Raw genomic sequence first — 57,671 nt, 5'->3', positions numbered from 1 at the left:
GCGTTCATTAGCCCACTTGACGGTTGCGACGATGATGGAAAAACATGATTTTGGCGTTAACCATGATTTTCAACTTGTGGATGCCGAACCTGATAAACCAAGTAAGCTCCTAACCTTATAGGAATGGAATCACTAAATAGCAAATAAAACTTCAAGAAAACTTCAAAGATTAGCGATATATTTAAAGTGATGATTAAAAGATTGGAGGAGTTACCAAATGAGTGAACGAAACCAAAACCCACGAAATGTAAAGAATAAGTTTTGGTTGAAAGTTGCCGGAGTTGGACTTCTAGCTGGCTTAGTCGGTGGAGGTCTGTCCCTTGGGATCGGCAACGCAATTGAAAACCATGTTCAAACTACAAGTACTAATGTTCCAGCAGGATCCAATAAGTCTGGTGGAACTCAAGTAAATAAGAATAAGGCTAATTTAAATAATCAAGCCACAAAGGCCTATAATTCGACAAAAGATGCTGTTGTTAGTGTTATTAACAAGCAGGAAGTTCAATCGTCTGATCAAGGAATCATGGGCTTATTCGGTGGTCAGATTAGTGGCGACTCTTCCAATTCCGATAGTTCACAGAATTCTGGAAAACTGCAGACAGCTAGTGAAGGGTCTGGAGTAATCTACAAGAAGAGTGGTAATTCTGCATATATTGTTACTAATAACCACGTTGTTAAGGGTTCAAATGCCCTCCAGGTAATATTGAGTAATGGCCGAAAGGTGAATGCCAGTCTTGTTGGTTCTGATGCTGCTACCGACTTAGCAGTATTAAAGATTAATTCGGCAAATGTTAAAACTGTTGCTGAATTTGGTAATTCAAACTCAATTGCAGCTGGTCAAGATGTTTTGGCAATCGGTTCACCAATGGGGAGCGAATATGCCAACACGGTTACAAAGGGGATTATTTCTGCAAAGAGTCGGACGTTGAAGAGCGGAACGGACGGAACATTAACTTCCGTAATTCAGACTGACGCCGCAATTAACTCAGGTAACTCTGGTGGTCCATTAATTAATATGGCTGGACAAGTAATTGGGATTAACTCAATGAAGCTAGCAGGTGGTAATGATGGTTCCTCTGTTGAGGGGATGGGCTTTGCAATTCCAAGTAACGAAGTGGTTAAGATCATTAACCAATTGATCAAGAATGGTAAAATTTCGCGGCCATCACTTGGAATTAGCATGATTGATTTAAGTCGAGTAACAACTGACCAACAAAAGTCAGTTTTGAAGCTCCCTTCAAGCGTCACTAAGGGTGTTGTGATTATGGATGTTCAGAGCGGTTCAACAGCACAAACAGCAGGTCTTGAACAGTATGACGTTATTACTAAGTTTGGTAATACTAAGATAACTAATACCGGCTCATTGAAGTCAGCACTATACAAATACAAAGTTGGTGATACGGCTAAAGTAACCTACTATCGTGATGGACAACCCCATACCGCAACACTGAAGTTATCAAAATAAAAAATAAGATATAGAGAGTAAATTGCATTACTGTATTCATTTAGGATAAGGTAATGCAATTTTTGCTTTATAATGAAAATACTACCAAGAATGAGGAGAACTTAATTATGAATAATCCTAAGTTTAAATACCCAGACACGAAGGCCTATAATTTTGTAGTAGATCGGCTCAAAAAACGTGGAGTGACGCAGAAAGATTTAGCACAAATTGCTTATAAAACACAGCACCAATACGAACCCCAAGTCACGTTAAAGGAGTGCGAAGAGGCTGTTGTTGACGTTATGCATAAGCGCGAATTAATGAATAATGCAATGGTAATGCTAGAACTTGATCGGCTGACAGAAGAAGGACAAGTAGATGAACCGTTAGCCTCAATTATCAAAAATGATGCTGGGGTATTTGGTGTTGATGAGACAATTGCTCTTCAGATTGCGACAATTTACGGAACGATCGGGACAACTAATTTCGGTTATTTTGACCGGGTAAAGTCAGGAATTATGAAAAAGTTTGATACGTCTGACCTCCATGTTAATACCTTTATAGATGATCTCCTTTCAGCGATTGTGGCCGCAGTTTGTGGAAAGATTGCTCATAAGTATGCCTGATTTATAGAAAAAACGAATGATTAAACGTTTAGGTTATTTAATTATTCAGCTAACCACGGATTGTGATTAAGGAACCACGATCCGTGTCATTTTTAGCTATAAATTGCCTGTTAATTTGCCTGTGGAAAAGTCAGTGGAAAAAAGAGTTAAAATATTTTACTATTGTAGATATGCCGTAATAACAGTAATCCAAGGTGTGTAAAACTTATCCACAGGTTAATGTTTGATGTGTGGATAAGTGGAAATGATAAATCGTTAGTGGCTATAATCGTTGATATATCAATGATTAAAGAGCCGATTGGCGAACGGTTGTTTTTGTTGATAACTGTGGATAAGTAAAAGTTAAGAAAACGATTTCATAAAGAATTTACTGCCGAACATTCGGAATATAATGAAAATATATTGATGTCTTGTGGATAACTCTGTGGATAAGATGTTGAAAGTGGTGGATAAATTGAATATTAAAATTATTGGTGTTGGAAAGTTAAAAGAAAAGTATTTTAAAGCAGGAATTGCTGAATACTCAAAACGGCTTGGTCGGTTTTGTAAGTTTCAAATTGTAGAAGTACCGGACGAAAAAGCACCGGAATCACTAAGTCAGGCTGAGATGGACGAAGTAATGGCAAAAGAGGGACAGCGGATCCTTGAAAAGATTAAGGAGAAAGAATATGTTTATGCCCTTGCGATCAAAGGAAAGGAACGGACCTCTGAAGAGTTTGCAAAGGAAATTAACCAATTAACAACGTATGGTCATAGTGATATTACCTTTGTAATCGGTGGTTCACTCGGTCTTAGTCCAGAAGTCTTAAAAAGAGCAAATACTCAAATTTCATTTGGCCGCTTTACTTTGCCTCACCAATTGATGCGGCTAGTATTAACGGAGCAAGTTTACCGGGCATTCACGATTATTAACGGCCTGCCATATCATAAGTAATAGAGAAGTTCACAAATGATTCGACTTTCGTTTGTGAACTTTTTTTGTTTAAACACTTAAAAAAATATGATTAACCTTAATAATATTTTCCTTCTGATCGAGATATAGTATGATTATGTTACAGAAATGTTACAGGCTTATAGGAGAATAATATATGTTGTCAGATGAAGAAAATCAGGCAGTAAGTAATAAGGATAATCAACAATTAGCTCTACGAAAAATAATTACGTTATTAGGTACGATAGTTATTGGATTAATTTTTATCGGAACAAGTAATGGTCTAGCTAGTACTCTGTCTAACAATAAAATGAACGGGGGTAAAATTGAATTAGCTGTTCCAAAGTTGGTTAATACCAGCGAAGAAAAAGTTGCAAGACAACCTAATCAAGACAATCTAATAATGAAAGAGTCAGTAGTAGCTCAGTCTGAACGTTATCAATTTCGTGCAAAACTTCTTCGTAATTGGTGGAGTACTCGTCATTTGCATAATAATTTTGGAAACAATGCTTGTTTTGGCAACGCTCCTTCTCCAATTACTAACATTTGGTTTAGTAAAAAAGAAAGGGAAAAACTGAATAGTTAATGAAAGCAACTCTAGTGAGACAACTTCACTGGAGCTGCTTTCTTTGTTTTTAGTGCAAAATCTGGTTATGATTAATTTGAAGTAATTTAAACTGGGAGTGATATTAATGAAAAAAGTCGGAATAGTTATTGGAAGTACCCGTCCAGGTCGTCGGAGTAAGCAAGTAGCCGATTGGTTGCAAAAACAGTTGTCAGAAAGTACCAAGATTGAATTTAACGAAATCGACTTAAAGGCCCTTGACTTACCATTTCTTGATGAGAGTAAGATCTCAGCACTTGGTCAATATGATCATAGCTATACCCGTGAATGGAGTAAGCTAATTTCAAGTTACGATGGACTAATCTTCGTCTTCCCACAATATAATTGGGGTTATCCTGCAGTTCTTAAGAACGCTTTGGATTACCTGGCAAACGAGTGGAAGGATAAACTAGTAAGCTTAGTAACGTTCGGTGCTCATGGCGGAGCACAGGCACAGATTGCGATGCGTTTAGTAATTACCGGGTTTCACATGAAACAAATGGCAATCAATCCTCAATTAAAGATTAGCCCAACCGATTCAGTGGCTGAGGTTGACCGGATTCTCCATACCTATGATCCGATTGCGCAACTTTTACGGGCTGAATTTGAAAAAGACTTAACAAAGAAGAGCTAAGCAATTAACTTAAAAATCTTATAATGAAACAAATGAGTAAATATGTCTATATTCTAACTATTGTTAGTCAATTTTAATTTGCAATGGTCTTCACAATGCTTCATAATGAAACCGTATTCAATTGATCTGAGGAGGTTATTGCAATGAATAGACAATTTGACTTTCTGATGCCTAGTGTAAACTTCTTTGGCCCAGGAGTAATTGAAAAGATTGGGGACCGTGCTAAGATGCTTGGAATGCATAAGGCATTGGTTGTTACCCAAGATAACTTGGCTGCCATTGATAACGGTCCAGTTAAGCAAACTCTTGCATCACTGGAAAAGGCTGGTGTTGACTACGCTGTCTTCACTGGTGTAGAACCTAACCCAAAGATTCGGAACATCAAGGCTGGTAAGAAGATGTACGAAGACGAAGGCTGTGATTCAATCATCACTGTTGGTGGTGGATCAGCTCATGACTGTGGTAAGGGAATCGGAATTATTTTGACTAACGGTGATGATATTACCAAGTTAGCCGGAATAGAAACTTTGAAGAATCCACTACCACCACTAATGGCTGTAAACACCACTGCTGGTACTGGTTCAGAATTAACTCGTCACGCTGTTATTACTAACGAAAAGGATCACCTGAAGTTCGTTGTTGTTTCATGGCGTAATATTCCATTGGTATCATTCAATGACCCAATGTTAATGTTGGATGTTCCTCAGTCAGTTACTGCTGCTACTGGTTGTGATGCTTTTGTTCAAGCAATTGAACCATACGTTTCAGTTGATCACAACCCAATCACTGATAGTCAATGCAAGGAAGCTATTCAATTAATCCAAACTGCATTGCCTGAAGCTGTTGCTAATGGTCATAATATTGAAGCACGGACAAAGATGGTTGAAGCAGAAATGCTTGCCGGAATGGCCTTCAATAACGCTAACTTAGGTTATGTTCACGCAATGGCTCACCAACTTGGTGGTCAATATGATGCTCCACACGGTGTATGTTGTGCCTTATTGCTTACTACCGTTGAAGAGTACAACATCATTGCTTGTCCAGAACGGTTTGCAGAATTAGCTGAAATCATGGGCTATGACACTACTGGTTTAACTACTATGCAAGCTGCACAAAAGTCAATTGATGGAATGAGAGAAATGTGCAAGGCTGTTGGTATCCCATCATCAATCAAGAAAATTGGTGCAAAGCCAGAAGACTTCCCATTGATGGCTGAAAATGCTTTGAAGGATGGTAATGCATTCTCCAACCCACGGAAGGGTACTAAGCAAGAAATCATTGACCTCTATCAAAAGGCTTACGACGGTATCTACTAATAAGTTTGAATAAGATCAATCTAAAAACTTAAACAACTCCTAATGAAAAGGACCAGTGAAAAACTTTTTCACTGGTCCTTTTCGAATTTAAGTAGCCTGGTTATTTAATCGTATTATCTCCACTAACACTTCTTAGAAAAACAATATTTGGTGAATCAAGTTTTTGTTCAAGGGACCCACCATCACTAACTCGCCGTTTTAGTTTGTTAGTACCGCTCGTGGTTGTGAGTTTGGCGCCATCAATTTTTGATTTAATAATTGTATTATCACCACTTTGATTAGTAACGGTGTAATGACCGGTAATTGTTAACCGGTGACCGCTAAAATCACCAGAAGAAAGGGTGGCATTTCCCTTGGTAAGGGATGTTTGAGTTAAATCAATATCACCACTCTGTGCCATCAATTTAGTATTGAGAAGTGAGGAACGCCGAATAGAAATGTCACCACTAGCTGTTGCGATTTTTCCACTGTCAAATTCACTATTAAGGACACTAATATCACCGATATTACTATCAAGGGTGACCTTTTTTATTGGAACACGGTTAATGACTAGATCATTATTAACGTGTCCCTTAATCTTAGAAATCGTGCTCCCTTTAGGAACAGTAATTATAAATCGCTCATCATCAGAGTTATTCCCAATATGAAAATTACTAAACTTTGAATGTGTAACGGATGTTTGAGTAACTTTGAGAACCCCGTTCTTAACCCGAGCACGAACAGCATGGGTCTTTTTACCGTAATAGGAAACGGTATAGTATTGTCCTTGCTTAATTACTACATCAGCTGAACTAGCAGTAACATCGAGCTTTGAGAATTGTTTGCGGGTAATAACATCTTTATTGGCTTGGGATTCTTCAATTGGCGTCATTGGATCAAATGGTTGCTTATGCCCTAGGTAAGCAATTCCAGAAATAATTAATCCACAAACGAAAATGATGCTTCCCCATTTAATTGCTCGTTTCATTATTGCTTACCTCCCAAGCGTTGCTTAATCACGCTAATTACCCACGTTACTGCTTTAATTAGCCATTTAACAGCCCAAATAATAAGAGGGATGATGATGATTAAAAGACCAATTTCAGCGATTAGTAATCCAAGGTAAAAGAAACTTGTCCAGATGTTAACTGACCAGTATTTCATCATTTCAACGATTGCAATATAAGCAAATGAAAAGCCAGTAATAAGTCCAGAAAAGACCGTCATAATTAGGGTGAGGAGTGCTGGAAGGACAGCGAGAACTCCGATAATAACAAGAATTCCAATTAAAACATCTTTAATTCGTTTAGCATTTTCTCCAGTCATTTTTCTTCCTCCCGTAATTTAGAAGATCGGTGCTAAGAGGTGGGAGAATTGTTGCTTGAACTTTAGCCACCGTGATTGCTTGGCAAAGTATTCCTCTGTCATTGGGGTACAGTTTATTAGATCGTCTTCAAAGATCTTCTTGAGCTTACTTGAAAGTTCGGAACTATAGGTAAAGGCGTTGACTTCAAAGTTAAGTTTGTAGCTTCGGTAGTCTTGATTAGCTGAACCAACAGACGCGATATTTGAGCCACTAACCATTGTTTTAGCATGGATAAAGCCATTATCGTAGCGGTAAACCTTAACCCCATTTTGGACGAGGTATTTAGCGTAATATTCGGTCATCCGGTAAACAAAGGGGTGATCAGGCATGCAAGGAACCATGATTCGGACATCCACCCCACTCTTTGCTGCGATAATCAGTGCTTCAAGGATTGAATCTTCGGGGATGAGGTAAGGGGATTGAATATAAACGTATTTTCTTGCAGTTGCAATAATTCCTTCGTAACCCCGACGAATTGCAAAGTCTTGGTTATCAGGGCCTGAAGAAACGATTTGCATTGGCACTTCTTCAGGATCATCTAACTTAGGGTACTGAATAGTGAAGTTTTTCAGTTCATTCTCGATTGAGATTTGAGGTTGGTGAGTCTTTCGGCAAGTAGTGTTCCAATCCATTGCAAAACGAACTTCCATCATTACTGAAGCCTGACCAACAACTCGTAAGTGAGTATCTCGCCAGTAACCAAACTTGGGACTATCCCCAAGATATTGATCTCCGATGTTAAAACCACCAATGTAACCAATATTATGATCGATAATTACTAACTTTCGGTGAAGGTGGTAGTTTAACCGTGGTGAGGTATACCATTTATCTGAACTAGAGATGAATACCTGGGCTTCTCCCCCTAATTTTTCTAATGGTTCAAAAAAGGACGGTTTTGTTCCATGAGAGCCACTTGCATCATACAGCACGCGAACCTTAACCCCGCGTTTTGCCGCACGGACTAGTGCATCGAGGATTCGGTTTCCAAGGTGATCAGCATAAAAAGTATAGTATTCAACATCGATTATTTTTTGAGCATGATCAATGTCGTCAACCAGTTGTTCAAACTTAGCGTGCCCATCGGTAAAGACCTCAACGTGATTATTAAAGGTTAAGGGAGCGTCGTCATTGTTAAGATTCAAGTTAGCGAGCATTCGTGCCCGGGGCTTTTGGTTGCTCTTGGGAAGCAGTTCATGCTTTTCTAGCAATTCATGTTGCTTTTTCATGAAGGTATCGCGATACTTTGCTTGTTCTTCTTGGATAGTGAAGATATCATCTTGTGATAATTGCCGCCCAACAAACATGTAAAGGATAAAACCAAGAACCGGAAATACTGAAAGAACGAGTAACCAAGCCCAGGTTGCTGCAATATCCCGTCTGCTCCTAAAAACTGTCCAAATAGCGAAACCAATATTAATTAGCCAAAGTACCTCGATGATGCGCCGAATGACATCCCATGTCCAAATCATATTCTCTCTCCTTGTCACGACTAGTAATATATCAATTCTAGCATAGTTGTAGTTTGGTGAGAGGATGATTCGTGGGGGGATATAACTAAAAAAATCGCCTTGACGAAATATCAAGACGATTTTTTTTACTTAATATACGCTTTAATTAGTTGCCACATTTCTGCATGTTGCTCATTAAAGAACTTTGGCGGTTCCTGATTGAGATCAAAGTACTGGACCTTAACTGTTTCGTCAGGTTTAGTAGCAAAGTGTTCCTGGTTGGCTAATTTAACGAGGTAGAAGGCATTGACTGGCTGAACCTTATCTCCATTTGGATAGGTATAGAAATTCTGATCTTGAATTTTAAGTAACTTAACTGGAGTAATCTCAAAACCAGCATCTTCCTTAAATTCTCGCTTTATAGTATCAGCAAAAGATTCGCCATATTCCATGTAACCACCAGGAAATCCCCAGTCACCAGTGTCGGCCCGTGCTTGCAGAAGTACCTGCTGATTAGAGTTTAATAGTGCTCCTGAGGCACTGGTCATGATTAGCGACTCATGGCCAACCTTATCACGAACTCTTTTAATGTAAGACATTTATCTTCTCCTAGTCTTCCACAACAAAGCCATCCTCAACAAACTTTGTCCCGTAAGCCAAGGTATTTTCTACCGGGCACTTGCGAGCAACATCAGCAAGGAACTTTTTAATATCTTCTTCAGATTCATCGCTGCGCAAATGTGGTGTGTAACGAATTTCAGTAAACTTATACCGTTTGTCATCGTTACCCACGTTTTCCCGACCAAGATCACCAGAAATGTTAACCCAGAAAGCTTGGAGATCGAAATTCCGCTTCCGGGCTAATTCGGTAGCAGTAATTGCTTGGCAGGCGCCAAATGATGTTAAGAGGATTTCAACAGGATTCATCCCTGTATTAGTGCTTCCGGGCTCGTCAAAGGTAATTTCAAATCCTCGTGTCCCTGCAGAAACCTGCATTCCAGTAGTAGTCTTCGTGGCCTTTACTTTGTATGTACTCATAATTGCTTCTCCTCCTTATAAATACATAAATATGACTTTTCATTCAACTACCCTAAGTATGCCCGAAGAGATAAAGGGACGCAATAAAAATGCCTAGAGATTTCTTATTAAATTTTCATAAAAATAAAAGGACAGTGACAAAAGTTGTCAGTGTCCTTTTACTGAATTGGAATGAGTAAAGTAGTAATTCCCAGATACTTGGGGGATATCCGGGAATGGAATGTTAGCACACAAAAGAAAAGGGATTACAAGGATACTAAATTATTCATTCCTCAATTGATTAAGAGATTACTAATATTCTAATTCATTTTTAATTAAAGTCAATAAGCATTTAAAATTTTTTTGAATTTTTTGATACTTCACACTTGTGTTATACCACAGATGTGATATAATTATTAGTGTAAAGGAAGTGAAGAATATGCGGATTGATATTAAGCGATACCTGGAAGTCCATAATTTAACGATTTATCAAGTATCCAAGCGTTCCGGATACGGTTACACCACTTTACACAAATCCTTTAATAAACCACAGTCGAGTGCAACTCCGCTGAATTTAAGGGATTTAGATGCTTTAGCTCAGGCACAGCATAAACGTATGTGGGAGGTCCTGAAAGAATTAGAAGAACATTATTTAAACTAAAGCATGATGCGTTATATTAGCTTCAAGCTAGTAAAGCACCTATAATAAACATAACAATAAATTTTTTATTAATTTGATTGAAGAAAATTAAGGGAGGAATGTACTTATGGCACAAAATCCAATGAACCCATTTGACGGAGACATGAACGACATTTTTAATCAATTGATGGGTGGAATGAATGGTTTCAATTCTGACAACCGCCGCTACCTCATCAATGGTAGAGAAGTCACTCCTGAAGAATTTGCTCAATATCGGCAAACAGGTAAGTTACCAGGTGGCGCTGCTCCACAACAACCAGGTCCACAACCTAACGAAGGTAAGCAAAGTATCTTATACAAGTTAGGACGGAACTTGACTGAAGAAGCTCGTCGTCACGAACTTGATCCAGTTATTGGCCGGAATAAGGAAATCCAAGAAACCGCTGAAATTTTGAGTCGGCGGACAAAGAACAACCCAGTACTAGTTGGTGATGCTGGTGTTGGTAAGACTGCTGTTGTTGAAGGCCTTGCACAAGCAATTGTTTCTGGCGATGTTCCAGCAGCAATCAAGGATAAGGAAATTATTAGTATTGATGTTTCTAGCCTTGAAGCTGGTACTCAATACCGTGGTAGTTTCGAAGAAAACATGCAAAAGTTAATTGATGAAGTTAAGAAGGCTGGAAACATTATCCTCTTCTTCGATGAAATTCATCAAATTATTGGTGCTGGTTCTGCTGGTGATGCAGATGGTTCTAAGGGAATGTCCGATATCATGAAGCCAGCATTGTCACGGGGAGAAATTACCGTTATCGGTGCTACTACCCAAGACGAATACCGGAATACTATTATGAAGGATGCTGCTTTGGCACGGCGGTTCAACCCAGTAACAGTTAACGCTCCAAGCAAGGCCGATACTGTTGCAATTCTTAAGGGTATCCGTGACTTGTACGAACGTCATCACAACGTTAAGTTACCAGATGATGTTCTCCAAGCCGCAGTTGACTACTCAGTTCAATACATGCCACAACGGGCATTGCCTGATAAGGCTATTGACTTGGTAGATATGACCGCTGCTCACTTGGCAGCTAAGCACCCAGCACACGATGCAAAGCAAATCGAAAAGGACATCGAAGACGAAAAGAAGAAGCAAAAGGAAGCAGCTAAGAAGGAAGACTACAAGGCTGCTCAAGCCGCTAAGGAAAAGATTGCTGATCTTGAAAAGCAATTGAAGGAAGGCTCCGAAAGCGACAAGGTCACTGCAACTCCAGAAGATGTTGCTAATGCCGTAGAACAAATGACTGGTATTCCAGTTTCTAAGATTGGTGCTAGTGATGTTGAGCGGTTGAAGGATATGGACAAGCGTCTTGAAGGCAAGGTTATTGGCCAAGACAAGGCTGTTGAAGCCGTTGCTCGTGCTATTCGTCGTAACCGTGCTGGATTCGATGAAGGGGACTCACCAATTGGCAGCTTCCTTTTCGTCGGCCCTACTGGTGTTGGTAAGACTGAACTTGCAAAGCAATTAGCCCTTGATATGTTTGGTAGCAAGAATGACATTATTCGTTTGGATATGTCAGAATACTCAGACCGGACAGCTGTTTCTAAGCTAATCGGTGCTACTGCAGGATATGTTGGCTACAATGATAACGGTAATACCTTGACAGAAAAGGTTCGTCGTCACCCATACTCCATTATCTTGCTTGATGAAATTGAAAAGGCTAACCCACAAGTTATTACCCTCTTGCTCCAGGTTCTTGATGATGGTCGCTTAACTGATGGTCAAGGTAACACTATTGACTTCAAGAACACAATCATTATTGCTACATCTAACGCTGGTTACTCTAACGATGCTCCAGTTAAGTTAGGTAATGACAATGATGAAGAAGACTTGATCAAGAAGTTAACTAATTACTTCCGTCCAGAATTCTTGAACCGGTTCAACGCCATTGTTGAATTCCACAGTTTGAGTAAGGAAGATTTGAAGAAGATCGTTGACTTAATGTTAGCTGAAGTTAATAAGACATTAGCTAAGAAGGGCATGGATGTTAAGGTTACCCCAACTGCAAAGCAATACCTGATTGATGAAGGTTACGATGAAGCAATGGGCGCTCGTCCACTTCGTCGGGTAATTGAACGTGAAATTCGTGACAAGGTTACTGACTACTACCTTGACCACCTTGATGCAAAGCACTTAGTTGCTGAAATGAAGGATGGTAAGTTGGTAATTGTCGACGCTAAGGACGCTGCTAAAGATGACAGCGACCAATACAAGTCAGCCGATGAAAAGAAGGAAGAAAAGGCTGACGACGACAAGAAGGAAACTGATGACAAAAAAGAAGATAAGTAATCAGTAGACTCTAAGGAGGATGGAAACTTGTTTTCCATCCTCCTTTTTTCTATATTAACTATAATGATGTACCATTTGATCTGAAGGGATACAAGCGAATGAAGGAAAAAGAAGTAAAACGAGGTGACATCTTTTATGCTGATTTGTCGCCTGTCGTGGGTTCGGAGCAGGGTGGTCAACGGCCAGTCTTAATTATCCAAAATGATGTGGGAAACCACTTCAGTACAACCGTAATTGTGGCACCAATTACAACTCATTCAGAGAAGAAATTAATGCCGACTCATGTTTCATTAACTACAAAAGTGACCGGGATCCCGCGAAACTCTGTTGTTTTATTAGAGCAGGTGCGGACGCTTGATAAGCAACGGTTAATGGACCGGATTGATCACCTTAGTCCTTCAGTGATGAAGAGAGTTGATCGAGGATTACGAATTAGCCTTGCATTGTGATTAAAGTTAACGTTGGAATAGCCGATATAGTACGCAAATGGACCCCAAAGCTTGGGAAACCGAGTCTTGGGGCCCATATTTTAAACAAACTAGGCAGCATTTTCTTTAAGTTGTTTAATTTTAATTTCAATCAAACCAGCTTTTTCGCCGAGGTCAAAGAATTCTTTTTGAAGTCGAAAGAGTCGGCTTTGAATTGCTGTACTTGTTGGTAACCATTGTTGATTTAAGTACATTTTCCAAAAATCATCATCTGGTTTCAAACCGATTCGATTACTGAGTTGTTCAATTTCTGGATGAATCTTTTGAATCTTATTAATTAGTTCATTATGTTTGCGAACTAAATGACCAAGATTGTTTTTTGCGTACTGCATAAAACCCCTCCTATAAAATAAATAAATTTATCTCACGCTATCTATTTTAGCAGTCCTTTCATAAAGTTGTTAGTGACTTTATGAATTTTATAATTACGATGAAGGTTTAATTCGAAGGCAATTCGCTTGGGATCGTTTTTATCGACAACGTTAATTTCACCACGACGAATAAAGCCAAAATTTTGTGCTATTTTTTGCATTCGTTGGTTCTTTTCATGAGTATCGAAACGAAAATTAGATCGTTTTTGTAGTTGGCCAACGGTAATAAGGTTACTAAAGAGGAGCTTGGAAAGGCCATGACCACGGTACTTACTTGAGATTGCAACCCGGTGAATTGTTGCGTAGGGTTCATTCGGTTGTTTCCATTGGCCATTATGGATGTCTTTATATGTCGGATCATGCGTAAGCTGAAGGGCGGCAATTCCGGCAATTTGGTCACCGACAATTAGGACCCAGCTTATTTCCTGGGAAATATCCGTGGCGATGGCTTTGCGGTCGGGATGTCCGTCTTGCCATTGGGGACTGCCGTCTTGCTTTAATAATGCTCGTGCTTCTTCAATGATTTCCATCATTTTATATAGATCTGCTAGTTTTGCTCGACGAAGATAAGTCGTTGTCATATTTTTGTCTCATTTCTTAGAAATTGTTACTTCTAAATTATAAAACAGATAAATTTTTTTAGAGACTGCCGTTGGTTATCTGGAATTATTGAGTTAGAATTTAAAAAAATAAGGGGGTGTCGTGATGATACTAACGTGGAGCATTATTAAATGGGTATTATTAGGGATTATTGCTATCAATGAAATCGCGGCACTATTTACTGTGTTCAGGGAGAAACGTGATATTGCGGCAACTTGGGCGTGGCTCCTTGTGCTCCTTTTGCTTCCTGTTGTGGGATTTATTTTCTATGCGTTCCTTGGCCGAAAACTTCCACAACGGCGCTTGGAACGAATTAAGTCCCAAACACAGCTGAAGCTTAAGCAAGCAGTTGAACGACAAAAACTTCAATTTCAAAATATGCCTAAGCCAAAGCACTCTACTGTTCAAATGTATCGGCGGACAGTGATGCTTTTCCAAAGCTTGGATAACGCATTCTTGACACGCCATAATAATGTGAAAATTTATACTAAGGGCGATAAGTTATTCCGGCAGCTTTTCAATGATATTGAAGCTGCACAAAAGAGTATCAATATTGAATTCTATACTATTTATAACGATCAAATTGGTAACGAATTGCGAACTCTGCTAGAACAAAAGGCAGCAGAGGGTGTCGAAATCCGGGTCCTTTATGATTCATGGGGTTCAATGGGAGTTCGTGCAGATTTCTACAATGGTCTTCGGAAACGGGGTGGCTATGCAACACCATTCTTGATGACCCACAGTAACTTTATTGATTTCCGGATGAACTATCGTGATCACCGAAAAATTGTTGTGATTGACGGCGAAATTGGCTATGTTGGGGGCTTTAATGTCGGTGACCAATACCTTGGCCGAGTGAAGAAATTTGGTCCTTGGCGTGATACGCACTTACGTGTTATTGGTGGCGGAGTTTACAGTCTCCAACAACGGTTTATTCGTGACTGGAACGCTTCTGTTAAGCATAAGGATAATCGAATTGAACACTTTAGCCGCTTCTTCCCCGAAATTAAGCTTGATAAGAGTCAACTCGAAAATGAAACTTCGCTACAGATTGTTTCTAGTGGTCCCGAATCACCTCAAGAGAATATCAAATTGGGGTATTTACGGTTAATTAATGCCGCAACTGATCATATTTGGATTCAAACTCCATATTTAATTCCAGATGATAGTGTAATTGATGCTCTGCAAGTGGCAGCTCATTCGGGTGTAGATGTACGGATCATGCTTCCTTGTAAACCAGATCACCCGTTTGTTTATCGGGCTACCCAGTATTATGCACGGGTGCTAGCGAATCACGATATTACGATCTACTTTTATGAAGAAGGATTCTTACACTCCAAGACGATTATGATCGATGGTCGGATGGCAAGCGTAGGTTCTGCTAACCTTGATTTTCGGAGCTTTAAGCTAAACTTCGAAATTAACTGCTTTATTTATGATCGTGATATGACAGATAAGCTGGAGCGGATCTTTATAAATGATATTCGTAATTCACGGGTGATTACGCCAGAGATGTTTGCTAACCAGCCACGGTGGCTACGGTTTAAACAAACTTTTTCCCGGTTACTATCACCGATTTTGTAAGAATAAAAAATGAGTAATTCTCGTTAGGTAAGGAGAGAAAAATGGCAAGTATCCCGTCAGTTGGAACGTTAATTTACTTATTACTTGGTGGAGTGGTTGCGGGGATCCTCTCTTCTGCAGCTTCATTTGCTTCTTTAGCGTCCTATCCATTACTTCTAAGCGTTGGGGTAGCACCGGTTTATGCTAACGTTACGAATGATGCGGCTTTGATTTGGAATAGCCTTGGTTCAGTATTCGCGTCTGGTCGGGAGCTCCATGGGCACTGGCGACAAGTATGGACTTACGGTTTTTTTACTGTAATTGGTTCTGTGATGGGATGCATTCTGCTACTCGCTTTTCCTGGTAAAGTTTTTGAAAAGGTTGTTCCTTTCTTTATCTTGATTGCTGGGGCAATGATTCTTATTTCGGGAAAACACCAACCAGACTTAACCCACCAAAAACCACAGTGGTTAAAGGAAATGTATATATTCTTCCTGGTAATTGTTGGTGGATATGCCGGATATTTTGGTGCGGCAAGTGGGATTGTGATCCTAGTTTTATTAACGTACTTAACAGATGAAGGCTTTTTAGTAGCGAATGCGATCAAAAATGCGGTCTGTGGTTTCACGAACCTGGTTGCCCTAATTATTTACTCATTTACATCAAAAATTTATTGGTGGGATGCATTTCCAATGGCAATCGGAATGTTTATCGGTGGTTACTTAGGCCCAATTATTTTGCGTTACATTCCTGCCAAGTTAATGCGCTGGGTAATCGCCTTTCTTGCACTCATCCAAGCAATTATATTCTTTAGGGCGAGCAGATCTTAGCTATGTTACGGTATATTTATGCCAAAATTTCATAGTACTTAAAAAGCTTCAAAGTTGGTTTTCAATACTTTGAAGCCTTTTTATGTACTTGTTATAAATTTAGTGTAAACTAAACATTTGTTCGATTTATTATGGTAAAATTAAAACAAAATTTACGTGAAAAGGATGGAACACCGTGGGAACTTTAGGCTTTGTTTTAGGTACGCGAACAATGGATCATGAACAAGTAATGGTTGACCAGCTAGCTGATCAAATGAAAAATGCAGTTGCAGAAGATCGTTTCTTCTACCTAGTTCCTAACCATATTAAGTTTGAAACGGAAATAAATGTTTTAGCAGGATTACGGAAACGGGCTGGTTTTGGTGATGATCAACGATTTGCGTCTGAGAGACTTCAGGTTTTGTCATTTAGCCGGTTAGCTTGGTTCCTTTTACGGGACACGCCATCATTTCAAACACCGCGAATTTCTAAAATTGGGATGACAATGCTGACATCGCAGGTTGCCCAAGACCATGCAGGTGACTTACACCTTTATGCAAGTGAAATTAAACGTCCCGGCTTTATTCAAAAGTTAACCGATCAACTAGAAGAGTTAAAGAGTGCGAATATTTCTGCGGATGATTTTTCAACGATTTTAGACCGGATTGAACAAGATCAATCTGCAGGAGCAAACCGTGTGTGGTTAACGAAGATGCGTGATGTTGAAACAATTTATCATGCTTACGAAGAGCAACTGCGAAAGAATTTCCTGGGAAATAATGAGTTATATTTGCAACTTGTCCAATATTTGCAAAGCAGTGATGAAGTTAGTCACATGCATTTCTTTGTTGATCGTTTTGCACAGTTTACAGCAAGTGAGCAACGAATAGTTGATGCTCTAGTAGAAAATGGAGCGGCAACCATGATTTCGTTAGTACTTGATCGAGGATATCCTGACCAAAATCACCCGAATCCAAGTAAAATTCCTGGTGAAAATGACTTGTTTTATTCATCTGCAATGGTGTATCGCCGTCTTTGGAAACTAGCTCAAGCAAATCCACAACGGGTTAAGTTACAACCAAATGTCTGGTTTGCTAATCAACCACGCGTAAATAGCGATCTCCAGAAGGTTGATCGTTATTTTAAACGCTATGCAGAAGGACCAATTGCAGCGGTAGAGAAGACACAATTGGCTGATCCTTCTACAGTGCAATTTTATACAATGGCTAACCGCCGTGAAGAATTAGAACGAGTTGCCACAAAAATTCGACAACTAGTTGCAAGCGGGAAGTACCGTTATCGTGATTTCTTAATCTTAACGCGACACCTTGATGGGTACCAGAATATGATTACCCCAATTTTTGCTAAGAACCAAGTGCCGGTTTTCGATGATCATGAACGGAAAATGGATCAACATCCGTTAGTAATCCTGTTGAGTACCCTCTTTAATATTGATCAGCGAGGGTACCAACTAGCAGATATAATGCAGCTGCTGAAAACTTGGCTGCTGGTTCCCCGTACAACAACGGGTGATTTAATGTCAATTCGGGACTTTCAAGAGGCGGTTTTTGTTACTGAAAATTGGTGCTTGAAACAAGCGATCAGAGGAAAGCAAGCCTGGATAAGTGAGAAAAGAGCATCAGAACTTTGGAATGCTAAGGATAGTGAGTCGTCAGACGCGGGAGAGCCTTCATCACGAGTGGCTAAGTTAAACCAACAATTAATTATTGTTCGTAACTATGTCGCTAAGACGCTTGTTCCATTCTTAGATCAGTTAAAAAAGGCTACTTCAGGGCGAGAATTAGCAACACTGCTTTTTAACTTCTTACAGCAAAATGGGGTTACAGAACGGCTTTATCAATGGCAGCAATACCAGAGTACCCGGGACCTTGATCTTGCCCGCCAGCCCCAACAGGTTTGGGAAAAGTTCTGCCAGATATTACAGGAATATGTTGAAATTCTTGGAGAAGATCGGCTGAATGAAGATAATATTGATAATTATCTCGAAAAATTTAACGAGATTATCCAGGCTGGCTTTTCAGCGGCTCAGTATTCTCAGATCCCAGCAACCTTGGATCAAGTTGTTATCTCTGAAACTGGAATTGTTCAAAGTCAAAATAAAAAAGTTGTCTTCATGCTCGGATCAACTGATGACGTAATGCCCGAAGTTCGAGAGAATGAAGGCTTATTGACGGATCAGGATAAGCAAATTTTGGCTCCGTATCTTGATGCTGATTACCAATACTTACCAGCTGATACGGTAACTGAATTGAATAATGAGCCTTTTATCCACTATTTAGGGATGCTTTCTGCTAAGCAAAAACTAATTTTTACGGCACCCCAGGCAACAAATGACGATAAGGAGTTAACTATTTCGCCGTATATGCGTGATTTAGCAGCTTATCTCCAACAGCCAATTGTTAATTCACCATTAGTAACTAGTAAAGCTGGTTTGGCGAATCCCCAACAGTTTATTAGTAGTCCAGAGGCTAGTTTAAGTCAGTTAGTCCGTGTTGGACGTCAAGCTCGTGACGAACAAAGAGTGCGTAAGGCCCCTGCTAAATTGCCAGCATCTTGGAGAAGAGTTGAACGTGATCTGATTTTATTGTCCAGACAGTGGCAAGCAAGCTCAGACTTAGCTGAACGAGCATTAGGAGAAAAGCTACAGCAACGTCTTGAGTTAGTGGCTCAAGGGTTTAATTACCATAATGTTGTTGACAATATTGGAGCAACCTTGGCCCAGGCGTTATATCTTCATGTAACTCCAGATAAGGGTAAACAGCAAGCTCTGTATGCTTCAATTTCACAATTACAAAACTTCTATGTTAACCAGTACGAGTACTTCCTAAAATACGGCCTTCGTCTAAAAAAACGGGATCGGCTTGAGATGTCCCCTGATCGAATCGGGACGTTCTTCCATAAGGCAATGGAAACTTTTATTAATAGTACTCACCAACAACAAGCTGATTTGAAAGAACTAGCAGCTGACCCAGAAAAATTAAAGGGATTTATTAACGAAGCACTACAAGAAGCTGAGAAAAATCAACCTGATTTGATTCGCTTAGCAGAGTTATCAGCCCAGGCAGAATTTCAGTATCGCCAACTAAGAACGATCGTTACGACAATGCTTGAAACAATGTGTCAACAATCACAGTATACTAAGGCTCAGCCATTTAAGACCGAAGCACAATTTGGGCGAATTGGAGCCTTAAACCAGGCAAACCTTAAAGCTCTCGATTATCCATTAGCTTCTGGGAACCGCATCTATCTTCGTGGCCGGATTGACCGGATTGATCGCCTACCTAAGGATCAACTAATGGATCTGTCAAATCCAAGCGACTTTCTCACTGTGGTTGACTATAAGTCGAGTAACCGAACATTTGACCTTACTTCAGCTTATTACGGAATATCGCTCCAGTTATTGACCTACCTAAATGGTCTTCAAAGCAACCTTCAAGAACTGGGTGAACCAACTGCGCAACTTGCTGGTGCATTGTACTTACACTTGAGTAATCCAAAGTTTGACTGGAAACGAAATCAGCATAAAGATTTGGAAGAACTTCAGTTAAGTTCTCATGAATATAAGGGAATTCTCTTAAATGAGCCAGCAGTTCTGGATTCGCTTGACCAGAAACTCCAAGATAACCAGTCGGTCTTATACCCGTTGAAGGTTACTAAAAAGAGTAGCATTTCCGCTAAGAAGGATGCATTATTAGTAACTCCCGATCAGCTGCAATGGCTTCAGAACTGGAATAAACAGTTAATTATTGAAGCTGGAAACAAGATCCTTGAAGGACAAGTTAAGCTGAACCCTTACAGGTTAATTGAGGGAAGCAAACGTTCAACAGGATTAGATTATAGTGACTTTAAGGATATCTACCAATTTGATAACATGCTTGATCAGCAACGTTACCGCCAACTTGATCCAAAAAAGGCTAAAGAGGAATTTGATAATGCAAATAAAGAAGGAGGTAGTAAGAATTAATGGCAGATTTTAATCCAACACCAAGTCAACGCCAAGCGATTAATGACCGTGGAGAAAATATCCTTGTTTCAGCTTCCGCTGGGTCAGGAAAAACTGCAGTCTTGGTTCAGCGAGCCATTAAATTAATCAAAGAGGGAGTTCATATTGATCGGATGTTAATGGTAACCTTCACGGATGCCGCAGCGAAGAGTATGCGAGATAAGATTCGTGAAGCCCTTCAGGAAGCCATTCATCAACCCGTACATAACGCGGAAGAGCAGCGACAACAGCGTCAAATGGCGAATGAAATTAATCGTTTAGCAACTGCAGATATCAGTACGATCCATGCATTCTGTTTGAAACTGATTAAACGCTACTATTATTTAATTCATCTTGATCCGCAATTTAGGTTATTAACGGATGATACTGAGCGGCTTCTTCTCCAGGAGGAAGTTTGGCAACAAGTTAGCGAAAAACTTTATAGTACGTCACTTGACCATGAAACTGAACTAAAGGCAAACTTTAGTGAACTAGTTACTAACTTTTCTGGTGACCGTGATGCGCAGGGATTAGATGAACTTGTACTCAAGTTATATGAAACAGCAAACGCTCAACCAGAACCAGAAAAATGGTTACAAGAACTAGCTAGTAATTATTTCCTGGGAAATGATCACATTACAAACACCGAATTTTATCAAGAACAATTAAAGCCAGTTGTTAAGGAAAATCTAGAACAATTAGTAAATGATTATGGTGAGTTAGCAATCCGGATGGCTGATCTTGGTTATGACAAACCGGCAGAAATTATTAAGGGTGATCAGGAAAAGATTAGGAACTTGATCGCTAGTTTAGATCAAGAAAAGTGGGGAGACATTCGAGCCGCCTTTCAAGAAATTAAATATGCCCGGATGAGTGGGGGAGCAAAGAAAAAAGATCCAGAATACCAAACATATCAATCATTAATTAAAACCCGAAATGGCTTAAAAGACCGTTTGAAGTCCCTAACAGCAGATTATTTTGAATATGATGAACCGCGCTTACGGAAAATTACTGATCAATCAGCCAAGATCATCAATGAATTATCTGCAGTTACAATTAAGTTTTCAAAGGCATATCAACAGGCTAAGCTAAATCGTCATGTCCTTGAATTTAGTGACTTGGAACATTATGCCTACCAGATCTTAACCCCACCTGCTGATCAACATGATTGGGTAACACTAGTTAAGGAGTTACGAGAACATTATCAAGAAATCATGATTGATGAATATCAGGATACGAACCCGCTTCAGGAAAAGATATTGATGCAGTTAACCAGTCCCGAACGGCAAAACCTCTTTATGGTGGGGGATGTAAAACAGTCGATTTACCGTTTTCGTGAAGCCGACCCAACCCTCTTTTTGAGCAAATATAAGAATTATCGTCAGGAAAAGGGTGGTGAATCAATAGTTCTTGCTGAAAACTTCCGCTCAATGAAAAATGTCACTAGTTTCACAAATCTCTTGTTTGAGCAGTTAATGGATCACCAAGTTGGGGAAATTGATTATGATCAGGACGCGCATTTAAAGTATGCGGCAACCTATTATGATGAAAATCCGGATAATGAGGTTAAACCTGCTGAAGTACTACTTTATGACGCCAATGTTGATCCGTCGATGCCCCAAGAGGACGACAAGTTAACTGGTGAATTGCGGATGGTTGCCATGCGGATTAAACAAATGGTAACGAACCAAGAATTAATTTACGATAAGCAATCAAAACAAATGCGTCCTGTTCAATATAGAGATATTGTCCTCCTGGAACGAACGAAGAACATTAATAATACCTTGATGGAACAATTCAATGAATTAGAAGTCCCACTGACCGTTCATGATGTAGAGAGTTATTTCCAAGCAACTGAAGTTCGTGTAATGATGTCGTTATTGAAGGTAATTGACAATCCAAAACAAGATATTCCTCTAGTAGCGGTTCTCCGTTCACCAATCGTTGGCCTCAGTAACAAGGAATTAGCGTTTATCCGCCTTCAAGATCGCCGGGCAGATTTCTATACAGCATTGATGGTGTGTCAAAATAATTTTGAAAATCATCGTCTTCAACATTCATCAGCGTTGAATGCGGAACAATTGACCCGCCTTCAGCACAAACTTACAAGGTTCATTGAACAACTGACCGAATTTCGCCAGGTAGCCCAGCAACAGACTCTTGTTGATTTGATTTGGCGAATTTACCATGAGACGGGTTACTTGGATTATGTTGGCGCGATGCCGGGTGGTCAACAGCGACAGGCTAACCTCCATGCCCTATACGAACGGGCACATACTTATGAGCAGAGTAGCTTTAAGGGCCTTTACCAGTTCACCCGTTTTATTGAAAAAATGCAGGAGCATGATCAGGATCTCGGGGTGGCCCCGACACAGTTAGATGCCGATGCAGTTAATGTGATGACGATCCATGGGAGTAAGGGCCTTCAGTTTTCGGTTGTCTTTCTAATTAATACGAATCATCACTTTAATAATGCGGCAGTTCGTGAAAATGCAGTTGTGGATCCAAATTCTGGGATTGGAATTAAGATGATGGATAAGCAGCGGTTTGTTTACGATACACCACAGCGACAGGTGATTTTGAATAATATCCAGCAAGGTGAGCGAGCAGAAGATTTACGGGTCCTCTATGTTGCGTTAACCCGGGCCGAACAACGATTAATTGTTACGGCGTCATTTAATGAGAGCCGTAAGGGGCAAAAATTAGTTGAAGCATGGAATGGTTGGCAAAGAGCCTTCCAAAGTGATCAACAGTTGATTGGAGCTCAATTACGGATCGCCGCTAAGTCCTTTATTGATTGGATTGGATTAGCACTTGCGCGGTATCCAAAACAGTTTGCTGCTTCACGATTAAGTATTCCGGGTAAATCCATAGAAGATAAGGGAGTAGTCCTTGAGCCAAGTCCCCTTGATACGGGAAAAGGCTTTGCTGGGATGTCCGCCTCACCATCATTTATTGCACGAACTTATACTGCTGCTGACGTTGAGCGAGAACTAGAGGCTATTACTAAGTCAGTTGATTTGCCTGCTGAGGATCCCCAATCAATCAAGTCCTTGTCGGTAGATGATATCAACCAAGTTCTTGCTTTCCGTTACCCGTACGAGGTAGCAACAAAGACAACGGCCTATCAATCAGTTACGGATGTTAAACGAGTTTTCGAGGATCCTGATAACCGCGAAATGGGTCAATGGGACTATGAACAACAGCAGAAAGTAAAAAATCGTGGTCTTTACTTAAAGAACGACTTCACGACTCCTCAATTTATCCAGCAAGATGATCAGTCACCGGCCGCAACAGAGATTGGGACAGCTACTCACTTAGTATTCCAAAAGTTACCGCTGGATGGTGAGCCACTAACGGTTGAACGAGTTCATAAAGAGATTCAACAGTTAGTGAAAGAGCACCTGATTAATCCTGCTGTTGCCACTCGAATAAATGAAGAAGGAATTGCAACTTTCTTTCAGACAGATCCTGGCCAACAAGTATTGTTAAATGGTCAAAATTACCATCGTGAGGAACCATTTGCGATGATAATGAATGGTCACGAACTCTTTAAAGAAGTTCAGGCAAAAGATGACGAACGAATTCTAATTCACGGGATTATTGACGGTTATTTAGAAACACCTGAGGGGATAATCCTGATTGATTACAAGACCGATCATGTTGATCCGCAATATCGTGAATTTGAATTGACTAAGATTACTAGTCGTTATCGTGGACAACTAGAGCTATATCGGCAAGCTTTAAATATTATGAAGCCGGTTCCAGTTGTCCAGATGGGGCTTTACCTGGTAGAATTAGGGAAGTTTATTTCATTTAAAATCGAGGGACGGCCCTAATGGTAACAATTAAAGACATTGCAAAGCAGGCGGGAGTATCCGTTTCGACAGCATCGCGGGCGTTGAATGATAACCCACGGATTAGTAAGGAAACTCGGGAAAAGATCAAAAAAATTGCTGTTGCAGCGGGATACCAACCTAATTACACGGCACGGAATCTTACCCGTGGTGTATCAAATATGGTTGGGTTAATCTTTCCTGTAACGGAGGATACTGCACCGGCTAACCCGTTTCATATTGATCTGATGCGGGGAGTTAGTTCAGCTCTTCAACCGTTACACTACGAGATGGTAGTAGCGATAGCACCAACTCAAGAAGAGCTACTTGAAGAGGTTCGTTCAATGGTTGATCAGTCTAAGGTCCATAACTTCCTAGTCTTTTATGCCATGAAAAATGATCCGATAACAGCCTACTTGCGAAAGAATGACCTTAATTTTGTAATCATTGGTCATCCAACTGATCATCATCCCGATCGCTTTGTGGATAATGACAATGTTGCAGCGGGAAAGATTGCGACCGAGCAATTGCTTAAAACTCATCAACTCTCTCATCCTGCCTTTCTTGAATCCACTAATCCCTGGATGTTTGAGCGGGAACGAAGTAAGGGCTATGAAGAATGTATGCAGGAGCAAGGATTAAAAGGAATTGTCTGGCAGTTAGAAACTAATGCAGATTCCTTAGATAACTTTCTTGAGGAATATTCCGAGACTGATGGCTTACTGTTTTCGGATGATTTATTATTTGTACGATTTTCTAATGAACTCCAAAGACGGTCACTTCCAGTATTTTGCTTTAACAACAGTCGGTTGATGGGGATGTTAACAAATAGTGATGGTCGGATTGACCTCCAACCTCGTGAACTGGGTCGTGAAGCGGTCAGACTACTTTTTAACCCTAAAAAGCAGCACAGTTATATTGCATTTAAAATTAATTAATAAATAGAAGAAGCTGAAATCATTGGTATTTCGGCTTTTTTGTTTGTTATAAAGGAAAACCCTTTCAAAATTTTGTGCAAACGGTTGCGCAAATCTTCAGAATCTGTTATATTATTACTTGTAAAAACATGAAGCGCTTTCATGAAAAATATTACTTTAAGATATTTAGGGGTGTAATAAATGAGTCAAGAAAAGCCAGCGGGCGCAGGCTTGCCAACACTCTCCAGAAGCACGATTTGGATGATCAACTTCGGTTTCTTGGGTGTACAGACTGCCTTCACCTTACAAAGTTCACAAATGAGTCGGATTTTCCAAACTATTGGTGCGGATCCAAATAATTTGGGATGGTTCTTTATTTTGCCACCATTGATGGGATTGGTTGTTCAACCAATTGTCGGTTACTATTCAGACCGTACTTGGGCACCAAAGCTCGGTGGTCGGCGTCTTCCATACCTTCTTTTAGGGATGATTGTCGCTGTTATTGTTATGTTGCTATTGCCAAACTCTGGTAGTTTTGGATTTGGTTATGGGTCACTAGCCGCTTTGTGGTTTGGTGCAATTACTGTTGCCTTCCTTGATTTGTCATCCAACGTTGCCATGCAACCATTCAAGATGATGGTTGGGGACATGGTTAACGATGACCAAAAGAGTTATGCATACGGTATTCAAAGTTTCTTGTCAAACACCGGTGCCGTTTTGGCCGCTATTTTCCCATTCCTCTTCACTTGGTTTGGTGTTAAGAACATTGCTCCTAAGGGTGTTGTTCCTGATTCTGTTAAAGTTGCCTTCTATGTTGGTGCTGCCTTATTGATTGTTACTAGTCTCTTTACTGTTTTCCGGGTTCATGAATATGACCCAGCAACTTATGCTAAGTACCACGGTATTACTGAAGAAGATAACAAGGAAGGTGGAAACTGGTTCACCTTACTTAAGACTGCTCCTAAGGCATTCTGGACGGTAACACTTGTTCAATTCTTCTGCTGGTTTGCATTCCAATACCTCTGGACATACTCAGCTGGTGCGATTGCTAAGAACGTTTGGGATACTACTAATGCTACTTCCGCTGGTTACCAAGCTGCTGGTAACTGGTACGGTGTTTTAGCTGCTGTCCAATCAATTGCCGCTGTTATTTGGTCATACGTTTTGGCCAAGGTTCCTAACAAGTACCACAAGTTCGGCTACGCTGGTAGTTTACTTCTTGGTGCATTTGGATTTATCTCTGTCTTCTTTATTCATGATCAATGGACATTGATTATTTCATACATTCTTGTCGGAATCGCATGGGCTGGTATGAACACTTACCCATTAACCATTGTTACTAACGCATTGTCTGGTAAGCACATGGGGACCTACCTTGGGCTCTTCAATGGTTCAATTTGTTTGCCACAGATTGTTGCCTCATTGCTTAGTTTCGCATTGTTCCCACTCTTTGGTCACTCACAAGTTAACATGTTTATCCTTGGAGGAATTGTGTTAGCTCTTGGTGCCCTTTCAGTTGGTACGATTAAGGAAACTTACGCTGAATAAGGCGGATAAGCTGAATAATAAAGTAAATTAAACTAGAATAGGACTGTGACGAGTATTAGCTGCAGCCCTATTGTATAAAGAAGGAAGGAATTGAAATTATGAAACAAACATTTGAAATTGCTCCATGGCATGTTGCCACTCATAAGTGGGATCCTGAAGATAAGCGTCTTCAAGAATCAATGACTAGTTTAGCTAACGAAAATCTGGGTATGCGTGGCTTCTTTGAAGAAGGATACTCAGGCGATCATATGCAAGGTGTATACCTTGGTGGTGTTTGGTTCCCAGACAAGACTCGTGTTGGTTGGTGGAAGAACGGTTATCCAAAGTACTTTGGTAAAATGATCAACGCGGTTAACTTCATGAAGTTAATTATCAAAGTTAACGGTGAACAACTAGACCTCGCCAAGCAAACACCAAAGGACTTCAAGCTTGATCTTGATATGAAGCGCGGTGTCCTCGAACGTGAATTTACTGTTGAAATTGGTGGTACTGAAATGTACTTCAACTTCGAACGGTTCGTAAGTGCAACCCAAAAGGAATTAGTTGGTCAACGTCTCCATATTAAGAACCGTGGTACTGGTGATGCTAAGGTTGAAATTACTAGTATGATCGATGCCGATGTTTACAATGAAGATGCCAACTATGATGAACAATTCTGGAATGTTCTTGGCAAGTCTGCTAATGGTGAACATGCCGAATTGACTTCAATGACCAAGAAGAATGATTTCGGTACACCACAATTTACTGTTGGTATGAAGACCACTACTAAGACTAACCTTGACCACGTTGGTGACGGTACTGACGAAAAGGATGCCTACAACACCTTTGCTGGAACTGTTGCAGCTGGTAAGGAAGTTAACTTTGAAAAGCGGAGTGTCATCGTAACTTCACGTGATTTCGATTCTCAAGAAGCAATTGAAAAGCACCTTGATGAATTAACTGAAAAACTTGATGCTCAAAGCTTCGACGACCTTCTTGAACCACATATCCAAGAATGGGCAGATCGTTGGGTTAAGTCAGATGTTGAAATTGATGGTGATGACGGTGCTCAACAAGGTATTCGTTTCAACCTCTTCCAACTCTTCTCTACTTACTACGGTAAGGATTACCGGCTTAACATTAGTCCAAAAGGATTCACTGGTGAAAAGTACGGTGGTGCTACTTATTGGGATACTGAAGCTTACTGTATTCCGGTTTACCTTGGGGTTGCTAATCCAGAAGTTGCCCGTAACTTGTTAATGTACCGTTACAAGCAATTAGATGGTGCCTTTGTTAACGCTAAGCAACAAGGCCTTGATGGTGCATTGTTCCCAATGGTTACCTTTAACGGGATTGAATGCCACAACGAATGGGAAATTACCTTCGAAGAAATTCACCGTAACGGTGACATTGCCTATGCTATTTACCTTTACACTAAGTACACTGGCGACAAATCATACGTTCTTAATGAAGGTGCAGAAGTCTTAACTGAAATTTCCCGTTTCTGGGCAGATCGTGTTCACTATTCACAAAACAAGAACAAGTACATGCTTCATGCCGTAACTGGTCCTGATGAATATGACAACAACGTTAACAACGACTGGTACACTAACTTACTTTGCCGTTGGACTCTTAAGTACACTCTTGAAGTCTTGGATGAAGTTGACGACAAGGTTGCCAAGAAGCTTAACGTTTCTGAAGACGAAAAGCGTCGTTGGAAGGGAATCGTTGATAACATGTACCTTCCATACGATAAGGAACGTGATATCTTCCCAGAAAATGATGGCTTCATGGACAAGGACTTAACACCAGTTTCTGAAATTCCAAGTGACCAATTACCACTTAACCAACACTGGTCATGGGACCGGATTTTACGTTCTCCATACGTAAAGCAAGGGGACGTTATCCAAGGGCTCTGGGACTTCATCGATGACTTTACTAAAGAACAAAAGAAGAACAACTTTGACTTCTATGAACAATACACTGTTCACGAATCAAGTCTTTCCGCTTCTGTTTACTCAATTATCGCTGCTGATATTGGTTACGAAGACAAGGCTGTTGAGTTATACGAACGTTCAGCACGGCTTGACCTTGATAACTACAACAATGATACTTCTGATGGGCTCCACATCACTTCAATGACTGGTTCATGGCTTGATATTGTTCAAGGATTTGCTGGAATGCGGGTTCGTGATAACCAATTACACTATGCACCATTCCTTCCTAAGAAGTGGAACTCATACCAATTCCGTCAAATGTTCCGTGGTCGGATCTTGAAGGTTAAGGTTGATAAGCACGGTACTAAGATTGATTTAGTATCAGGTGACCCAATCACCATTGATCTTGACGGTAAGAAACTTGAATTAAAGTAATTACTGGAGGAATTTCAAGAATGAAGTTTGAAGATTTGAAAGGTTTTGCTTTTGACCTTGATGGTGTGATTGCTGATACGGCTCGTTTTCATGGTCAAGCTTGGCACCAACTTGCTGATAAAGTTGGCACCAAGTGGACTCCTGAACTTGCTGATAGTTTGAAGGGTGTTAGCCGGATGGATTCATTAGAATTAATCCTTAAGACTGGTGGCCACGAAAATGACTATACCCAAGAAGAAAAGGAAGCATTGGCAACCGAAAAGAACGATAACTACATTAAATTGGTTGAAACTTTAACGCCTGTTGATATTCTTCCGGGAATGAAGGACTTCTTGGATGAATTGAAGGCAAATAATTACCACATTGTTTTAGCCTCAGCTTCCAAGAATGCTCCAAAGGTATTAAAGTACTTACAAATTACTGACTACTTTGAAGGAATTGTGGATCCCGCTAAATTGACTCATGGTAAGCCAGATCCAGAAATCTACAGTGAAGCAGCCAAGTTGATGAACCTTCCTGCTGGCCAAGTTGCTGGACTAGAAGATGCCCAAGCAGGAATCGAATCAATTAATCGGGCGGGCGAACTTTCCATTGGCTTCGGCGCAGAATTAAAGGACGCCGACGTTAAGTTCGCTAATACTGCTGATGTTTCACTAGCAGCTATTAAGGCACAAATGAACTAAATTTCTAACTCTTTATCAAATGAATAACGTAATTTATTAGTTTGGTTAATAGTTGAAAAAAGAATGGAGATTACCGGCTCTGTTCTTGTTAAAAAGTGAATATCATTATGCAAAGGACGTTAAGCTTTGGAATGAAGCTTAACGTCCTTTTAGCTAATGGTTAATTTTAAATTGGTTGTTCAAGATTTAAGGCAAAATAGTTCATCAATGAACTTAATAATCTTTAGTATTATGGATTAAATATTGCCATCAGTTTCTTAAACCGGTATATTATTAAAAAATAATGAGAAATTTCTAAGGATGGGATAGCGATGTTTAGTCAAATTGGCCAACTAATTTTTGATAATGAAGCTGTTGCAAAAACTCAGGATTTTACAATGGGACTTGAAATTGAAATGCAACGGGTAGATGAAAATGGCAATATTAGTCAAGAACCGTATCCAGCTGCTATCGGGGATGAGAAGACAAATCCGTGGATTACTAATGATTTCTTGGAAACAATGTCTGAAACGGTAACGCCATCTGCACAGCACGCTCTTGATGCGATGCATTATCTGTATGTTATTAATAATGCATTACGTTCAGCTCTGGCTCCGGGAGAATTGTTATGGCCGTTATCAATGCCACCACGTTTACCTAAGGATAAGAGAAAATTACGTCTTGCTAAGATGGGCCCTGAGAAAGAAGCATATTTAAAAGAATGGGCAAAGCGGCATGGCTATTCACAAGGTACCCCATGTGGCGCCCATATTAATTTAAGTATTGATCGACATATTATCACGCTAGTCCAGAAAAATTTTCCAAAAAAGTTTCGGGATGAACGAGAAGTTCGAAATTATCTCTATACAGTACTAGCACAAGGATTTGTTCGGTATCGGTGGTTTATTACCTACTTGTTTGGTGCAAGTCCAATTGCGGAAGAGAATTATTTTGAAAATGGAAAGGGACCAGCTCATCCGTTACGCAGTATTCGGCAAAGCAAGTATGGGTTTGGGACGAAATTTACGGGTGATTTTACAAATCTTGACCGCTATATTTCACGAATTGAAAAGGGCGTTAAGGATGGTATTTTGACGTCAGATTATGAATTCCATGGTTCTGTCCGGTTTAAAGGTAACCGGAACTTGAAGGATCTCCCCAAAAATGGAATTGAATACCTTGAACTGCGAATGTTGGATCTGGACCCAAGTAGTTCAGTAGGAATTCGTACCGGGACACTACGCTTTATCCGGTTACTTGCTAGCTACTTTATTATGCATCCAGGATTAAACGATGATGATGTTAATGATATTTTGAAAAATGCTGACCGAATGAACGAAGTAGTTGCCGAGGAGGATCCGCGACAACCATGTACTTATCAAGCAACCGCACGGGCCCTTATTAAGAGTCTCGAACGTTACGCAAACCAGATCCAATTAGGACCAGAATATGCTGAAGTACTGGAAGATTTAGAAGACCGGGTCGAAAATCCTCTAACGACGCCAAGCGCAAAGTTACTAAACTATGTAAAAGGTGACTCACTAACGGAATATGCACTTCGGAGAGCTAAACGTTACCAAGCAGCTGCTCAGGAATCAATTAACCCGTTTAAAGGCTTTGAAGATAAAAAGATCTACACAGCTGATGAGTTACGAAAAGCTCTGAGTTAGTTTAGAGTTGATAGCAAAAGTTACTTTATAAGCATAAATAGAGCTCCAAAGTTCGGTATTACCGATCTTTGGAGCTCATTATGTTTTATATTTCAAGCTAAATGGTAGCTAATGTATTAAGCTTATTACTTTTGCGCACGGTGAATTAAGTCGGCAAAGAGTGCTTGAGAATAGTCGTAGTGTTTGAACATGTTTTCTGGATGCCATTGAACGGCAAGGACCCGATCATTATCGATTGATTCAATTGCTTCAGGGATCTGATCATCAGCCCGTGCGGTAACTCTAAGGGTATTTCCGATTTGATTTAAGGCTTGATGGTGACGAGAGTTAACGTAAGGTCGCGTCCCAACCAGGGTAAAGATTCGACTATCCTGTTCAACATTGACGTGATGAGAGGGAAAGTTGCCGGGAGCATCCTGTGAATGCTTGAGTGTTTGTCGAGGGTCTTCTGAGAGGTCTTGAAAGATAGTTCCGCCGAGGGCAACGTTAATTATCTGCATTCCTCGACAGATTCCCATTAAAGCCTTATTAGCTTTTAGGGCGGCCCTTACAAGCGCAACTTCAAATTGATCACGTTTGAAGTACGTTGGTCCCAGTTTTTGGTGGGGTTCTTCCCCATAAAAAGTTGGATCAACGTCACTTCCACCAGCAAAAATAATTCCATCAAATAAGTCAAGATAGTTTGGGATAAGTTTTGGATCCACACTGGGGAAGATCACGGGGAGCCCTCCTGATTTTAGGACTGCTTCAATTAACGGTCGTGGGGCAAAAGCTGCATTTCGTTCGTTGATGATGTTTGTCGCTTCAGTTAAAGTGTCAGCTGGAATAGCAATTCGTGGTTTCATATTTAGTCTCCTAATTTTTTAATAGCATTATAATAGAATTTTAATAGAGAGGAAAGGAGAATTAAAAAACTACTCAAAAAAAGAAAAAACTATATAATAGTAAGTGAGGAAGAAGTGAATAATTTGATCGAATTAACAAGTATTAACTCAAAACTAAATTTAAGTAACGGTACCCAAATTCCATGTGTGGGTTACGGAACTTTCCGAACACCCGCTAATGTAGCCGAGAAGGCAGTTGCAGATGCAATCAAGGTTGGGTATCGGCATATTGATACAGCAGCCGTATATGGGAACGAAGAGGCGGTTGGTAAAGGAATTAAAGATTCAGGAATCGACCGGAAGGACCTCTTTGTCACCAGTAAATTGTGGAATGATAGCCGCGGTTACGACTCAACCAAGAAAGCTTTCCAGGAAACGTTGGATCGTCTCCAAATGGATTATTTAGACCTCTACCTGATTCACTGGCCAGCAAACCAAAAGCAGTTTGGAACAAAAGCAAGTGAGATCAACGCTGAAACTTGGCGGGCCATGGAAGATTTGTACAATGAGGGGAAGATTAAGGCAATCGGATTAAGTAACTTTATGCCTCACCACATTGTTGAACTTATGAAGACGGCTAAAGTTGCCCCTGCAGTTGATCAAATTGAGGTTCACCCAGGTTGGCCGCATACTGAACAGGTAAAGTACCTTCAAGCTCATAACATTCTTGTGGAAGCTTGGGCTCCGCTTGGTGGTCAGGGAGCACATGTAATGACGAACCCAACAATTCTGCAAATTGCTGACAAGTATGGTAAAACAGCTGCTCAAGTTTGTTTACGGTGGATTATTCAACAGGGAATTGTCCCACTACCAAAGTCAGTTCATGAAAACCGGATGATCCAAAATAAGGAAATTTTTGATTTTTCATTAGCCGATGATGAAATGAAGAAGATTAGCTTATTGACTAACCTTGGTGGTCAATGTGCTGATCCAGATGAAGCAGATTTCTAAAGTGCCATAATTGAAAAGATCCCAGAGTTTGAGTATTTCGAGCTTTGGGATCTTTTTAACTTTGCTTATCGACCGTTTGTTCGATAAAATGCTATAATAAATAAAAATAGTAAGGGAGCGCCGTTGATGGCAGGTCAGCAAAGAATCTATATTGCAATTGATTTGAAGTCTTTTTATGCTTCCGTTGAGTGTATCGCTCACCACTTGAATCCATTAAATGCTAATTTAGTGGTTGCAGATAGCTCACGGACGAATAAAACAATTTGTCTAGCTGTTTCGCCAGCATTGAAGCAGTTTGGCGTTCCTGGACGTCCCCGACTTTACGAAGTTCAACAAATCGTTGACCGAATTAATAGGGAGCGGGCAAAGAAGGCTACCTGTCATCACTTATCCAAACATAGTTCAATTTACCGGGGAAAGTTATTAAAGTCACCTAACTTACGGGTAGGCTTTCGAATCGTTTCACCACGGATGCAATTTTACATGGAGCGCAGTGCAGAAGTTTATGGGATCTATTTGCGCTTTATTAAGCCTGAAAATATCCACGTTTATTCGATTGATGAGGTGATGATGGATGTTACAGATTACCTTGTTGAACATCAGGTCTCGCCACACACGTTAGCCAAGCAGATTATCCAACAGATCCAGTTAGAAACGGGTCTTACCGCAACAGCCGGGATCGGGACCAATCTCTACCTTGCAAAGGTGGCAATGGATATTGTGGCTAAAAGGATCCCAGCTGATCAAGATGGTGTCCGGATTGCACAAATGAATGAATACCAATACCGACGATATCTCTGGGCTCACCAACCACTAACAGATTTTTGGCGAGTTGGCCGTGGCTATACTAAGAGGTTAGAGAAGTTAGGCTTACACACGATGGGAGACATTGCCCGTTGTTCAATTGGTAAGTTATCGGATCAATTAAATGAAGAGGTCCTATACCGCGAGTTTGGAAAAAATGCCGAACTATTAATTGATCACGCCTGGGGACACGAGACAGCGACGATTGCCGATATAAAGAATTACCATTCCGAAGAACACGGCATCTATTCTAGCCAGGTCCTGATGAAACCATATAAGTACCGTGAGGGATTGGCGGCTGCTCTGGGGATGGTTGATTCAGTTGCTTTAACCATGGTAAAACGTCATGTTGTGAGTGCTGATTTTGGGATTGTTATCCATTATGATCCACAAAACCTCCAGTATGCACCAAACTACCAGGGACCAGTAGTAGAGGACTTTTATGGACGGAGAACCGCTAAACCAAGTCACGCGCATCAGAAACTAGAATTGCCGACAGCTTCAAGCTCAGAATTGCGCCAGATTTATAAACAACTATACGAGAAGTGTGTTAATCCGCACCTCCTGATAAGGAAAATAACGTTAATTTCGACTCATATGGTGGATGAAGAGGTTGCGGCTAAAACGGCTCGCTTTAAACAGACTAACCTTTTTGAAGATCCCCAAAAAGAAATTAGGCAAGAAAGAACTGCAGCAATCAAACGGCAACGGGATCAAAAACTCCAAGCAACAATCCTTAAACTACAACAAAAACTTGGTGATAAGAATGTTATTCTTCACCTGGGAGATTTGCGAAAAGGATCAACAACGAAGGAACGAAATGACCAAATTGGGGGACACCGGGCATAATGATAGATGAAAAGAAAATAATTGAACAAAAATTATTTAGCGACACTTCTCGGTATAATGACATTATTAATCGTCCTTACCAACCATCAAAGGGACATTTACCAATGCCTCGCTCTGATCGTGCTGGGCAGTTCGCGCCCTTTGCTGCCTTAACGGGATTTGGCAATTTGATCCAAAAAAAGGCTGAAATATACACTCATAAAAAATATCTCTCGGCAAGCGCGGAACGTCGGATCATAAAGAAACTTCAAATGTTAGCCGGGACAAAAAGCACGGTTACTATTAACTACTTTAATGATGAGGTCGGGCTTTACGAAGAATTCCGGGATCAGGTATCAACCGTTAAAGTTGAACGGGGAAAAGTTTTCTTTAATCAGCGACCAGCAATTGCGATTGCTAATATTAAGGAAGTTCGTTAATTATAGGTGCTGTATAATAGTGGAGATGCATGTAGTAGGAGTTTGTTAAAGAGGGAGTAACTTTGAGAGTAATTTGGCGTAATCTCTGTCAATATTCAAGAAATTTTTGGCAGCATTGGGTGTCATTTATTATTTTGTTTGTAGGGATGGATCTAGCTAACCAGCTGGTCTTCATCCCAATTTTTCGGTTAACGGCAACCTATATTTTACAAGCTGGAGGAATACCGTTTATTTCTTACCAGAATATCGGGATATTAATAACTCAACATACCCTGGTTGTAATTGGTTTGTTAATCGAATTAATTCTCTTACTGTTGGTAATTTATTGGCAGTTTGCATTTCTTTTATTAGGACTACGCTTAATTTTAGGTGGTCAGATTAGCCTTAAGCGGTTACTGAAGGAATCTTGGTTAGCAATGCAAAATATTCGACCAGGATCCCCTCCGTTACTGCTTCTTTACTTTATTCTAGTTCTTCCGTTTGTGGATCTTGTATTTCGCACACCATTATTATCAAAAGTTCAAATTCCTGAATTTATCCTTGACTTCATGACACGAAATAGTGTGTTACTGACGATCTTAATTATTTTTTATATTGTCATTACGATTCTAGGGATTCGTTTGATTTTAACTTTACCATTGATAATTTATCGCCAGTACCGAACACGGCAAGCGCTAAGAGAAAGTTGGCAATTAACCAGTAAACTTAAGTGGTGGCAATATATAGAACAACTAATTGTCCTTGGATTAATTACGGTTATTATTTTGGCTCTCTTCTACTTATTAATTTACGGCTTGCAATCACTTATGGATCTATTTCCCGGGAAATTAGCGTTCATGTCGGCAATCTTTAATCTAACCTTAGTCCAAGTAGTGAGTGAACTGTTAACAATTTGGACAGGGATGATCGCCCTACAAATTGTGATTGGCCTGGTTGATGATTTTTCAGTAAGCAAAGGGCACCTAAGAAGAGTTGGCTGGTTAGGTTGGTCAACGCTTGGTATGATGGTTGTTGTCCTCGGTGGCCTAGCCATTGCTAATAATTATTACTACCTTAAAGGAACCGGGATGACACGACCTGTTACGATTTCTCACCGTGGTGTGGCAGAGAAAAATGGGGTTCAAAATACAATCCCAGCAATGAAAAAGACGCATCGACTAAAACCAACTTATATTGAGATGGATGTTCATGAAACTAAGGATCACAAGTTTGTTGTTCTCCACGATGAAAACCTTAAAGAATTAACGGGAGTCGACAAAGCACCACACGAATTGACGTTGGCTCAATTAACAAAATTGACAGCTCGCGAGAATGGTCATCAGGCTAAAATTGCTAGTCTTGATCAATACCTGAATGCTGCAGAAAAGCTTCACCAAAAATTATTGGTTGAGGTAAAAACTACCCCACAAGATTCAAAGGGGATGCTCAAACGCTTTAACCAGCAATATGGTAAGAGGATTATTAAAGATCATGATTTGGTACATTCGCTTGATTATCGTGCCGTAGCTGGTTTAAAACAACTGAATCCAAAATTGAAAGTTCTTTATATTCAGCCTTATAACTTTTCTTACCCAAAGAGTGTTGCGGATGGATATTCAATGGAATATTCAACATTAAACTTTGAATTTATTAGGCAAGCCCAACGCCAGAAAAATGATGTTTACTCTTGGACAGTTAATGATCCAAGGGTGATGAAACAAATGATGTATGATCACGTTAATGGGATTATTACTGATAACTTAGGGGAACTAAACTCAGCAATTACCGACTTCATGAATTCGAAGAGTTACGCTAACCGAATCTTGAACTTCATTTTAGTGGTTCCTAATGCTGGTGGCTTAGAACCATAGAAAATTAGTGATCCTGAGAGTCAAAAAAGAGGTTAAGTATAAATGGTATATGATTTTAAACGGGAAGAACGACATTTTTATTTACCTGGCAAACGAGTTAAGTTAGTTGATATACCGAAAATGACCTATTTAGCAGTGAGTGGCCACGGAGATCCAAACGTTGAAGGTAGCGAATATAAACAGGCAATTGCAGCACTTTATGCCGTTGCCTATACGATTAAGATGAGTAAAAAAGGCGATCATAAGATTAAGGATTATTTTGACTTCGTAGTCCCACCATTAGAAGGGCTCTGGTGGCAGGATGGTGTTGCTGACGGAATTGACTATGGGCATAAGGAAAAGTTTCAATTTATTGCCTTAATTCGGATGCCAGATTTTGTTGACCAAGCAGTTTTGAAATGGGCAATCCAGGAAGCGTCCCGCAAAAAGAAACAGGATTTTACCAACGTTAAGCTTCTCCAATTAAATGAAGGAAAGTGTGTTCAAGTAATGCATGTTGGTTCGTATGATGAACCACAGACGATTGCCAAAATGCACCAATTTATTACGAAAAATAAACTTGAAACTGACTTTAATTCTAAACGCCGTCACCACGAAATCTATTTGTCTGATCCAAGAAGGACGAAGGTGGGGAACCTTAAGACTGTTATTCGCATTCCGGTGAAAGAATAAGCAAGCCCCTAATATAAATTATGATAATTCTAATTGTTTGATTTCTGTTAATATTAAGCATTATAATGGCTTTATAATTATTAATATTTTTATGCTAAAATGGGATGATGATAATTAAGACGAAACAAAAAAGCCCCCGTAAACTTTCTTTTATGTCAATTTACTTTCTAGGAATTAACGGTGTTGTTGGTTCAGGAGCCTTCTTACTCCCACAAGAGATTTATAAAGATATGAACTTAGCGGGAGTTGGGGTAATGCTATTTGCAGCAATAACAGTAAGTTTGATTGCACTTTGCTATGCTGACTTGGCTAGTCGATTTAGTGATTCTGGAGCTGCATGGATCTATTCCTATAATGCCTTTGGTCGCTTTTGGGGGTACGAAGTAGGGATCTTTGTGTGGTTTTTAGGATGCTGCACAATGGCAGCCGAAATTGTTGCTTTTTTGACTACTTTGAAGAGTTTTATTCCAGCGTTTAATAATGATTGGCTATATTATTCGAGTGTATTTGGGATGATTATTTTCTTCTCAATTATCAACTTCTTTGGTCGAACGATTGTTAAAGCGTTCAACAATATTTCCTCAGCAGCCAAAATGTTAACAATTATTATCTTTATTGTTGTCGGGATATTCTTTATTCACTTTGCCCATTTTTCTCCAGTAATTCCCAAAGCGGCAACTACGGGAGCAATGCCATTAATTAAACACTTTGGAGCAGCCTTTAGCGTTACTTTTTACATGTTTTGTGGCTTTTCATTCATTCCGATTGCGGCTGAACAAATGAAAAATCCGGAAAGAAATATTCCACGAGTTTTAGTTGCCGTAATGTTAAGTGTAACGATTCTTTATTCTGCAATGATGGTTATTGCAATCGGGATATTAGGCTCTGCAACTTCTAAGTACACCACGCCAATTGCTCAAGCGTTTAAGGATGGAGTTGGTGAATGGGGATATGTGGTAATTATTGTAGGGATGATGATTAGTATGTTTGGAGTCGCTTTTGCGTTTTCTTTTGATACACCAACTTTAATAGCTTCATTAGCGGGCGAGCACCAAATGTTGCCTAAGTGGATAGATAAGAAAAACCGGTATGACGCACCGTGGGTTGCAATTATTTTAACTGCAATTGTTGCCGTATTTCTTGTTACCCAATCATATTTGTTTTTGGTATCTTGTATTGTATTAGCTAGCTTTGTACAGTACGTCCCATCAATCCTTGCAGTAATCAAATTTAAATATACTGGAGAGTTTCCTAACAAGGGCTTTAAGCTTCCCGGAAAATATATCATTCCGGTTGCTGCCTTGATAATTTCTGCTTACATGATTACTAACTTTACTCTGAAAACCTTGCTAGTTGCTGCGGTGGTAGCTGTCTTAGCTGCTATTTCATATTTCTTTATGAACCGTTACAATAAGGAGGAAAAAGCCGACTAACGATATCAAATGTAATAATTAGGAAGCAAGGAGCTGTGAATATCTTATACAGTTCCTTGCTTTTTAAGTTTGCTTTAGGATTTTCATATCATTAAGGGACTTTTGAAAAGATTGTTATAATGGAAGGTGTTTAGGGTATTAAAAATAATAAGGAGTGTTGATCAATGACGATCTATGGCCCTTACGAAGAAACGTTAAATAATATTCTTTTCGATGTGGAGAAACGAATTCGGCAATTAAACCAGCAAGAAATTGACAAACATCAACCAAAATTATACGAACACTTAATTGGCCGGGTAAAGACGCCGGCGAGTATGGAAGAAAAATGCCAAAGAAAAAATTACCCTTTAACGGTTGAATCTGCCTTGCGTAAGTGTCGGGATGCTGTCGGGATCCGGATAGTTTGTAATTTTATTAGTGATATCGATCGTTGCCTGGCAATTTTACGGAACGTTGATTGGTGTTCGGTCATTAAAGAAAAGGATTATATTTCAAATGCGAAGCCAAATGGTTACAGGAGCTACCATTTGATTCTGGATGTGATTGAGGATTATCGGGATGTGGATGGTCACCTGCCGGGTCATTTTTATGTAGAAATCCAGTTACGAACAATTGCAATGGACTCTTGGGCAAGTTTAGAACATGAAATAAAGTATAAGCATAATGTTAAAAATCCGGAGCGGATTGGCAAGGAACTAAAGCGCTGTGCTGATCAACTAGCATCCTGTGATATTCAAATGGAAACCATTCGGCAATTAATTCAAGAGGATTAGGTGATAGTTTAAAATGAGAATTTTACTCGCTGAAGATGAAGAACAACTGGCTCGAGTTTTAAAAATGGCCATGGAACAATCTAACTATCAGGTAGATGCCGTTAATAACGGTCAAGAGGCAGTTGAACTTTCAAAGAAAAATGCTTATGACATCATTATTTTAGACATTATGATGCCAGTAAAAGATGGAATTGAAGCCCTAAAAGAAATTCGAGCTGGTGGTGATCGGACTTATATTATGATGCTAACAGCGATGTCTGAAGAGGATGATCGCGTCAATGGGCTCGATTCCGGTGCCGACGATTATTTAACAAAGCCATTTTCACTAAAGGAATTACTTGCACGGCTCCGTTCACTTGAGAGACGGACAAACGATTATAATGATGAGAATTTAGAGTTTGCCGATTTGCACTTAGACAGTAACGAGCAGGTTCTCGAAAGTAGTAATTCAATTAGCCTTTCACGAGAAGAGACACGGATGTTAGAATACTTCATCCTTAATTCAGGAAAAAAGTTAACAACTGCCGACTTAATTAACCATGTCTGGAATGCCGGCGATAATGAAGCCGACCCGGAAGAAGTGTGGATTAATATCTGCTACTTGCGACAAAAATTGCAGTCTATTCAATCGAAAGCAAAGATTATTGGTGAAAAAGGCGGACCGTATCTCTTAAAGGGTGAGTAATCATGATTCGACACTTTCGGAAACAATTTATTATCTTTTCAACGTGTGCGTTACTCTTGGTTATTATTACAATCGTTGGGAGTATTAGTTCAGTCACTTACTTTCGGGCTCACCAAGAAGTAAATTCTATTTTGATGATCCTTAGTAAAAATGAGGGTGAGATGCCAGCACGGATGTCTCCGAGCCCCCTGCAAATATTTACGCAGCCCCAGTTTACCCGGGAAAGTCTGTCCCAGTACCGTTACTTTAGTGCGACACTTAATAAGCAAGATCAGCGGATGAAGGTTGATGATGACCATATTCTCTCTGTTTCACCAGCAGAAATTCAAAAGCTAACGCAGCAGGTTCTCAAACGTCACCGAACTCAAGGACGCGTATTTTATAAACAAACAGTATATGCTTACCGGGTAAAGGAAAATAGTAAACAGACCAATGTTGTCTTTCTTGATGAAAGCTTAATGTTATCAAAAGCGCGCGAGGTAACATACCTAGGAATTCTTTTAGGAATAGTTAGCCTTCTGCTATATACGACTGTCCTTGTCCTTTTTTCAAAATCGGCTATCCGACCAATTATTCAAGCAGAAAGGCGGCAAAAGGAGTTCATTACCAATGCCGGACATGAACTTAAGACACCGCTAAGTGTTATTTCAGCTAACACCGAAATGCAGGAATTAATGAACGGTGAAACTGATTTGACGAGGAGCACGAAAGAACAAGTTGGTCGCCTTACCAAATTGATCAATTACTTTGTCTCCATGGCTCGGCTTCAAGAACAACCACAGATGACTCTTTCGGTAATTAATGCAAGTCAAATTACTAACCAGGTTGCTGATAACTTTAAAAACGTTATCATCCAGGATGGTAAGCACTTTAAGAAGTCGGTGACTCCGGGGTTAATGATCAAGGCGGATGAACATTATTTTTACGAATTAATCAGTATCTTATTGGACAATGCAAATAAGTATTGTGATCCGCATGGTGACATTTACCTTAACTTAAGGCTTGGTAGACGGCGAAAGAACGTCCACCTTTCTGTAACCAATTCATTTGCGGCTGGAAAGGATATTGACTATCAGCGGTTCTTTGAGCGTTTCTACCGTGAGGATAAGGCCCGGACAATTAACGAAAAAAAGTCGGGTTACGGGATTGGTTTATCAATGGCCCAAAGCATTGTTAAAAACTTTGGTGGACAGATTAAGGCTAGTTATTCAAACGGCAAAATTTCGTTTATTATTACCATCAAGCGAGCCAATCAGAAGTTAATTAGTAGTAAACAGGAGGAAACGCAATGAAACTAACGGAAGCAATTAATTCTCGCCACTCGACCCGGAAGTTTACTGACCAGCCAGTTGAACAAGATGTCATTAAGAAAATTGTTCAGTTAGCTCAACGAGCACCATCATGGGTTAACTCACAGCCATGGCAGGTGTACTGCGCGATGGGTGATTCTTTAGCGCAGATAAAAACTACCTACCATAAAGAAGACCTTGCTGGAAATCATAGCCATCCGGACTTGGCAGTAATGTCACGAGATGACTGGAGTCCAGAAACACAGGAAAATATGAAGAAGTGGCGTCACGGGATAGTGCATCACTTTGCGACATTTGATGAAGCTCATGATCAAATGACGACTGCCAGTAACACCCTTTATAATTCACCTGTAATTCTTTATATTACGATTCCGCTGGCATCTCCGGACTGGTCAATTTTTGATGCCGGTGCCTTTGCGGAAAACATAATGTTAGCGGCAACGGATCAAGGTTTAAGTTCGATTCCAACTTACAATAGTGTTCGCTTTCCAGAAATTCTTCACCGACTCCTGAATGTTTCTGAAGATGAGCGCTTTATTGTAGGAATTTCACTCGGTTATGAGGATGAGTCAAGGATTAATAGTTACCGATCTGAACGCCGCCCGTTAGGTGAAGTATTGCATTTTTGCGATTAAAAATAACCCAAGACTAGTTTAGAGTAGTATAAATTACTCTGAATAAGTCTTGGGTTATTTATATGTGATATGTAGTAGGGGAGTGTGGTAAAAACGTGTTCGGCCAAAATTTCTTATGCAACTGAGTCGAAATGAGTGCACAGGGAAGCCCCTCTAGACAACAAACTCCCTCTGCTTTCATCATCTGGTCGGGAGAAATTGTTGTCTTACGGAACTTCTATGCCTGTTCGCACTCTATTTTTAGTAATCCCCATTCATAATTGAATTTTTGACGATGACGTAATCGACGTGGCGGATGGACTCAAGGTCACGACCACCGGCGTATGAAATTGAGGATTGAAGATCTTCTTGCATTTCACGAAGGGTGTCCTTGATTGAACCACGGTAAGGGACAAGCATCTGCTTTCCTTCAACATTTCGGTAAGCGCCCTTTTGAACTTCGGAAGCGGAACCCCAGTATTGCTTATACCGTTTACCGTCGATCGTAATTACGTGGCCTGGTGATTCGAGGTGACCAGCAAGCATTGAACCGATCATTACCATTGAAGCACCAAAACGAACTGACTTAGCAATATCGCCATTATGACGAATTCCCCCGTCAGCGATGATTGGTTTTTGGGCGGCCTTTGCACAAAGACGGATTGCGGCAAGTTGCCAGCCACCGGTTCCAAAACCAGTCTTTAGCTTGGTAATGCAAGCTTTTCCTGGACCAACACCAACTTTAGTGGCATCTGCGCCAGCATTTTCTAAGTCACGGACAGCTTCTGGGGTTGCAACGTTTCCAGCGATAACAAAAGCAGTTGGCAAGTTCTTCTTGATGTATTGGATCATCTTGATAACAAAATCAGAATGACCATGAGCAACATCGATTGTAACGTATTCTGGATCTAAATGTTCGGCTTTTAGCTGATCGATGAAGTCATATTCAGCATCCTTAATTCCAACTGAAATGGATGCAAAAAGCTTGCGATCGTGCATCCGTTTGATGAATCCGGCACGTTCTTCTGGTTCAAAACGGTGCATCACATAAAAGTAGTCATTTTGGGCAAGCCAAATAGCGAGGTCTTCGTTAATAACACTTTCCATATTAGCTGGTACTACAGGAATCTTGAATGTCTTGGGGCCAAACTTAGTACTAGTATCGGCCTCTTTTCGACTCTTAATAATACACTTGTTTGGGACTAATTGGATGTCATCGTAATCAAATGTTTGCACGAGAACAGCTCCTTTACTTTCTTAAAAATTCCGTATGCTATTATGCACTGTTTATTAACTGTCGTCAACTAAAAAATCGGACAATTACAAAAATTCCTAGAAAAAATGTTCGTTATCTTCTTGACGATTAATCCGAAGTTCGGTAGTATGATGAAGTAAAAACGTCTTTTACAAATTAATACTTTGAGGTGAAAAGATAATGTCATCAGTTGTAATTGTTGGTAGTCAATGGGGAGACGAAGGGAAAGGTAAGATGACTGATTACCTTAGTCAAGAAGCGGATGTTGTTGTCCGCTCCCAAGGGGGAAACAATGCCGGACATACAATTGCGTTCGATGGCAAGAAGTTTGCTTTGCGGCTTGTGCCATCCGGGATCTTTGGTAAGGATAAGTTAGCGGTGATTGGTAATGGTGTTGTTATTAACCCACCTGCACTATTGAAGGAGTTACACTACCTTCAAGATAACGGCATTGACATTTCCGGATTACGGATTTCTAGTCGTTCCCACGTTACGTTCCCTTACCACATCCTCTTGGACAAGTGCCAAGAAGCAGCTAAGGGTGATCACAAAGTTGGGACAACCAAGAATGGAATTGGACCTACATACATGGATAAGGTTTCCCGTGTTGGTATCCGGATGAGTGATTTGTTAGAAAAGGATACCTTTGAAACTAAATTACGGCGGAACTTAGCTGAAAAGAACGAATTATTCACCAAGTTGTATCATGTTGATCCAATTAACTTTGATGATATTTTCGAAAGCTACTATGAATACGGTCAAGAATTAAAGAAGTACGTTACTGATACTTCACGGATCGTTAATGACGCATTAGATAGTGGCAAGAAGGTTCTTTTTGAAGGTGCGCAAGGGGTAATGCTTGATGTTGATCAAGGAACCTACCCATATGTTACTGCTTCAAACCCAATTGCCGGTGGGGTATGTACCGGTGTCGGTGTTGGTCCTAACAAGATCAATACAGTAGTAGGAATTTGCAAGGCCTACTCAACTCGTGTTGGTGCTGGCCCATTCCCAACAGAGTTAACTGATGAAATTGGCGACCGGATTCGTGAAACTGGTCATGAATACGGAACAGTTACTGGTCGGCCACGTCGGGTTGGCTGGTTTGATAGTGTCGCAATGCGTCATGCACGTCGGGTTTCCGGTTTATCTTGCCTAAGCTTGAACCTTTTAGATGTCTTGACTGGTTTGAAGACCGTTAAGATTTGTAAAGCCTACAAGCTTGATGGAAAGAAAATCGATTACTACCCAGCTAGCTTGAAGGAACTCGATCGTTGTGAACCAGTTTACGATGAACTTCCGGGATGGGATGAAGACATCACTGGCGTAAAGAAGTTCGAAGACTTACCAGTAAATGCTCAAAACTACCTTAAACGGGTTAGTGAATTATCAGAAACGCCATTAGCAACTGTTTCTGTTGGTGCTGACCGGATCCAAACCATCATTGTTAAGGATCCATGGGAACTGTAAATTAGAAAATTAAATAAGTAGAAGTGAGAAGCTGGGAATTAACCTTTTCGAGAGCCTGGTTGGCTAACCTAGAACGATGAATGATGATGAAATCATCAGAATCGTTCGTAGTTAGACTCTAAGGCTCTGGTTAATTTCCGCGATTAGACTCTATGAGTTCAAAAACTATTAGTAACGGATAAAGGGTGAGGAAAAAATTTCCTCACCTTTTTTCGATCGACACCAATTATCAATCAAATAATTTTAAAAATATAGTTATATCTTTGTACAATGGAAAGGAAGAAAGTTGCTTTTGTTGTTTGACTATAAGGAAGTGTTTGATAATGAAATTTGTATCTTGGAATGTTGACGGCTTTAAAGCAATCTTAAGACATGGTTTTCGTGAGACAGTAACTGATTTAAATCCTGATATCTTTTGTGTTCAACAGACACGGTTGCAACCCGATGAGCTCGAATTTGAACTACCGGGTTACCATCAATACTGGAACTATGCTGAAAGAAAAGGATATGCGGGAACTGCGGTTTTTGCCAAGGAGAAGCCACAGAAGGTAACTACTGGAATTAATAATCCAGAATTTGATCGTGAAGGAAGAACAATCACCCTTGAGTATCCTAATTTTTACTTTGTGACTACTTATGTACCATTTTCAGGTGAGAAATTACAAAAATTAGCAGAACGGCAAAAGTGGGATCAAGCATTCTTAGACTACGTAAGAGATCTTAATAGTAAAAAGGAAGTCATCATTGGAGGCAGCATGGGAGTTGCCTACCAGCCAATTGACCTTGCTGAACCAGCTGAAAATCACCATCATGCTGGTTTTACAGCGGAGGAACGGAACGACTTTGGTAAGCTGTTAGATGCTGGCTTTACTGATACCTTCCGCTACCAGCATCCCGATAAGAAGGGTGCTTATACTTGGTGGAGCTACCGCTATGATGCACGGGCACGAAATGTTGGCTGGCGGCTGGACTACTTCCTGGTTTCAAACGCTCTTGATAGTGAGATTAAGGATTCTAGCATCCTGATAAACATTACTGGTTCTGAACATTGTCCGATCGAGCTAGTAGCAAGTGTAGATCTTGACTAGGACTACGAAGGAGCTAGTATTCCTCGTGTGCTATAATGCAGACGAACAAACGAGGATAAATGGAGGATATTATGGCAAAACCAGTTTTAAAAATTCAGAGACATAACCTGGATTGGCTTTTAGGAAAACCACTTGATAGTAACGAACTGATTGCTCGTTACGGCATTTCCGCAACCGATAACGGCAAAGATATTACGAATAAGGTGACCTTTAATACGACCCAAGTTGATCTTGAACACCAGGGAGAATACCCGATTGCGGTTACGGTAATGAACAGTGAGGGTGAAACCGAGTCTGCTCGGATAATGATCAATATTAAGACCCGGGAAGAACTTGATCAGGTATCTAATGGTAATCAACGGACAAATACACTGAAGAAGCGTCACCGTGCATGGATCGTCGCAATCGTTGTTGTGATTGCGCTTGCTATTGTTTGGTGGGCACTTGCGGCAATTCATGGGCATAATGAAGAACAGCAAGCAAACAATGCTGAACAAAGCAGTCAGATCAGCAATAACTCAAGCAGTATTAATAAGTTAAGTTCGGATAACCAAAAGCTTGCTGAGCAGGTTGCGGCTCTTCGTGGTGCTGCTCGACAATACGAAAAGGACCATAATCAACAGGAACTTCAGAATCAGCTTAACAATATTTCAAACCAAAACCAGCAAATTGAAGGTCAATTAAGTAGTAATTCTGCCAAGCAAAAGTTAAATGACGTTGACCAAGTGATCAACCAGTTGCAACAGGATCCTTCTAATGCCAGTTCGACGGTTAATGATTTAAAGAATAAAGATGGCTTTGGTGAAATCTGGAATAACATTACTTCGTTAATGCAATCCTGGTTAAACGATCATACTAGTAGTAGTTCCTCCAGTAATGCTAACCAATGATTTTATTGACAGGCTTAGGTGAGACGCTTAAAATACTTGTAATAAGAGAAATATCGCCTTTAACCTGATTCCGTGAAATCAAGAAGGAACAAATAAGTAACTAAACCCTTCCTCACAGATTCAGTGAAGAAGGGTTTTATAGAATAAATTGATTAAAGGGAAGTGACCAGGATGGCCCATGAAATTGTTGATGGATCAAGTATGCAACGGGCATTAACACGAATTACTTACGAAATTATCGAACAGAATAAAGGGGTCGAAAACCTTGTCTTTGTAGGGATTAAGACCCGGGGAGTTTACCTTGCAGAACGCCTTGCTAAGCGGTTAAACCAACTGGAGAACGTTGAAGTTCCGGTTGGGGCGTTAGATATTACCTTATACCGGGATGATCGTCATATTCCTGATCACCATAAGGAACCAACCGTGAAGACATCTTCATTAGGGATCGACATTAATGACAAGCATGTTATCCTGGTTGATGACGTTCTCTTTACAGGACGGACGGTTCGGGCAGCCCTAGATGCTCTAATGGACATGGGACGTCCACAAGAAATTTCACTTGCTGTTTTGGTTGATCGGGGTCACCGTGAATTGCCAATTCGGCCTGATTTTGTTGGGAAGAATATCCCAACCGCAATGAATGAGACTGTTCATGTAGCCGTTGAAGAATACGATGGCCATGAAGATATTACAATTGAACACCATGAATAAATTACAATAACCATTTAATCTGCTCCAGAGAGGGCGAAACGGTGTTGAAAACAAGAAAGCACCAGGACCCTCTCTACAGAGTTCTGGTGCTTTTTTAAGGAGGAAAATTATGGAACGTTTTGAACCAATTGTTGCAATCGATGTCCCGGATAAACGGAAGGCAGTCCAATTGTTTGACAAGCTTTCTAACGATACTGATCACATGCCAATTATTAAGATTGGGATGGAGCTTTTCTATGCATTTGGACCCGGCATTGTAAAGCAAGCAAAGGAGCGTGGCTTCAAGGTATTTCTTGACCTTAAGGCGCATGATATTCCGAATACGGTTGAACGGGCAATGGCTCAACTTGGTCGGTTAGGGGTCTCTTTTGTTACGGTTCACGCCGCTGGTGGAAGTGAAATGATGAAGGCTGGTCTTCGTGGATTGAAACAGGGAGCTGCTGAAGCCGGAAATTCTATTCCGAAGATGTTGGCAATTACCCAGTTGACATCCATTGATGAAACAATTCTCCACGATGAACAACGGGTACCTGGTACGGTTATGGACTCAGTGCAAAATTATGCCCGCTTAGCTGATGAGAGTGGCTTGGCAGGAGTAGTTTGTTCTGCTAAGGAAATCGCGGCAATCCGTGAAGTTACTAATCCAGACTTCCTTTGCATCACTCCTGGTATTCGGCCCGATTTAAATACTCACGATGATCAGAAACGGGTTGTTACCCCTCGTCAAGCTGCTGAAATGGGGAGTAATGGCATTGTTGCTGGCCGGCCGATTACCCAAAGTGCTGATCCGGTAGCTGCATACAAACAGATCCGCCATGATTTCTTGGGCGATTAGACTATGTAGGTTCGATGACTATTGATAAGAGAATAAGGGTGGGAAAAACAAAACGTTTTTCTCATCCTCTTTTTGTCACTAATAGTCTCCGAACTTATAGAGTCTAATCGCGGGAATCCTAAAGGCTAGCTACGCGTCGTAACCAGAGCCTTAGAGGCTAACGCAGCGGAGCAAGCCTGATGATTTCATCATCATATATCGTTCTAGGTTAGCCAACCAGACTCTCGAGGAGGTTAATTCCCAGCTTCTTATTCTTTTAATTTTCAGCTTACTTTTTCAAATAATGGAACCTTTCAAGGAGTTCGCGAGACCGCTGATCAGCAGGACGGTAACCAAGCTTGAAAGAGTGCTTAAAGTACATCATGTTGTAAAGAAGGGCGAATACGATTGAAGTCCACGGGAATTGCATTAACCAGTTCAAACCGAAGAATAATACTACTAATGCGTAATCGAGATCAAGAACGATCATTAAGAAAAAGTTGTAGTAGTCACCCCGGAAGAGTGCTGGCAAAGGACCAAACCAGAGTGTTGTCCATGAAATTCCCACTTTGGCAATCCTAATCTGCCCCTGATCATTAACAATCTTGGCATAATTCGGTGGCAATGGGAGATTATTAAGATCAAACGGATTTTGGTTATTGTTATTGTTGTTACCAAATGGGTTTTGCATTGATCTTCTCCTTCTTTCTTATTATAAGTATAAATTTTAACACAAACTCACGACAAGTCCTAATTTCACTGCTTTCAGTATGTTACACTTAACCTGTTAACGTAGAAAAGGAGAAAAACAATGTTATTCTTTCTGAACGATAATATTCAGCATAACAAGTCAGGAATTGAACACGCGCAAATTAAGCGATTGCACCTGTTTGAAATGTTTAATGAATCTTCCAAAATTGTTACCCGGAAGTACTCCAACGAGCTTCATATGGTAACCGAAGAGGCAGGGATTGCTGATGAAGACTTTGTAAACTTATTTGATTATTTCCAGGATGCCCGGATCTTTCCCCAGAAAGACGTCACCATTAAAGATCTAGATATCGATCCTACGTGGGACCGGAAAGCTGATGGGATTAATTATAACTATTACCACAATGGGAACCGGATCATGTATGTTCGGCGACGAAACGATAAGGAAAAACATATTATTAACCTTCAATACTTTGATCATTATGGCAAGTTATTGAAAGTTAGTTGGTATGACAATCGTGGCTTTATTTCGGTTGAACAGGTTTATGACTGGGATGGTAACATTGCGACCGAAAACTACATGCGGCCAGATGGAACGATTGCCATTCAATTGGAACACCAAAAAAATAAGCGGGATAAGGTAATTGATACTTACCATCTCTTTAATTACAAGGGCCATGATTACCAATTTGCCGACCTTGATGAATTGACCCGGTTCTTCTATGACGAATTAGTGACCGATCCAGAATTGACGAACAGTGAACCAGTAGGATTAGTTGTCGACCGGTCATACGAAGTTGGTTGGTCGGTGCTTCACATGAAACATCGGGTATTCCGGGCAATGCAATTGCATAATGATCATGTTAATGACAACAGTGATATGTTGCATTCAACCTTGAACTACAACTATACCTGGGGTTTGAATCATATTAAGGACTGGGATGGAATTATCACCCTTACCCCACAACAACAAAAGGATGTTAAGGACCGGTTTGAAAAGTATGGAACTAAGATTTACCGAATTCCTGGACCAATCGTTCCGAAGGCGGTCTTGGAAGCTGATCATGTGCCGTTTGAAAAGCGGACAAAGAATCAAGTGGTCATGGTTGCTCGTCTTTCACCAGAAAAGCAACAGGATCAACTACTCAAGGCTTGGCCACAAATCTTAGCCAAGGTTCCTGAAGCAAAGCTCGACTTCTGGGGCTATGCTAACGATAACTTTGATAAGATATTGAAGAAGATCGTGAAGGACGAAAAGCTGGAAAGTTCTGTTACCTTCCATGGCTATACCAATGATCCCAATGCGGTCTACAATGATGCTCAATTATTAATCTTGCCGAGTCGGGCAGAAGGGTTGCCACTATCATTAGTGGAGGCTCAATCACATGGTCTGCCAATCGTTGCTAACGATATTAAATATGGTCCTGCCGATGTTGTTATTGATGGTCAAGATGGATTATTAACAACCAATGGTGATATTGATGGCCTAGCAAAGGCAATTATTAGCCTGTTGACTGACAAGAAAAAGCTGGCCAAGTTTAGCGAAAATGCCTACAAGGATAGTGAACGTTACTCCGAACCAAATGTGATGAAGTTGTGGAATGAACTAGTTGATGATATGAAAGCAAAGGAGGCCGCTAACTAATGTTCTTTTTCGTTAACCAATACCTATTAAGCAACGACTCGAGTATTGAACACGCCGAAATGAAGCGGCTGAAGCTCTTTAAAGATCACCATGTCGAAGCAAAGTTAGTTACCCGAAACTACGACCAAATTATCCATGCCACTCTAAAACGGTTTGGGTTAACTGATGATCAACTGGTTAATATGTATGACTTCTTTGCGGGAACCACTGATTACCAAGGTCACGATCTGCACGTTAACGATCTAAATCTGCCAATTGAATACCAAGTAGGCACCGGGAATAACTACCAGGAAGTCAAAGATGGCGACCGTCTAATTTGTATCGTCTACTTTACTGGAGGAACAGTGGGTCTTGTTAACCACATTGACTGGTTTGACGTTGCCGGAAACATCACCCTCCGTCAACAGTACGATCTCCGGGGCTTTAAGTCGGTTGACCAATTCTTTGGCGAAGACGGTCAAATTAGTTTTGAACGTTACTACCGTCCAGACCAATCACTTTACATGGAACGATACTACGTTAAGTCAGTGCAAAACACCCCAATTAATTCCTTAAACGTTTTAAAGAACTATAACGGGAAGGATCGCTTCTTTGACAGTGAAGAAGATCTTTTTGCTTTCTTCCTCGATGAGTTGAATAAGGTGAATGGTGAAAATAACGTCTTTATTGCTGACCGGCCAGCGATGGCAATCCAGCCAGTGATGAATATGCAGACAGCGGCCAAGAAGTACCTGTGGATGGCAATGAACCACGTTAATGACGGTGATAACCTGAAGAATGGCCCACTAAACGTCATGCTCCAAGCACCATTAACTACCGAGTTAAACAAGTGGGACGGGATCATTACGATGACGGAAGCCCAAGCTGAAATGATTCGGAAACGCATCGGTGATAAGAAGCCAGTTTATGCGATTAACGGGGCTCCGGTGAAGACTGATCTTCAACGGGCTTACATGAAGTACCGGATTGCTGGACAAATGATCTATGTTGGTCGACTCGGTGAGGATAAGCAAACTGGTAAGTTAATTGATATCTTTATCCGGGTCCACAAGCAGGTGCCAAATGCTAAACTCACCCTTTATGGTTACGGTAGTCCGGACGATGTTAACCGCTACAAGAAGCAGGTTAATGATGCTGGTCTCACTGGGGTGGTTGTCTTTGCGGGTTACCAAGTTGAGCTGGAAGCGGCTTATAATACTGCCCAGTTATTCGTTGATACCAGTCGAATTGATGCCCAGCCATTAGCGATGGGAGAAGCATTAAGTCACGGGGTTCCCGTTGTTAGTTATGATTACCTGTATGGTCCAAGTGAATTGATCGAAAGTGGTGTTAACGGAGAATTAATCCCGTTAAACAACGCCAAGAAGTTCGAAAAAGCAGTTGTTAAGATCTTATCCGATCCACAACTCCTGCAAAAATTAAGCACAGGGGCATACGGTCACCTTGACGGGATTAGTAATATTAATACTTGGAAACAATGGGCTAAGTTGCAAAGTAATTAAAGTTGAATTTTAAAAAATCGGTGTAGTTTTCCCTTTAGAGAAAATCTACACCGATTTTTTATTTACTTCCTTAACGACAACTTAACGACCGCTTCACAACGGGTGGTTTGTGGCATCATGTCGATTGGTTGGATATAGTCAACGTGGTAGACGCTGGTTAGGCGACGAAGATTCCGAGCGAGGGATGCCATATTACAAGAAATGTAGGCAAACTTGGCTGGTCGTTCCTTGATGATCTGTTCGATTAATTGGTCATCCAATCCCGTCCGTGGTGGATCGACAACCAAGGCATCGAAGTGGCGGCCTTCTTTCCGCCAACGAGGGATTACTTCTTCGGCTGCCCCAACTTCATAGTGGGCGTTTGTGATTCCGTTCAGTTCAGCATTTTGCTTAGCATCTTCAACGGCTTCAGGGATCGTTTCCATCCCCCAAACCTCCTTTACCTGGTTAGCGAGGGAAAGACCGATCGTCCCGATTCCGGCATAGGCATCGACGAGGTGATCGTCAGGGGTTAATTCCAGTGCCTTCGCCGCTTCTTCGTAAAGAGTTTCTGTCTGTTCGGGATTTAATTGTAAAAATGACCGTGCAGAGAGCTTAAAGTCCAGTCCCATCAAGCTTTCCGTAATGTATTCTTCACCCGCTAAATGAATCATCTGGTCACCCCAAACTAGTGGGGTATCACCAGGATTAACGTTTTGCATCACGGAAACGACTTCAGGTAGTTGTTCAGCAATGGCATCCAGTAACTGGTGCTTGTGGGGTAACTTTGCCGTGTTCGTGATTAATGTTAGCTGCAATTCGCCCGTAGCCCGGGATTCCCGAACGACCAGAGTCTTGATGATCCCACTGTTGTGTTCTTCATCATAGACTGGGATGGCGAGTTCTTCGATTAACTTTACCATGGTCCGGATGAACTTCATCGTGGCGGGCATCTGGACGGCACATTCAGCCATATCAACTAGATCATGGCTCTGTGCTTTATATAATCCTGCAGCAACGTGTCCATCAACCATTCGAACTTGGAAAGTGGCCTTGTTCCGGTAACCATATTCGTGTGGTGCCGCAATGGTTGGGCGGACATCATAGGCCCGGTAGCCATATGGTTTGAACTTTTCGAGACTATCCAAAACAACTTGCCGTTTAAACCGGAGCTGTGCTGGGTAAGCCAACTTTTCTAGTTCAAAGCCACCAGCAATATCCGCATAGTCATCCCGTGGCTCAACCCGATCACGGCTTACTTTGCGGAGGCGGTGGATTTTAGCCTCCAGGAAACGGGGATGGACCGCGGTAACTTCTGCAACAACGACTTCATGGGGAAGAGCACCGGGAACAAAGCAGACCTTGTGTTTAAAGTAGCCGATCCCTTGACCATTAACCCCAAGGCGGCGGATTGTAAGAGGGAAACGATCTCCTACCGCAACGTTAATATCCTGATGGCGACGACGTGAACGTGATTGAACCATAATTTTATCCGTTCCTTTCCAAAGATTGCTGTTCTATTCTAGCATATTTAACAAATTGGTGGATTTTGTAACTATAACTAAACCTTTTAACTTTACCATTGTTTTTCTACATCTAGTTATAGTAGAATGATTGTGAAATGATAATCAATAATTAAAATACGAGGAAGTGACAAAACTTGAAAATTGCTGCAATTGCCGGGTCAAACGCTAACCATTCCTATAATCGGATGTTATTAGAGTTTATGGCTCAATACTTTAAGGATCAAGATCAGATTGATGTGATTGATATTCGTCCCGTACCAATGTTTAGTGAAAACTTCAAGGGGGATGCTCCAGAAGTAATCAAGGACATCGATCGGCGAATCAAGGCTGCTGATGCTGTCATCATTGCTAGCCCAGAGTACAACCACTCAATCACGTCAGCATTGAAGAGTGTCGTTGAATGGTTATCCTACAATGTCCACCCTCTTGCTGGTAAACCAGTAATGACAATTGGTGCGTCCAAGCTTGACCAGGGTGCTTCACGATCACAAGTGCAATTGCGTGATATCCTGATCTCACCAGGAATCAACGCCCTTGTATACCAAGGTGACGAATTCTTTATGAGTAACGTTACTGATTTAATGGACGAAGAAGGGAACATCACGGATCAAGGAACGATTGGCTTCCTTGAAAAGTGCATGAAGGGATTCCGTTACTACGCTAAAGCAATCAACCAAATGGAAAAGGAGATGGCTGAATAATGATGAAGATTCTTGCCTTTGCCGGAACCGACGCCGATTTTTCATATAACCGACTATTACTCCGCTTCATGAAGAAGCACTTTAAGCAAATGGCTGATATCGAGATCTATGAAGTCGGTAAGTTACCACCATTTAGTGTTGATACTCCATTATCAGAACAAACTGAGGTCTGGAAGTTAAAACAAAAAGTTAAGAAAGCTGACGGACTCGTCTTTGCTACCCCAGAATACGACCACGGAATTCCTGCTGTCCTAAAGTCAGCAATGGAATGGCTCTCTTACCGAACAAAGGTCTTATCTGGTAAGCCAGCGATGATCGTTGGGGTTGCTTATGGTCGTCAAGCATCCGCTCGTTCTCAAGTTCAAATGCGGCAGATCTTGATTTCACCTGATTGCAATACTAACCTTTTGCCAGGGAACGAAGTTTTGATTGGAAACGTCCGTAATACCTTTGCCAAAGATGGTCGTTTGATTGATAAAAAGGCTATCGACCAATTGGAAAAGAGTTTTGAACACTTTATCGAATATATCCAAATCTTTAAGAACGTAGAAAGAGAGGGGCTTAACATGGCCGTTAAACAACCAACGATCAGTGATGCATACATTAATTTCCCTACTGGTCGTTTAACACTAAAGGAAGTTCAACAAATCTTTAGTACGATTCCGTTTGAAATTGATCTAATTGATGGCACTGATCATTTCGCTTGGTTCTCAGATAAACCAAACCGGGAACATGTTCGGAATACTGCATCCCTCGGTGAAACTGTCCAAGAATGTCATCCACCAATGGCTGTTCCAGCAGTAATGAGCATTATCAACAGCTTCCGTGAAGGAAAGAAAGATGTCGTTACGCGACCACTCTGGATGAATGGTCACCGTTCACTGATCCAATACTACGCTTTACGGGACATCAATGGTCATTACCTCGGTACAATTGAATTTACCGGAAGCGTTGAATACATTTTGAACCTCTTTGAAAATGGTGCTTGGAGCAAGGATGCCACGACTGGTGCATCAAAGAAGACTAGTGATACTACTAGTGTGGAGGATGAAAATACACCCGTTGACGCATCTACTGGTGCCTCTGAAAGTAACGATGAAGACAGTATAACGACTACCCCTACTGTAGACACAACTGATGCTGTTAGTGAAGAAACTGATGCAACTACTGGCGCTTCTGAAACGGGAAGTGTTGATGCAGACGACGAAACAGCAGATGCATCTACTGGTGCATCCGAAAATGAATAGTGAATTAATTCAACAACGCCATTCATTGGTGCATCACGCGCTGGGAACCAGAATTGTGCTGACGATTTATGGCGATCAGTACTTTCCAGTGATGGAAGAGTCAATGCGCTTGATTGATGGCTATGAAGATCGGTTGACCGTTAATCGTGAAGAATCAGAAGTGATGAATGTTAACCACGCGGCTGGTCACCATCCCAAGGTGGTCTCACCCTCAACCTATGAGCTGATTAAGATGGCGGTTAAATATAGTCGAGAGAATTTTGGCTTTAATGCTTTGATCGGACCGTTAGTAAAACTCTGGAAAATCGGATTTGCGGGTGCAAACGTACCTAAAGATGCTGATATTCAGGCACGGTTAAAATTGATTGACCCCTATAAGGCGATTTTGGATGACGAGCAGCGAACTGTTTATCTGGAAGAGCCGGGGATGGAACTTGACCTTGGGGGAATTGCTAAGGGTTACATTGCGGATCGAATTCGCGATCTTTGGATTCAACGACATGTGCCAGCAGGGATTATTAACTTAGGGGGCAACCTGCTATTTGTGGGGAAGTCGCCGCGTCGGGATGACGGTCAGTGGATTATTGGTGTTCAAGACCCGCGGCTTAAACGGGGGGAGGACCTTGAACTGGTTCGGAAGCCTGAGTGTTCAGCCGTGACGTCAGGAATTTATGAACGCTTCCTGGAAGTAAACGGGAAAAAATACCATCATCTTTTAGATCCGCGAACCGGTTATCCATTGCAAACCGACTTATCAAGTGTAACTGTTTTTACAAAGCAATCAGTTATGGGAGAAATTGAGGCCAAACGTCTTTTCTTTAACGGGATCCCATCCGCTGATTGGATTGCTCAAACAGGTAATTTAGGCGCCGTCTTTATTGATCAAAAAGGCGCTGCTAAAAGCTGCTAAAAATATTAATTAAATAGAAATGTAGAAGAAGCTGAGAAAAGTCCAAGTGCTTTTCTCGGCTTCTTTCTTTTTAAATTTCTGGGATGCTGATAAGTTCTTGTAATTATATTAATTTCGTTTAATGCTTTACAAAAGATAAAGGAATAATAGCAATTATAGCATCCAGGTATGATTAGTTAATCATATTAACTATTTTAAATAATAGTATTAAATCCCTTGATTACAATATAAATATCCTATAAATTAAATAATGAGAGATTTATCGATTGAAAAAAAGAAAAAATAGTATATTTTAAAGTTGAATATGATAATAGTTATGGAGGTCCTCTTATGTTATCTAGTAATAACCAAAAAGAACAAATTCGGAAACAAGAGTTAAAAAAGCAGCGATTTACAATTAAAAAATTAACGGTTGGGGTTGCTTCGGTTTTAATTGGCTTCACCTTTATGGGATTAAGTGCCTCTGCTAATACTACAACTAATAAAGTATCCAAACCAGCTATCGTTTCAGATAGTCCAAGTGGTGTCAATTTTAGTAATACTCCAGCTTCATTAACTTTTGTTGAATCTGGAAGTGAGGCGCAGCCAGCTACTAACTCAGAGACTTCAGCTGTAAGCTCTTTAGCACAACCTACTCCAGAAACACCAGTAGTATCCAAACCAGCTATCGTTCCAGATAGTCCAAGTGGTGTTAATTTTAGTGATACTCCAGCTTCTAGTACGACTACAACCGTTCCAGAATCATCTGCTGATTCAAGTACACCTAAGCCTCCAGTAATAGATATGACTTATTACTATAATTCGATGGTAA

Annotated in this window: 51 protein-coding genes (2 of these 51 cut by a window edge); 40 read left to right on the top strand and 11 right to left on the bottom strand. The window is 40.6% G+C overall.

The features are described 5' to 3' along the window. The 7 genes from NFR46_RS02220 to NFR46_RS02190 all read left to right on the top strand — a co-directional run. Positions 1–121, top strand: the 3' end of a protein-coding gene (locus tag NFR46_RS02220; protein WP_251574332.1) for an MBL fold metallo-hydrolase. 686 nt of this gene lie to the left of the window's left edge; only the last 121 of its 807 coding nucleotides appear in the window; the start codon falls outside the window, past its left edge; it ends in the stop codon at positions 119–121. A 96-nt stretch (positions 122–217) separates the two neighbouring features. Continuing rightward, complete coding sequence (locus tag NFR46_RS02215; RefSeq protein WP_251574330.1) at positions 218–1,465, top strand: S1C family serine protease; 1,248 nt, start codon at positions 218–220, stop codon at positions 1,463–1,465. A 107-nt stretch (positions 1,466–1,572) separates the two neighbouring features. Then, the gene (locus NFR46_RS02210; RefSeq protein ID WP_251574328.1) at positions 1,573–2,070 is read left to right on the top strand and encodes a phosphatidylglycerophosphatase A family protein; all 498 of its coding nucleotides are present in this window, start codon (positions 1,573–1,575) and stop codon (positions 2,068–2,070) included. A gap of 454 nt (positions 2,071–2,524) precedes the next feature. After that, the gene (gene rlmH, locus NFR46_RS02205; protein ID WP_251574479.1) at positions 2,525–3,004 is read left to right on the top strand and encodes a 23S rRNA (pseudouridine(1915)-N(3))-methyltransferase RlmH; all 480 of its coding nucleotides are present in this window, start codon (positions 2,525–2,527) and stop codon (positions 3,002–3,004) included. 154 nt (positions 3,005–3,158) lie between these two features. Continuing rightward, entirely contained in the window at positions 3,159–3,587 is a 429-nt protein-coding gene (locus tag NFR46_RS02200; RefSeq protein ID WP_251574326.1) for a hypothetical protein, read from the top strand. A 106-nt stretch (positions 3,588–3,693) separates the two neighbouring features. After that, positions 3,694–4,239: an NADPH-dependent FMN reductase gene (locus tag NFR46_RS02195; RefSeq protein ID WP_251574324.1), complete on the top strand. Its 546-nt coding sequence runs from the start codon at positions 3,694–3,696 to the stop codon at positions 4,237–4,239. Between the two features lie 143 nt (positions 4,240–4,382). Continuing rightward, the gene (locus NFR46_RS02190; RefSeq protein WP_251574322.1) at positions 4,383–5,555 is read left to right on the top strand and encodes an iron-containing alcohol dehydrogenase; all 1,173 of its coding nucleotides are present in this window, start codon (positions 4,383–4,385) and stop codon (positions 5,553–5,555) included. A gap of 100 nt (positions 5,556–5,655) precedes the next feature. On the opposite strand, the gene NFR46_RS02185 is transcribed toward NFR46_RS02190, so the two are convergent. The 5 genes from NFR46_RS02185 to NFR46_RS02165 all read right to left on the bottom strand — a co-directional run bounded on the left by NFR46_RS02185 (position 5,656) and on the right by NFR46_RS02165 (position 9,386). Next, positions 5,656–6,522 (bottom strand): DUF4097 family beta strand repeat-containing protein, encoded by an 867-nt coding sequence (locus NFR46_RS02185; RefSeq protein WP_251574319.1) that lies wholly within the window; start codon positions 6,520–6,522, stop codon positions 5,656–5,658. Next, positions 6,522–6,860, bottom strand: a complete 339-nt coding sequence (locus NFR46_RS02180; RefSeq protein WP_251574317.1) for a hypothetical protein — start codon at positions 6,858–6,860, stop codon at positions 6,522–6,524. Before NFR46_RS02180 ends, NFR46_RS02185 begins: the two co-directional genes overlap by 1 nt. An 18-nt stretch (positions 6,861–6,878) precedes the next feature. Beyond that, the gene (gene cls, locus NFR46_RS02175; protein ID WP_251574315.1) at positions 6,879–8,369 is read right to left on the bottom strand and encodes a cardiolipin synthase; all 1,491 of its coding nucleotides are present in this window, start codon (positions 8,367–8,369) and stop codon (positions 6,879–6,881) included. Positions 8,370–8,494: 125 nt separating this feature from the next. Further along, complete coding sequence (locus tag NFR46_RS02170; protein WP_251574314.1) at positions 8,495–8,947, bottom strand: NUDIX hydrolase; 453 nt, start codon at positions 8,945–8,947, stop codon at positions 8,495–8,497. A 10-nt stretch (positions 8,948–8,957) separates the two neighbouring features. Then, complete coding sequence (locus NFR46_RS02165) at positions 8,958–9,386, bottom strand: OsmC family protein (protein WP_251574313.1); 429 nt, start codon at positions 9,384–9,386, stop codon at positions 8,958–8,960. 418 nt (positions 9,387–9,804) lie between these two features. Between NFR46_RS02165 and NFR46_RS02160 the strand changes: the two genes are divergently transcribed. The 3 genes from NFR46_RS02160 (at position 9,805) to NFR46_RS02150 (ending at position 12,798) form a co-directional block, all read left to right on the top strand. Beyond that, on the top strand, positions 9,805–10,026 hold the full coding sequence (locus NFR46_RS02160) for a transcriptional regulator (protein WP_251574312.1): 222 nt from the start codon (positions 9,805–9,807) through the stop codon (positions 10,024–10,026). A gap of 106 nt (positions 10,027–10,132) precedes the next feature. Beyond that, positions 10,133–12,349, top strand: a complete 2,217-nt coding sequence (locus tag NFR46_RS02155) for an ATP-dependent Clp protease ATP-binding subunit (protein WP_277612840.1) — start codon at positions 10,133–10,135, stop codon at positions 12,347–12,349. Positions 12,350–12,447: 98 nt separating this feature from the next. Continuing rightward, entirely contained in the window at positions 12,448–12,798 is a 351-nt protein-coding gene (locus NFR46_RS02150) for a type II toxin-antitoxin system PemK/MazF family toxin (RefSeq protein ID WP_251574311.1), read from the top strand. An 89-nt stretch (positions 12,799–12,887) separates the two neighbouring features. Here the strand turns inward: NFR46_RS02150 and NFR46_RS02145 are convergent, their stop codons facing one another. Next, the gene (locus NFR46_RS02145) at positions 12,888–13,169 is read right to left on the bottom strand and encodes a hypothetical protein (protein ID WP_251574310.1); all 282 of its coding nucleotides are present in this window, start codon (positions 13,167–13,169) and stop codon (positions 12,888–12,890) included. Between the two features lie 41 nt (positions 13,170–13,210). Then, positions 13,211–13,789: a GNAT family N-acetyltransferase gene (locus tag NFR46_RS02140; protein ID WP_251574308.1), complete on the bottom strand. Its 579-nt coding sequence runs from the start codon at positions 13,787–13,789 to the stop codon at positions 13,211–13,213. Between the two features lie 124 nt (positions 13,790–13,913). Here NFR46_RS02140 and cls (NFR46_RS02135) point away from each other — a divergent pair, with 124 nt between their 5' ends. The 9 genes from cls (NFR46_RS02135) to NFR46_RS02095 all read left to right on the top strand — a co-directional run bounded on the left by cls (NFR46_RS02135) (position 13,914) and on the right by NFR46_RS02095 (position 31,167). Then, positions 13,914–15,392 carry a cardiolipin synthase gene (gene cls / locus NFR46_RS02135; protein WP_251574306.1) on the top strand — a complete coding sequence of 493 codons (1,479 nt, stop codon included), beginning with the start codon at positions 13,914–13,916 and terminating at the stop codon, positions 15,390–15,392. Positions 15,393–15,433: 41 nt separating this feature from the next. Next, the gene (locus NFR46_RS02130) at positions 15,434–16,201 is read left to right on the top strand and encodes a sulfite exporter TauE/SafE family protein (RefSeq protein WP_251574304.1); all 768 of its coding nucleotides are present in this window, start codon (positions 15,434–15,436) and stop codon (positions 16,199–16,201) included. Between the two features lie 175 nt (positions 16,202–16,376). Further along, complete coding sequence (locus tag NFR46_RS02125; protein ID WP_251574303.1) at positions 16,377–20,165, top strand: PD-(D/E)XK nuclease family protein; 3,789 nt, start codon at positions 16,377–16,379, stop codon at positions 20,163–20,165. After that, the gene (addA, locus tag NFR46_RS02120; protein ID WP_251574302.1) at positions 20,165–24,022 is read left to right on the top strand and encodes a helicase-exonuclease AddAB subunit AddA; all 3,858 of its coding nucleotides are present in this window, start codon (positions 20,165–20,167) and stop codon (positions 24,020–24,022) included. Before NFR46_RS02125 ends, addA begins: the two co-directional genes overlap by 1 nt. Beyond that, complete coding sequence (locus NFR46_RS02115) at positions 24,022–24,957, top strand: LacI family DNA-binding transcriptional regulator (RefSeq protein ID WP_251574301.1); 936 nt, start codon at positions 24,022–24,024, stop codon at positions 24,955–24,957. The genes addA and NFR46_RS02115 overlap by 1 nt, the downstream gene beginning before the upstream one ends. A 180-nt stretch (positions 24,958–25,137) precedes the next feature. Further along, positions 25,138–26,484 (top strand): SLC45 family MFS transporter, encoded by a 1,347-nt coding sequence (locus NFR46_RS02110; RefSeq protein WP_251574300.1) that lies wholly within the window; start codon positions 25,138–25,140, stop codon positions 26,482–26,484. Between the two features lie 98 nt (positions 26,485–26,582). Further along, positions 26,583–28,835 (top strand): glycoside hydrolase family 65 protein, encoded by a 2,253-nt coding sequence (locus NFR46_RS02105; protein WP_251574299.1) that lies wholly within the window; start codon positions 26,583–26,585, stop codon positions 28,833–28,835. A 20-nt stretch (positions 28,836–28,855) separates the two neighbouring features. After that, a complete protein-coding gene (gene pgmB, locus NFR46_RS02100) occupies positions 28,856–29,518 on the top strand; it encodes a beta-phosphoglucomutase (RefSeq protein WP_251574298.1) in 663 nt (220 codons plus the stop codon). Positions 29,519–29,829: 311 nt separating this feature from the next. Continuing rightward, positions 29,830–31,167, top strand: coding sequence for a glutamate--cysteine ligase (locus NFR46_RS02095; protein WP_251574296.1), 1,338 nt, complete (start codon positions 29,830–29,832; stop codon positions 31,165–31,167). 125 nt (positions 31,168–31,292) lie between these two features. Here the strand turns inward: NFR46_RS02095 and NFR46_RS02090 are convergent, their stop codons facing one another. Next, positions 31,293–32,012, bottom strand: coding sequence for a gamma-glutamyl-gamma-aminobutyrate hydrolase family protein (locus NFR46_RS02090; protein WP_251574294.1), 720 nt, complete (start codon positions 32,010–32,012; stop codon positions 31,293–31,295). A 123-nt stretch (positions 32,013–32,135) separates the two neighbouring features. Here NFR46_RS02090 and NFR46_RS02085 point away from each other — a divergent pair, with 123 nt between their 5' ends. From NFR46_RS02085 to NFR46_RS02040, 10 genes are all read left to right on the top strand, one after another. After that, positions 32,136–33,002, top strand: coding sequence for an aldo/keto reductase (locus NFR46_RS02085; protein WP_251574475.1), 867 nt, complete (start codon positions 32,136–32,138; stop codon positions 33,000–33,002). Positions 33,003–33,128: 126 nt separating this feature from the next. After that, positions 33,129–34,655: a Y-family DNA polymerase gene (locus NFR46_RS02080; protein WP_251574292.1), complete on the top strand. Its 1,527-nt coding sequence runs from the start codon at positions 33,129–33,131 to the stop codon at positions 34,653–34,655. After that, positions 34,655–35,074, top strand: coding sequence for a hypothetical protein (locus NFR46_RS02075; RefSeq protein ID WP_251574291.1), 420 nt, complete (start codon positions 34,655–34,657; stop codon positions 35,072–35,074). The genes NFR46_RS02080 and NFR46_RS02075 overlap by 1 nt, the downstream gene beginning before the upstream one ends. 62 nt (positions 35,075–35,136) lie before the next feature. Next, complete coding sequence (locus NFR46_RS02070; protein WP_277612839.1) at positions 35,137–36,924, top strand: glycerophosphodiester phosphodiesterase; 1,788 nt, start codon at positions 35,137–35,139, stop codon at positions 36,922–36,924. Positions 36,925–36,966: 42 nt separating this feature from the next. Then, on the top strand, positions 36,967–37,596 hold the full coding sequence (locus NFR46_RS02065; RefSeq protein ID WP_251574289.1) for a GyrI-like domain-containing protein: 630 nt from the start codon (positions 36,967–36,969) through the stop codon (positions 37,594–37,596). A gap of 104 nt (positions 37,597–37,700) precedes the next feature. Then, on the top strand, positions 37,701–39,029 hold the full coding sequence (locus NFR46_RS02060) for an APC family permease (protein WP_251574288.1): 1,329 nt from the start codon (positions 37,701–37,703) through the stop codon (positions 39,027–39,029). A 164-nt stretch (positions 39,030–39,193) separates the two neighbouring features. After that, positions 39,194–39,802 carry a GTP pyrophosphokinase gene (locus tag NFR46_RS02055; protein WP_251574286.1) on the top strand — a complete coding sequence of 203 codons (609 nt, stop codon included), beginning with the start codon at positions 39,194–39,196 and terminating at the stop codon, positions 39,800–39,802. 13 nt (positions 39,803–39,815) lie between these two features. Beyond that, positions 39,816–40,487: a response regulator transcription factor gene (locus tag NFR46_RS02050; RefSeq protein ID WP_251574284.1), complete on the top strand. Its 672-nt coding sequence runs from the start codon at positions 39,816–39,818 to the stop codon at positions 40,485–40,487. A 2-nt stretch (positions 40,488–40,489) separates the two neighbouring features. After that, a complete protein-coding gene (locus NFR46_RS02045; protein ID WP_251574282.1) occupies positions 40,490–41,779 on the top strand; it encodes a sensor histidine kinase in 1,290 nt (429 codons plus the stop codon). Continuing rightward, positions 41,776–42,432 carry a nitroreductase gene (locus NFR46_RS02040; protein WP_251574280.1) on the top strand — a complete coding sequence of 219 codons (657 nt, stop codon included), beginning with the start codon at positions 41,776–41,778 and terminating at the stop codon, positions 42,430–42,432. Before NFR46_RS02045 ends, NFR46_RS02040 begins: the two co-directional genes overlap by 4 nt. A 240-nt stretch (positions 42,433–42,672) precedes the next feature. On the opposite strand, the gene NFR46_RS02035 is transcribed toward NFR46_RS02040, so the two are convergent. Continuing rightward, positions 42,673–43,647, bottom strand: a complete 975-nt coding sequence (locus NFR46_RS02035; protein ID WP_251574278.1) for a GMP reductase — start codon at positions 43,645–43,647, stop codon at positions 42,673–42,675. Positions 43,648–43,846: 199 nt separating this feature from the next. Between NFR46_RS02035 and NFR46_RS02030 the strand changes: the two genes are divergently transcribed. The 5 genes from NFR46_RS02030 (at position 43,847) to pyrF (ending at position 48,660) form a co-directional block, all read left to right on the top strand. Then, on the top strand, positions 43,847–45,136 hold the full coding sequence (locus NFR46_RS02030) for an adenylosuccinate synthase (protein ID WP_251574276.1): 1,290 nt from the start codon (positions 43,847–43,849) through the stop codon (positions 45,134–45,136). Between the two features lie 323 nt (positions 45,137–45,459). After that, entirely contained in the window at positions 45,460–46,224 is a 765-nt protein-coding gene (locus NFR46_RS02025) for an exodeoxyribonuclease III (protein ID WP_251574275.1), read from the top strand. 71 nt (positions 46,225–46,295) lie between these two features. Beyond that, a complete protein-coding gene (locus tag NFR46_RS02020) occupies positions 46,296–47,114 on the top strand; it encodes a DUF5011 domain-containing protein (RefSeq protein WP_251574272.1) in 819 nt (272 codons plus the stop codon). A gap of 171 nt (positions 47,115–47,285) precedes the next feature. After that, a complete protein-coding gene (pyrR, locus tag NFR46_RS02015) occupies positions 47,286–47,825 on the top strand; it encodes a bifunctional pyr operon transcriptional regulator/uracil phosphoribosyltransferase PyrR (RefSeq protein WP_191683644.1) in 540 nt (179 codons plus the stop codon). 109 nt (positions 47,826–47,934) lie between these two features. Beyond that, positions 47,935–48,660, top strand: a complete 726-nt coding sequence (gene pyrF, locus NFR46_RS02010; RefSeq protein WP_251574271.1) for an orotidine-5'-phosphate decarboxylase — start codon at positions 47,935–47,937, stop codon at positions 48,658–48,660. 268 nt (positions 48,661–48,928) lie between these two features. Here pyrF and NFR46_RS02005 read toward each other — a convergent pair whose 3' ends face one another. Then, positions 48,929–49,330 carry a hypothetical protein gene (locus NFR46_RS02005; protein ID WP_191683646.1) on the bottom strand — a complete coding sequence of 134 codons (402 nt, stop codon included), beginning with the start codon at positions 49,328–49,330 and terminating at the stop codon, positions 48,929–48,931. Between the two features lie 120 nt (positions 49,331–49,450). Between NFR46_RS02005 and asp1 (NFR46_RS02000) the strand changes: the two genes are divergently transcribed. Together asp1 (NFR46_RS02000) and asp1 (NFR46_RS01995) are read left to right on the top strand one after the other, a co-directional pair. Beyond that, a complete protein-coding gene (gene asp1, locus NFR46_RS02000) occupies positions 49,451–50,995 on the top strand; it encodes an accessory Sec system glycosyltransferase Asp1 (RefSeq protein ID WP_251574270.1) in 1,545 nt (514 codons plus the stop codon). Then, positions 50,995–52,497 carry an accessory Sec system glycosyltransferase Asp1 gene (asp1, locus tag NFR46_RS01995; RefSeq protein WP_251574269.1) on the top strand — a complete coding sequence of 501 codons (1,503 nt, stop codon included), beginning with the start codon at positions 50,995–50,997 and terminating at the stop codon, positions 52,495–52,497. The genes asp1 (NFR46_RS02000) and asp1 (NFR46_RS01995) overlap by 1 nt, the downstream gene beginning before the upstream one ends. Before the next feature lie 62 nt (positions 52,498–52,559). Here the strand turns inward: asp1 (NFR46_RS01995) and rlmD are convergent, their stop codons facing one another. After that, positions 52,560–53,960 (bottom strand): 23S rRNA (uracil(1939)-C(5))-methyltransferase RlmD, encoded by a 1,401-nt coding sequence (gene rlmD, locus NFR46_RS01990; protein ID WP_251574268.1) that lies wholly within the window; start codon positions 53,958–53,960, stop codon positions 52,560–52,562. Positions 53,961–54,136: 176 nt separating this feature from the next. On the opposite strand from rlmD, the gene NFR46_RS01985 reads away from it, so the two are divergent. The 4 genes from NFR46_RS01985 to NFR46_RS01970 form a co-directional block, all read left to right on the top strand. Then, the gene (locus tag NFR46_RS01985; RefSeq protein WP_251574267.1) at positions 54,137–54,703 is read left to right on the top strand and encodes an NADPH-dependent FMN reductase; all 567 of its coding nucleotides are present in this window, start codon (positions 54,137–54,139) and stop codon (positions 54,701–54,703) included. 2 nt (positions 54,704–54,705) lie between these two features. Then, entirely contained in the window at positions 54,706–55,950 is a 1,245-nt protein-coding gene (locus NFR46_RS01980; protein WP_338146920.1) for an NAD(P)H-dependent oxidoreductase, read from the top strand. After that, on the top strand, positions 55,943–56,860 hold the full coding sequence (locus NFR46_RS01975; protein WP_251574264.1) for an FAD:protein FMN transferase: 918 nt from the start codon (positions 55,943–55,945) through the stop codon (positions 56,858–56,860). The genes NFR46_RS01980 and NFR46_RS01975 overlap by 8 nt, the downstream gene beginning before the upstream one ends. A 330-nt stretch (positions 56,861–57,190) precedes the next feature. Then, positions 57,191–57,671: the 5' portion of a mucin-binding protein gene (locus NFR46_RS01970; RefSeq protein WP_251574263.1), read on the top strand. It continues 2,099 nt past the right edge of the window; 481 of the gene's 2,580 nt are visible here — the first part of the coding sequence; it begins with the start codon at positions 57,191–57,193; the stop codon falls past the right edge of the window.

Source organism: Limosilactobacillus agrestimuris (assembly GCF_943193105.1).
Classification (GTDB): domain Bacteria; phylum Bacillota; class Bacilli; order Lactobacillales; family Lactobacillaceae; genus Limosilactobacillus; species Limosilactobacillus agrestimuris.
Note: the sequence above shows the minus strand (reverse complement) of the source record. Positions and strands in the feature narration are given on the sequence as shown.

Coding starts and splice junctions, on each gene's coding strand:
- NFR46_RS02200 (WP_251574326.1), top strand. CDS start 3,159: ATGTTGTCAGATGAAGAAAATCAGGCAGTAAGTAATAAGGATAATCAA.
- NFR46_RS02080 (WP_251574292.1), top strand. CDS start 33,129: ATGGCAGGTCAGCAAAGAATCTATATTGCAATTGATTTGAAGTCTTTT.
- NFR46_RS02190 (WP_251574322.1), top strand. CDS start 4,383: ATGAATAGACAATTTGACTTTCTGATGCCTAGTGTAAACTTCTTTGGC.
- NFR46_RS02020 (WP_251574272.1), top strand. CDS start 46,296: ATGGCAAAACCAGTTTTAAAAATTCAGAGACATAACCTGGATTGGCTT.
- NFR46_RS02105 (WP_251574299.1), top strand. CDS start 26,583: ATGAAACAAACATTTGAAATTGCTCCATGGCATGTTGCCACTCATAAG.
- NFR46_RS02025 (WP_251574275.1), top strand. CDS start 45,460: ATGAAATTTGTATCTTGGAATGTTGACGGCTTTAAAGCAATCTTAAGA.
- NFR46_RS02090 (WP_251574294.1), bottom strand. CDS start 32,012: ATGAAACCACGAATTGCTATTCCAGCTGACACTTTAACTGAAGCGACA.
- NFR46_RS02095 (WP_251574296.1), top strand. CDS start 29,830: ATGTTTAGTCAAATTGGCCAACTAATTTTTGATAATGAAGCTGTTGCA.
- pgmB (WP_251574298.1), top strand. CDS start 28,856: ATGAAGTTTGAAGATTTGAAAGGTTTTGCTTTTGACCTTGATGGTGTG.
- NFR46_RS02140 (WP_251574308.1), bottom strand. CDS start 13,789: ATGACAACGACTTATCTTCGTCGAGCAAAACTAGCAGATCTATATAAA.
- NFR46_RS02005 (WP_191683646.1), bottom strand. CDS start 49,330: ATGCAAAACCCATTTGGTAACAACAATAACAATAACCAAAATCCGTTT.
- NFR46_RS02215 (WP_251574330.1), top strand. CDS start 218: ATGAGTGAACGAAACCAAAACCCACGAAATGTAAAGAATAAGTTTTGG.
- NFR46_RS02165 (WP_251574313.1), bottom strand. CDS start 9,386: ATGAGTACATACAAAGTAAAGGCCACGAAGACTACTACTGGAATGCAG.
- cls (WP_251574306.1), top strand. CDS start 13,914: ATGATACTAACGTGGAGCATTATTAAATGGGTATTATTAGGGATTATT.
- asp1 (WP_251574270.1), top strand. CDS start 49,451: ATGTTATTCTTTCTGAACGATAATATTCAGCATAACAAGTCAGGAATT.
- NFR46_RS01975 (WP_251574264.1), top strand. CDS start 55,943: ATGAATAGTGAATTAATTCAACAACGCCATTCATTGGTGCATCACGCG.
- NFR46_RS02170 (WP_251574314.1), bottom strand. CDS start 8,947: ATGTCTTACATTAAAAGAGTTCGTGATAAGGTTGGCCATGAGTCGCTA.
- NFR46_RS02155 (WP_277612840.1), top strand. CDS start 10,133: ATGGCACAAAATCCAATGAACCCATTTGACGGAGACATGAACGACATT.
- NFR46_RS02210 (WP_251574328.1), top strand. CDS start 1,573: ATGAATAATCCTAAGTTTAAATACCCAGACACGAAGGCCTATAATTTT.
- NFR46_RS02115 (WP_251574301.1), top strand. CDS start 24,022: ATGGTAACAATTAAAGACATTGCAAAGCAGGCGGGAGTATCCGTTTCG.
- asp1 (WP_251574269.1), top strand. CDS start 50,995: ATGTTCTTTTTCGTTAACCAATACCTATTAAGCAACGACTCGAGTATT.
- NFR46_RS02065 (WP_251574289.1), top strand. CDS start 36,967: ATGGTATATGATTTTAAACGGGAAGAACGACATTTTTATTTACCTGGC.
- NFR46_RS02195 (WP_251574324.1), top strand. CDS start 3,694: ATGAAAAAAGTCGGAATAGTTATTGGAAGTACCCGTCCAGGTCGTCGG.
- rlmD (WP_251574268.1), bottom strand. CDS start 53,960: ATGGTTCAATCACGTTCACGTCGTCGCCATCAGGATATTAACGTTGCG.
- cls (WP_251574315.1), bottom strand. CDS start 8,369: ATGATTTGGACATGGGATGTCATTCGGCGCATCATCGAGGTACTTTGG.
- NFR46_RS02050 (WP_251574284.1), top strand. CDS start 39,816: ATGAGAATTTTACTCGCTGAAGATGAAGAACAACTGGCTCGAGTTTTA.
- NFR46_RS02160 (WP_251574312.1), top strand. CDS start 9,805: ATGCGGATTGATATTAAGCGATACCTGGAAGTCCATAATTTAACGATT.
- pyrR (WP_191683644.1), top strand. CDS start 47,286: ATGGCCCATGAAATTGTTGATGGATCAAGTATGCAACGGGCATTAACA.
- NFR46_RS02145 (WP_251574310.1), bottom strand. CDS start 13,169: ATGCAGTACGCAAAAAACAATCTTGGTCATTTAGTTCGCAAACATAAT.
- NFR46_RS02045 (WP_251574282.1), top strand. CDS start 40,490: ATGATTCGACACTTTCGGAAACAATTTATTATCTTTTCAACGTGTGCG.
- NFR46_RS01980 (WP_338146920.1), top strand. CDS start 54,706: ATGAAGATTCTTGCCTTTGCCGGAACCGACGCCGATTTTTCATATAAC.
- pyrF (WP_251574271.1), top strand. CDS start 47,935: ATGGAACGTTTTGAACCAATTGTTGCAATCGATGTCCCGGATAAACGG.
- NFR46_RS02055 (WP_251574286.1), top strand. CDS start 39,194: ATGACGATCTATGGCCCTTACGAAGAAACGTTAAATAATATTCTTTTC.
- NFR46_RS02040 (WP_251574280.1), top strand. CDS start 41,776: ATGAAACTAACGGAAGCAATTAATTCTCGCCACTCGACCCGGAAGTTT.
- NFR46_RS02075 (WP_251574291.1), top strand. CDS start 34,655: ATGATAGATGAAAAGAAAATAATTGAACAAAAATTATTTAGCGACACT.
- NFR46_RS02030 (WP_251574276.1), top strand. CDS start 43,847: ATGTCATCAGTTGTAATTGTTGGTAGTCAATGGGGAGACGAAGGGAAA.
- NFR46_RS02130 (WP_251574304.1), top strand. CDS start 15,434: ATGGCAAGTATCCCGTCAGTTGGAACGTTAATTTACTTATTACTTGGT.
- addA (WP_251574302.1), top strand. CDS start 20,165: ATGGCAGATTTTAATCCAACACCAAGTCAACGCCAAGCGATTAATGAC.
- NFR46_RS02110 (WP_251574300.1), top strand. CDS start 25,138: ATGAGTCAAGAAAAGCCAGCGGGCGCAGGCTTGCCAACACTCTCCAGA.
- NFR46_RS02150 (WP_251574311.1), top strand. CDS start 12,448: ATGAAGGAAAAAGAAGTAAAACGAGGTGACATCTTTTATGCTGATTTG.
- NFR46_RS02185 (WP_251574319.1), bottom strand. CDS start 6,522: ATGAAACGAGCAATTAAATGGGGAAGCATCATTTTCGTTTGTGGATTA.
- NFR46_RS02180 (WP_251574317.1), bottom strand. CDS start 6,860: ATGACTGGAGAAAATGCTAAACGAATTAAAGATGTTTTAATTGGAATT.
- NFR46_RS02060 (WP_251574288.1), top strand. CDS start 37,701: ATGATGATAATTAAGACGAAACAAAAAAGCCCCCGTAAACTTTCTTTT.